The following is a 57671-nucleotide window of genomic DNA, read 5'->3' on the forward strand; positions in this document are numbered from 1 at the left end:
GGATGGGCTACTTCGCGGGCCGCGCCGCGCCGCTGGGTCCGGTCGGCGCCGAAGTCGTGCACGCGGCGTTCTACAACTTCTCCTTCGAACGCGTCGCCAAGGCACTGCCCGCCGCGTGGAACTTCGCGCCCCCTGAAGCGGCCCTTGAGGCCCGGGAGAAGGGCGCCGTTGCCGCGCTGCGGCGCCTCCTCGCGGACTTGGCGGACGGCCCGGAGGTGGCCCGCGCCGCCGAACTCGCCTCACGGGCGGCATCGGCGGTCCCCATCACCGGCCGCGTGCTGGGCGCCGCGAATCATGCGCTGCCGTTGCCCGATCGGCCGTTGGCGCGGCTGTGGCACGCGGCCACCGTGCTGCGTGAGCACCGCGGTGACGGCCATATCGCAGCACTTCTGGCTGCCGGCATCGAGGGTCGCGAATCTCATGTGTTCCACGCCCTGGCCTCGTGCGCACCGCGCCAGACCTACACCGTCGCCCGCGACTTCACCGATGCCGAGTGGAACCGGCTGGCGAACGCACTGCGCGACAAGGGTCTTGCCGGCGCCGAGGGGCTCACCACGGACGGCGTCCGGCTCAAGGCGCAGATCGAAGAACAAACCGACCGGCTGGCCGCCCCGGCGTATGAGGCGCTCACTGATATCGAACGGCGGGACCTCATCGGCGCGCTGCAACCGCTGACCCGGGCTGTCGTGGCAGCCGGCGAGATCCCGCTTGATTCGCCGATGGGCCTTGATCTTCGCCCACTCCTCGACCGGTAGTGCGCGGTAGGATTTCCACGTGGCTCAGTCTGGTCGGCCGGTCATGTCTTCCTATGAGCGCAAGCAATGGGACGCGCTGTTGGAGGCGGCCACCGGCGTCGAACCGCCCGGATGGCTCGAGGGCCTGAGTCAGGGCATCGCCGATCGCGCCAAAGACGTGGTCTCTCAAGTCCGCTCGGGGGTCGAGCAGGTCCCGGGCGCCACCGCGGCGATCGGAAAAGTGGACCAGCTCACCACCAAGGCCTTGGAAACCCTGCACACCGTGCTGGTCGAGCGCGGGCTCAATTCGGTCAAGCCGGCCAACGTCTTTGCGATGTTCGCCGATGAGGGCCTCACGGTGCAGTCCTACGATCAGGTCAAGAATCTCGACCTGAAACACTGCGACCGCTCGGTCCCGCGCCGCAAGGAGCGCTACGTCGCCCTGGCCATTGCCGAAGGTGCGGCGTCCTCGCTGGCGGTGACGGGTTCGGCGGTGACCAGCGCGGTCACCGGCGGCACAACCATGACCGTCGCGGCCTCGGCCGTTGTGGCGGACGTGACCGCGGTGCTGGTGGGCATGGGCCGGATCGTGGCATTGGTTGCGGCGCATTACGGTTACGACGTTCGCGAGCCCGACGAGCAGGCGTTCGCCTCGGGCGTGATCGCCTATTCCACCGCCGGAAACTCCGCCGAGAAGGCCGCAGCGTTGGCGTCGCTGTCGCGATTGACTCAGCAGGAGTCGTGGCACCAACTGCAGCCGCAGCAGGCGGACAACGTGATCAGCCAGGTCTCCATCGCGCTGGGGTTCCGGTTGGTCAAACGCAAGCTGGCGCAGGCGGTTCCGATCTTGGGAGCCGTGGTCAACGGCGGCCTCAACGCCCGTATCGCGCAGCAGACGTTCGAACGCGCCCAGCAGGCCTACCGGCTGCGGTTCCTCACCGAGAAGTACGACCTGGACGCCGGGCTGTGGGCGCCGGCGGTGGTCTCCGGCGGCGACGTCGACATCCCGCTGATCGACGAGATCCTTGACCGGTCAGCTCGTCGACTCCAACCCGGCGAGGAAGACCTTCAGCAGCCGTAAGACGGTCGACTCGAAGTCGGTGACTATCGGCTTGGTCGAATCCGGGTACGCCCAGGCCCACGCGGTGCCGGTGAAGGCGTGTACCGCCGCGGTCAGGGTGCTGAGCTGGTCGTCGGAGAGCGGCAGCGAGGGCCGCAGCGCTGCGCCGAGGCGTCCTTGTGCGTCGTTGGCCTGGGCCGCCAGGACGCGCATCTCGTCGGGGCTGAGCTTGGCGATCAGTGCCGGTGACGCCGCGATGAGGTCGCACAGCACGGGGTGCGCCGCGAGCGTGTGAGCCAGGGCCGTCGCTGGGCTGGTGCGCGGCAGTTCGCCGGTCAGTGCCTCGATCCAGGCCAGGTGCTCCTCATGCATCACCCGCAGCAGCAGCGCCTCGCGCGACCCGGCGTAGCGCAGGATGCCCGACTTCGCCAGTCCGGCCGCCGCGGCGACGTCGCCCAGTGTCAGTGCGGTGGCCCGGGTGTGGGTCAGCAGCTCGCGGGTGGCGGCGGTGAGTTGCCTCAACCGGTCCTGGCGCTGCGCCTCGTTGCGGGCGCGTGCGAACGGCGGGGGAGGGGATGCTGACACCACCACATAATAGAACAACGTTCTGTTATTGTGTCGGCCATGGTTCACCGCTACGAATGCGTCATCTCGAGCCGCACCTCCGCCGCGCCGCAGACCTTGTTCGGCCTCGTCTCCGACGGCGCCAGCTGGTCGAAGTGGGCCGCGCCGTTGATCCCGTACTCGACCTGGGAGTCGCTGAGCCCGGCCGGCGATGGCGGCGTGGGCGCAATCCGGGCCGTCGGCCGGCGTAACCGGCCGACCCGCGAGATGGTCACCATCCACGAGCCGCCCGGCCGGCACGGCTACACCATGCTCGTCGATGGTCCGATCCGCGATTATCAGGCGCAGGTGACGTTCGTCGAGGGCAGCGACGGCACCCAGGTGATCTGGCGCGGCCGGTACGAGACGCGTTGGCGCGCCGTGGGTATGGCCTATTGGCTGGTGCTGCGGGTGGTGCTCGGGACGCTGACGCGCAAGCTGGTCGCCGCCGCTGAAGGTAAGGCTGGCTAGGCCGGCGAATCAGTGCAGGGTGTCAGGGCATAGTTCGTGCTGCGCGATGTCGATCACCGGGCGCAGGTTGACGGTCAGATCGTCGACCATGGACGGTCCACCGAATGACGGCCGACGCACGTAATCGTTGACGACCTGGTCGGGAGTGGAGCCGGCGCGCAGTTGGCTGCAGAACCGGTGTCCGGCCGACAGTCGTGCGTTGGGCGGACCGGACTTGAAGACGCCGTTGGCGTCGAGTGCCGCGAGATAGCTGGCGTCGTCGGCGTACGCCGGTGCGCTGCCGAGCAAGGCGATGGCGGCGCTCCCGACGAACACGGCTGCACCCAGAATCCGATTCATACCGGCGATGCTAAGCGATCAGGGGTCGAAAGCACGTTGACTCTGCGTCCATGGCGGAGAAGTGCGAGTGCACCCCGCCATGGACGCAGAGTCAACAGGAACTAAATGAGGCCCAGTGCCGTCATCGCGTCGGCGACCTGGATGAAGCCGGCGATGTTGGCGCCCAGCACGTAGTTGCCGGGGGCGCCGTACTCGTCGGCGGTGACCAGGCAGCGGTGGTGGATGCTCTGCATGATCGCGGCCAGGCGCTGCTCGGTGTACTCGAAGCTCCACGAGTCCCGCGATGCGTTCTGCTGCATCTCCAGCGCGCTGGTGGCCACACCACCGGCGTTGGCCGCCTTGCCCGGGGCAACGGTCACACCGGCCTCGCCGAACAGCTTGACCGCCTCCGGGGTGCACGGCATGTTGGCACCCTCGGCGACGATCTTGCAGCCGTTCTTGGCCAGCGTGGCGGCGTGGTTGCCGTCCAGCTCGTTCTGGGTGGCCGAGGGGATCGCGATCTGGCAGGCCACGTCCCAAATGGAGCCGTCGCTGACGAACTGCGTCGCCCCGCCGCGGGCCTTGGCGTAGGCCTCGATCCGCTCGCGCTTGACCTCTTTGATCTCCTTGAGCAGCTCCAGGTCGATGCCCTTCTCGTCGACGATGTAGCCGCTGGAGTCCGAAGCGGCCACCACGGTGCCGCCGAGCTGGTGGATCTTCTCGATGGCGTAGATCGCCACGTTGCCCGAACCGGAGACCACGGCCCGCTTGCCCTCGAAGGAGTCCTTGGAGGTCTTGAGGATCTCGTCGGCGAAGAACACCGCGCCGTAACCGGTCGCCTCGGTGCGGACCTGCGACCCGCCCCAGCTCAGGCCCTTGCCGGTCAGCACACCCGACTCGTAGCGGTTGGTGATGCGCTTGTACTGGCCGAACAGGTAACCGATCTCACGGCCGCCCACGCCGATGTCACCGGCCGGGACGTCGGTGTACTCGCCAAGGTGGCGGTAGAGCTCGGTCATGAAGGACTGGCAGAACCGCATGATCTCGTTGTCGGAGCGGCCCTTGGGGTCGAAGTCCGACCCGCCCTTACCGCCGCCGATGGGCAGACCGGTCAGGGAGTTCTTGAAGATCTGCTCGAAGCCCAGGAACTTGATGATCCCCAGGTACACCGAGGGGTGGAAACGCAGGCCGCCCTTGAAGGGGCCCAGGGCCGAGTTGAATTCCACCCGGAAACCCCGGTTGATCTGCACGTCGCCGTTGTCGTCGAGCCACGGCACCCGGAAGATGATCTGGCGCTCGGGCTCGCACATCCGTCGGATGACGGCGCGGTCCACGTACTCGGGGTGCTTGGTCACCACCGGGCCGAGGCTGCTGAGCACCTCGAAAACGGCCTGATGGAATTCGGCCTCACCGGGATTGCGCCGGAGCACCTCGTCGTAGATGTCGTGCAGCTTCGGATTCAGTTCGGTCATATTGGATGATCTCTTCCTCGCGTGTCGCAGTCAGCGGCCACAGGCTAGCGGCCGGAATCGCTAACGCCGAATCCTGGCCGTTACGTCATTGTTAAATCATTAACATTCGCGGGGCACCGGTTAACCTTGGTTGGCGGACTAGGGGCGGAGCACTTCAATGGTGATGTCGCGGTGGGACCCGATTACCGCAGCACCCGATGGAGCTATACCCGCCGTGGACCTCGCCGAGATGGAGATCTTCGCCGGGTGTTCCGCGGCTGATCTGGCGCCGCTGGCCGCCGGATTGCGCCCCCTGCAGGCTCCCGCCGGCGCTGAGCTGATGCGGCAAGGCGAGCAAGCGCTGTCGTTCCTCCTGATCTCATCGGGATCAGCCCAGGTCAAGCATATCGGCGACGACGGCGCCGTGGTAGTCAACGAGGTGACTGCGGGCATGGTGGTCGGCGAGATCGCACTGCTGCGCAAGGGCCTGCGAACGGCAACCGTCACCACCTCGACGCCGCTGACCGGCTGGATCGGTGACGAGCAGGCGTTTAACCAGATGGTGCATGTCCCCGAGGTCATGGGACGGCTGGTGCGCATCGCGCGCCAGCGCCTGGCCGCCTACCTCACCGCCGTGCCGATCCGGGCCCGCGACGGCACCGAACTGCTGCTGCGGCCGGTGCTGCCCGGCGACAGCGCGCGAACCGTCACCGGCCATGTCGAATTCTCCGGCGAGACGCTCTACCGGCGGTTCCAGACCACCCGGACTCCGAACCCGGCGCTGATGCACTACCTGTTCGAGGTCGACTACGTCGACCACTTCGTGTGGGTGATCACTGAGCTCGATGGCTCGTTCGTCGCCGACGGGCGATTCGTCCGCGATCCCGAAAACCCGACCTTCGCCGAGATCGCGTTCATCGTCGGCGACAGCTACCAGGGCCGCGGCATCGGTACCTATCTAATGGGCGCGGTGGCCGTGATCGCCCGGCTCGAAGGCATCGAGAAGTTCACCGCGCGAGTGCTCTCGGAGAACGCGCCCATGCGCGCCATCCTCGATCATCTGGGCGCCTACTGGGAGCGTGACGACCCGGGCGTCGTCACCACCGTGCTCGACGTGCCCGGCGAGGACCAGCTGCCGTTCGACCGGGCGACCGCCGATCAGATCAAAGAGGTTGGCCGCCAAGCGATCCAAGCCGTGGGGTAACCGCTGCCAACGGCCCAGGTCGCGTTGGGTAAATTGGCTGCGATGTTGACCCTTCGTGCGGTACTGGCCCTCGGCTGTGTCTGCCTGCTTGCCGCTTGCAGCTCCAGCCCCGCTGAGGTGTCCGCCGACATCGACAAGGTGGTCGACCTCAAGTCGTCCTTCGGCCCGGAATACGAGGTCAAGGGCATTCCGCGCACCGGAATCGACCCGAAACTCCTGGCTGGCACCGCGCTGCCGCCGGGGCTGACCTTCGATCCGGCCGACTGCTCGAAGTTCGCCATCAGCCAGCAGCTGCCGCAGGGTGTGCAAGGCAACATGGCTGCCGTCGCCGCCGAGGGCCAGGGCAACCGGTTCATCACCATCGCCCTGGAGACCTCCGAACCGGTTCCGGTCAGTGAGCCGGGCCGCACCTGCCGGCGGATCGGCTTCTCCGGTCCCCAGATGCGCGGCCTGATCGAAACCGTCGACGTGCCGCACATTGACGGGGTCAAGACCCTGGGCGTGCACCGGCTGATCGAGGCCGTCGCCGGTGGCAAGTCCCGCATCGGTGAGCTGTACAACTACTCGGCCTACTTCGGGCCCTACCAGGTGCTGGTCACCGCGAACCCGCTGGTGCAGCCGGGCAAGCCCATCACGCCAGTCGACACCGCCCGGGCCCGCGAGCTGTTGGTGGCCGCGGTCGACGCGATCCGGAACTAGCGCGTTCGGCTAGCGCACGCCGCGCGGGCGGAATTGAATGCTGATCCGCGGGCCGGTGGGTGTCGCCGTCTTGGGAATTGAGTGCTCCCACGTCCGCTGACACGAGCCGCCCATCACCACCAGGTCGCCGTGGTGTTGTGCCAAACGCAGGGCCGCGCCGCCCCCGCGCGGGCGCAGGGCCAGTGTGCGGGTGGCGCCGACGCTGACAATCGCGACCATGGTGTCCTGCCTGGCGCCGCGGCCGATGGTGTCTCCGTGCCAGGCCACGCTGTCGCCCCCGTGGCGGTACAGGCACAACCCGACCGTGGTGAACGGCTCGCCGAGCTCCCCGGCGTAGATGTCGTTGAGCCGGCGGCGCAGCTTGGCGATCGCCGGGTGCGGCGCCGCTCCGGTCGCCAGGTCGTGGAAGCTCACCAGTCTGGGGACGTCGAGCACCCGGTCATACATCCGGCGGCGTTCGGCCCGCCAGGGAATGACCGACTGCAGCTCGCTGACCAGTTCGCTGCTTTCCTCCGAGAGCCAGCCCGGCCGAACGTCGAGCCAGGCGCCCTCACCGAGCTGTCGGCGTTCGCTGAGGTCGAACAGCGACTCCTGTACCGGTATCGCCACGGCCGCAGTTTATCGCACATCCGTTCGATTCGTCGAGATTGCCGTGAGGGTTGTGCCGGTCCGGGCGGCGATCACAGCCCTGGCGGCAATCTCAAGTTCGACCGTCGCGCAAGGGCCTCACGAGCGCGCGCGACGACGACAGCAGGGTGGTCCTCCTTGATCACCCTGATCACCCACCATCCGAGGTCTCGAATCATCTCGCCACGGCGGACGTCTTTCGCATACTGCCGCCGGTCGGTTCGATGGTGCTCTCCGTCGTATTCGACGGCAACCATCGCGTCCCGCCATCCCATGTCCAGGTAAGCCACACAGGCGCCGTCGCCGACACGTATCTGGGTAACCGGCGGGGTGAGCCCACCGTCGATCAGCACCATCCGCAACCAGCTCTCCTTCGGTGACTCGGCACCGCTGTCCATCAGTTCGAGCGCGACTTTCGATCGGCGCAGTCCTCGAGCCCCCGAGCGACGTTTGGCCAACAGCAGGGCTTCGCGGGCACCCACGCCGGTGGCACGGCTCAACGAATCGAGGTGCCGCACGGCCAGGTCACGGGGTAGATGCCGGCCGAGGTCCAGAGCGGTACGCGCCGGGCCGGTCACCAGCATCCCGTCGATGTCGACCAGCTCGTCGGCGTCGATGCGCTCGTTGCGCACGATGATTCCCGTCGGTGGCCGTCCGTTGCGCCAGATCATCTCGATCGGCGTAGTCGCGTCGACCCATCGGGCGCCGTGCAGTGCCGCCGCGGCACGGCCCGCGATCACGCCCTTGCGCCCCGACCACAGCCAGGCGCCGACGGTATTGGCGCGCAAGGTCGGTTGCACTTCCTTTGGCAGGTAGACGTCGGGAAAGAGCGCGGAGTAGTTCCACCGCAAGGTGCCGCGAGTGAGGCCGCCGGCGAGCGCCTCGGTTCCCTTGAATACCTCGAACATGGGTCGATGTTGATGTGCGGCACCGACATTTAGGGGCCCGCGCGTCGAGATTGCGCATACGGCTGTGGATAAGCTCCGCCAGCAGCCCTGGGCGCAATCTCGAGGACCGGGCACTGGCCAATGGCGCTACGACCAGCTGGGCAGCCAGATCTCCATGTTCCAGGTCGCGGGGGAGATCGGCACCCCGGTCAGAATCGGATACAGCCAGGCGAAGTTGGTCAGCACCAGCGCCACGTAGCTTGCCACCGCAAGCAGCCCGAGCGCCCAGCGCTCCTCGGTACGGGTTCTGCCGTCGTTGATGATGTCGACACAGATCAGGGCAAGCAGCATCGCCAAGAACGGAGCCATCGGCACCGCGTAGAAGAAGTACATCTGCCGCCCGATGTCGGCGAACCACGGCAGCCAGCCCGCGCAGTAGCCCACCAGCGCCGCGGCGTAGCGCCAGTCGTGGCGCACCAGGCTGCGCCACAACGCGTAGCCCAGCACCGGCACGGCCAGCCACCACATCGCCGGCGTGCCCACCAGCATCACCGCCTTGACGCAGGACTGTGCTCCGCAGCCGGGAACGTCGTGCTGGTCGATCGCGTAGAGCACTGGGCGCAGCGACATCGGCCACGTCCACGGCTTGGACTCCCACGGGTGGTGATTTCCGGCGGCATTCGTCAGTCCGGCATGGAAGTGATACGCCTGATAGGTGTAGTGCCACAACGAGCGCAGCGCGTCGGGAATCGGGAAACGACTCTCGAATCCGATCGACTGGCCGACCTCGTGGCGGTCCACGCCGGTCTCGGAAGCGAACCACGGAGCATACGACGCCAGGTACACGCCGAACGGGATGAGCACCATCGCGTACACGGTGGGGACGACGTCGCGGCGCAGCGTCCCCAACCACGGCCGGCGCACCCGGTACTGCCGGCGGGCGGCCACGTCGAATGCCAGCGACATCGCGCCGAAGAACACCACGAAGTACAGGCCGGACCACTTGGTGGCGCACGCCAAGCCGAGCAGCACCCCGGCGCCGAAACGCCACCAACGCACGCCCAGGCGAGGGCCCCAGGGGGTCGCGCCGCAGCGCCCGTCGGTCAGCACGGTGTGCATGCGCATTCGCACCTGGTCGCGATCGACGATCAATGCCCCGAACGCGGCCACCACGAAAAACGTCAGGAAGCCGTCCAACAGCGCCGTGCGCGCCGCGACGAAACTGACCCCGTCGCCCACCAGCAGCAGCCCGGCGATCCCGCCGGCCAGCGTCGAGCGGGTCATGCGCCGCACGATCCGCACCAGCAGCGCGATCGCCAGCACGCCGAGCAGCGCGCTGGTGAACCGCCAGCCCAGCCCGTTGTAGCCGAACAGCGCCTCACCGAAAGCGATCAGCTGCTTGCCCACCGGCGGGTGCACCACCAGGCCGTAGCCGGGATTGTCCTCGACGCCGTGGTTGTGCAGCATCTGCCAGGCCTGTGGCGCGTAGTGCTTCTCGTCGAAGATCGGCGTGCCGGCGTCGGTCGGGGTGTACAGGTTCGAAAAACGGGTCACCGCGGCCAGCAGCGTCACCGCCGCGGTGACGGCCCAGCCCCGGACTCGGTCGGTCGGGCCGAAATCGGCGACCGGCACCAGCAGCCCCGGGCTGATCACCGGAGCAGTGCGCTCCGGCGCGGCCGCGAGCCTGGTAGCGGTCGGAGCGCTCATTCCGACGATCGTAGGCTGTGCGCCATGCCCGATGGTCGATTGCTGCTGGGTGCCACCCCGTTGGGCCAGCCCGGTGACGCGTCGTCGCGGCTGGTCGAAGCGCTGAGCACCGCCGACATAGTGGCCGCCGAGGACACCCGACGGGTGCGGACGCTGGCCAAGTCCCTCGATGTGCAGATCGCCGGCCGGGTGGTCAGTCTGTTCGACGCCAACGAGGCGACGCGGGTGCCGACGCTGCTTGCCGAGATCGAGGCCGGGGCCACCGTGCTGGTGGTCAGCGACGCCGGGATGCCGCTGATCAGCGACCCGGGCCACCGCCTGGTGTCCGCCTGCGCCGAGGCCGGGCTGGCGGTGACCTGCCTGCCCGGGCCGTCGGCGGTGACGACCGCCCTGGCACTGTCCGGGCTGGCCTCGGAACGGTTCTGCTTCGAGGGCTTCGCGCCCCGCAAGCAGGCGGCGAGACGGGCGTGGCTTGCCTCGCTGGCCGACGAACGGCGTACGTGCGTGTTCTTCGAGTCGCGGCGGCGGTTGGCCGACTGCCTGCGTGACGCGGTCGACGAACTCGGCGGGGACCGTCGCGCGGTGGTCTGCCGGGAGCTGACCAAGACCCACGAAGAGGTGCTGCGTGGGACGCTGGCCGAGCTGGCCGACTGGGCCGTCGACGGCGTGCTGGGGGAGATCACCGTGGTATTGGCGGGGGCGATCCCGCGTGCCGACCTGGCGACGTTGGTGGCCGAGGTGAACAGGCTGGCGGGCGAGGGCATGCGGGTCAAGGACGCCTGCGCGCAGGTGATCGCCGACGTGCCCGCCGCGGTGTCGCGACGCGAGCTTTACGACGCGGTGCTGCGTTCCCGGGAATGACCATCGGCGACGATCGGAGCGGCCTTGTGCAGACACTCCTGCCACTCGGCGTCGACGTCGGAGTCCGCGGTGATCCCGCCGCCGACCCCCAGCACCGCGCCGCCGGTGGCGTCGAACTCTACGGTGCGGATCGCGACGTTGAGTTCGCAGCCGGCCATCGGTGACGCCAACCCCACCGTGCCGCAGTAGGTGCCGCGCCGCGACGATTCCCACTGCGAAAGTAATTGGCGGGCACGGTGTTTGGGGGTTCCTGTCACCGACGCGGGCGGGAAGGTGGCATCTAGCAACTCCGCCATGGCCAGCTGCTCGGGCACTCGGGCCGAGACTGTGGACACCAGATGCCACACACCCGGGGCGGGCCGCACCGCCAAGAGTTCGGGCACGGTGACCGTGCCGGTGATCGCCACGCGGCCCAGGTCGTTGCGGACCAGGTCCACGATCATGATGTTCTCCGCGACGTCCTTGGTCGACGCACGCAGCGCCGACGGGCGGGCATACAGCGGCAGGGTGCCTTTGATCGGGCTGGAGTCCACCACCTGACCGCGACGGCGCAGGAACAGCTCCGGTGACAGCGAGGCCACCGCGCCCCAGCCGCCCGCCACGTAGGCGGCACGGGCCGGGCCGGTGCGCGCCACCGCGTCGGCGAAGAAGTCCAGCGGGGCTCCGGTGACGGTTCCGGTAAACCGGGTGCACACGCAGGCCTGATACACCTCGCCGGACCGGATGGCCTCGAGGCAGGCCAGCACTCCGGAACGGTGCGCTTGACGGTCCGGGGTCTCCCAGTAGATGCGGCATCCGCGGGCCGGGGCGGGAATCGTCAGCGCCTCGGCCAGCCAGCTCGGCATGGCCGCGCCGGACAGGCTTTCGAACCACCACTGTCCCGCTTCGTCCTGACGCAGCACGCAGTCGGTCCAGCCGCCGGCAGCCTCCGGGATGCGAGGCCCCAGGCCGTCGGCGCCGGCATCGGGGTAGGACAGATAGCCGATCCAGCCGCCACCCACCACGCCGGACTGCGCACCAGGGGCGGGCCCATTCGGCACGTCAAACACCTCGCCGGGGCGGACCGGCTCGACGGCCACGCTGGGCGCGATCACCGCTGGCGACCCGAACCACTCGCCGGTCAAAGCGGCCGGCGACGGCAGCCCATGCCGGTCGGTGGCAACGCCGACCCGACGCAGCACCTCCGGTGCCGCTCCCAAATCGCCGAGCCGCTCGATCCGCACGGCACTAGCTTGTCAGACGTCCGCGCCTCGGGTGATCTCGCGGGCGGCCGCCAACGCCGCCAGCTTGTCCGGGTTGCGCATCGCGTAGAAGTTCGTGATCAGCCCGTCGACGATCTCGAAGGTGAACACGCCCTCCAGGCGGTCGCTGCTGTAGAGCAGCACCGCGGGTGCGGAGTTGCAGACACCGATGTCCACCCGGACGTCGGGCATGCGCGCTCCCTGCTGCAGCAGCCCGATGACCGTGCGGGCGACCTTGTCGGCGCCGACGATGGGCCGCCGCGCCGCGCTGGCCTTGCCGCCGCTGTCGGCGGTCCACACCACGTCGGGTGCCAGCATCGACAGCACGGTGGTGATGTCGCCGCCCGCCGCCGCGGTCATGAACTCCGCGGTCACCCGCGCGCTCTCCTCCGGGTCTATCGGGGCGTAGCGCGGGCGCCGGGCCTGCACGTGGTTGCGGGCCCGGTGCGCGACCTGACGGGCCGCGGCCGCGGATTTGCCGACCGCGGCCGCGATCTCGTCGTAGTCGAAACCGAACACTTCGCGCAGCACGAACACCGCGCGCTCCTCGGGACGCAGCGTCTCCAGCACCACCAGCATGGCCATCGAGACCGATTCGGCCAGTACGACATCGGCCGAGGGATCGTGCTCGGTGAGCAGCAGCGGCTCGGGCAGCCACGGTCCGACGTACTCCTCGCGGCGTCGAGCGCCGGCCCGCAGTGCGTTGAGTGCCTGTCGGGTGACCAGGCTGGCCAGGTAAGCCTTGACGTCGCGGACCTCGGCCAGGTCCACCTCGGCCCAGCGCAGGTAGCTGTCTTGCAAGACGTCGTCGGATTCGGTTGCCGAGCCCAGGATCTCGTAGGCGATCGTGAACAGCAGCGGCCGGAGCTCGGTGAACCGTTCGGCGTGTTCGCTTCTCACACCGCAGCCCCCCGTTCCGATTGGCCCTGTGCGACCTGGGCCGCCCGGGCGCCGGCCTTCATCCAACGGTACGAGCCCGGCTTGGCCGCCTCGCCCCGAATCCACTTCACCGTGTACTTGCAGATCGACTCCTTGACCACGGCGCCAAGCCGGCCGCCGACGAACGCCTTGATCGGAGTGTCGTCGCGGCGCGACAACTGCACGGTCGCCGCATCGCGCCCCACACTGATGCACTGGGCGGCGAACGCCTGGTCCACTGCGACCGGTGAGGTGCCGGCGATGCGAGCCAACACGGTGTTGGCGGCCTGGGCGCCCAGCGGCAGGGCGGCCTGGCAGCTCATCCGCAGCGGCTGGCCCGAGGGGGCGACGGCATCCCCGGCCGCCATGATCCACGGGTTGTCGACACTGGTCAGGGTTTCGTCGGTGAGCAGCCGTCCCAACGCGTCGGTGGCCAGTCCACTGGCCGCGGCCAGGTCCGGCACGCCGAAGCCCGCCGTCCAGACCGTCACCGCGCTGGGCAGCACGGTGCCATCACGCAGCACCAGAGCGTCGGCGCGCACTTCGGCGACGACCGCCTCGCGCACGTCGACACCCAGCTTGCGCAGTGCCTTGGCCACCGATCGCCGGCCCGCCGCGTGCAGTGACGGTCCGAGCATCTCGCCGCAGACCAGGGTCACCGGCCGACCTTGGCCGGCCAGTTCGGAGGCCGCTTCGATTCCGGTCAGTCCACCGCCCACCACGGTCACCGGGGCATCCGGCGCCACCGCGGTGAGGCGGGCCAGCAGCCGGGTCGCATGCTCCAATTCGCTGATCGAGTAGGCGAATTCGGCGGCACCGGGAACCGCCGGGGTGATCGCCCCGGTGCTGCCCACCGCGTAGATGAGGAAGTCGTAGCGCAGGACGGTGCCCGATGCCAGCTGGATGCGCCGGTCGGCGGCGTCGATCCGGGTAGCCGAGTCGACCAGCAGCCGGACTCCGTCGCCGAGCAGCTCTGGGTAGTCGATGGTGGCCGTCCCGGTGCCGGCGACGTACTGGTGCAACCGGATCCGCTCGACGAATGCCGGGCGCGGGTTGACCAGGGTGATGTCGACGTCCGGGTGCTGGCGCAGCCGGTTGGCGGCCAGGGTGCCGGCGTAGCCGCCGCCGATGATGACGACTTGGATGCGGGTCATGAGGTGCTCCTGTCTCCTAAGGGGTTATGCCCTCAAGACACCGCGCGCCCGTCAGATGTGACAGCTTGTGGCCCAGATCACTGGCGCGTCTTCGCGCTCAGGGTTGATAGCGCGGAAACACCCCGGACGGCGCCGGCAGCGTCAGGCCCGGCGTCAGGCGCTCGGGCATGGCGGTGAACATCCGCTGCTCGCTGGTCTGGCCCAGCAGGTCCAGCAGTTTGCCTGCCGATTCGGGCATCACCGGTTGCACCAGTAGCGCGGCGATCCGGACCGCCTCCAGCGTGGTGTACAGAACGGTGCCGAAGCGGGCCTGATCGGCCGCGGACTCGCTCTTGGCCAGCTTCCACGGCTCGTTGGCCGAGAAGTACCGGTTGGCGGCGCCCAGCATCTGCCAGATCGCCTCCAGGCCCAGGTGCATGGACTGCGTGCCGAACGCCGACCGCATCTTCTCCAGCAGCGCATCGGCCTGTGCCAGCAGTTCCTCGCCGTCGGCGGCCTGGGCGGTCGGCTCGGGCACCACCCCGTCGAGGTTCTTGGCCACCATCGACAGCGAGCGCTGCGCCAGGTTGCCCAGCTCGTTGGCCAAATCGGCGTTGACCCGGCCGATCATCGCCTCGTCGGAGATGCTGCCGTCCTGGCCGAACGGGATCTCGCGCAGCAGGAAGAAGCGCACCTGATCCACGCCGTACTTGTCGACGAACTCGACCGGGTCGATCACGTTGCCCACCGACTTGCTCATCTTCTCGCCGCTGTTGAGCAGGAAGCCGTGCGCGAACACTCTGCGCGGCAGCTCGATTCCGGCCGACATCAGGAAAGCGGGCCAGTACACCGTGTGGAACCGGATGATGTCCTTGCCGATCATGTGCAGATCGGCGGGCCAGTATCGGCGGAACGATTCCGAGTCGGTGTCGGGGTAGCCGACCCCGGTCAGGTAGTTGGTCAGCGCGTCCACCCAGACGTACATGACGTGGTCGGGGTGTCCGGGCACCGGCACGCCCCAGTCGAACGAGGTGCGCGAGATCGACAGGTCCCGCAGCCCGCCGGAAACGAAGCTGACCACCTCGTTGCGGCGCACGTCGGGGGCGATGAAGTCCGGATTCGCCTCGTAGTGCGCCAGCAGCCGGTCGGCATAGGCCGAGAGCCGGAAGAAGAAGGTCTGCTCCTCGGTCCAGGTGACCGGCGCCCCGGTCTCGTTCGCGACTCGTGCACCGCCCTCAGTGAGCCGGGTCTCGCCCTCGGTGAAGAACCGCTCGTCGCGCACCGAGTACCAGCCTGAGTAGGCGTCGAGGTAGATGTCGCCGGCGTCGACCATGCGCTGCCAGATGGCTTTGGACGCCTCCAGGTGATCGGCGTCGGTGGTGCGGATGAACCGGTCGAAGGAGATGTTGAGCTTCTCCTGCAGCCGCTGGAACACATCGGAGTTGCGCCGCGCCAGATCCGCGGTCGGGATGCCCTCGGCGGCGGCGGTCTCGGCCATCTTCAGCCCGTGCTCGTCGGTGCCGGTCAGGTACCGCACGTCGAACCCGTCGAGCCGGTGGAACCGGGCGATCGCGTCGGTGGCGATGTACTCGTAGGCGTGGCCGATGTGCGGGTCACCGTTGGGGTAGGTGATCGCGGTGGTGACGTAGAAAGGCTTCATCACCGTTCACCCTATTGTGTGCGGGTGAGCTCGAAACGATCAGCCAAAACTCCGCCGCCCGCACCGCAGGAGCTCAGTCCGCTGGTCGACGCCCACACCCACCTCGACGCGTGCGGGGGCTCCGACGCCGCGTCGGTGCGAGCGATCATGGACCGGGCCGCCGCGGTCGGGGTGCAGGCGGCGGTGACCGTGGCCGACGACCTGGCGTCGGCTCGCTGGGTGACCCAGGCCGCCGACGCCGACGATCGGGTCTATGCGGCGGTCGCGCTGCATCCGACCCGGGCAGGCACCCTGACCGAGGCGGCCCGCACCGAGATCGAGGCGCTGGTCGCCCACCCGCGGGTGGTGGCGGTCGGGGAGACCGGCATGGACCTGTATTGGCCCGGGCGCTTAGAGGGCTGCGCGGACCCGCAGACCCAGCGCGAGGCCTTCGCCTGGCACATCGACCTGGCCAAACGCACGGGCAAACCGCTGATGATCCACAACCGCGACGCCGACACCGCTGTGCTCGATGTGCTGCGCGCCGAAGGCGCCCCCGAGACGGTGATCTTCCACTGTTTCTCGTCGGGCCCGGAGATGGCTCACACCTGCATCGACGCCGGCTGGATATTGAGTCTGTCCGGCACGGTCAGCTTCAAAAACGCCCGTGACCTGCGGGAAGCAGCGGCATTGATTCCGGATACGCAGTTGCTGGTGGAGACCGACGCGCCGTTTTTGACTCCGCATCCGTACCGCGGTTCACCGAACGAGCCCTATTGTCTGCCATACACTGTCAGAGCGCTGGCTGAGCTGTTGGGCAGATCGGCAGTCGAGCTGGCGCAGGTCACGAATCGCAACGCCCGGCGGGTGTATGGGCTGGGCTGAAGGTCGAGCAGGTCACATTTGGTTGCCGACCGCGTGTCAGGTTCGTTACCGTTCCGTTATCGAACCTGGGGGGCAGAGCCGCTGCCCCTTTGCTGTGTCTTCGACGTCGTGAGGTTTTCTGACTTGAACGCTTTGACCAGGCTGCATCAGGCGCCATCGCCGATGCTGCGGCTTCTGGTCGGCGCTTTGTTGCTGGTGCTGACCTTTGCCGGCGGCTTCGCGGTCGCCAGTGCCAAGACCGTGACGCTGGACGTTGACGGAACCCCGATCACCGTCACCACCATGCGGTCGCGGGTGATCGACGTCGTCTCCGAGAACGGTTTCGACCTCGGCGAGCGCGACGATGTGAGTCCCGCCCGCAACGCGCACGTGCACGATTCCGACACGATCATGGTCCGTCGCGGCCGGCCCCTGCAGGTGTCGCTGGACGGGCGCGAGCCTCAGCAGGTGTGGACGACGGCGCTCTCGGTGGACGAGGCGCTGGCCCAGCTCTCGATGACCGACACCGCCCCCGCTGCAGCGTCGCGCGGCAGCCGCGTCCCGCTGGCCGGTATGGCGCTGCCGGTCGTCAGCGCCAAGACCGTCACGATCGACGACGGCGGAGTGGTGCGCACCGTGCACCTGGCCGCGCCCAATGTCGCCGAACTGCTGGCCGCCGACGGCGCCCCGCTGGAGCAGGCCGACAAGGTCATCCCGGCGGCATCGACCCCGGTCACCGAGGGCATGGCGATCCAGGTGACGCGGATTCGGGTCAAGCAGGTCACCGAGCGGGTGCCGCTGCCCCCACCGGCCCGTCGCATCGAAGACCCGACCATGAATGTCAGCCGGCAGGTCGTCGAGGACCCGGGCACCCCGGGCACCCAGGACGTGACCTACTCGGTGGCGACCGTCAACGGCGCCGAGACCGGCCGCCTGCCGGTCGCCAACGCAGTGGTGGACCCGGCCCGCGACTCGGTACTGCGGGTCGGCGCCAAGCCCGGCACCGAGGTTCCGCCGTCGGTGTACGGAGCGGCCTGGGACCGCATCGCCAACTGTGAGTCGCACGGAAACTGGGCGATCAACACCGGCAACGGCTTCTACGGCGGCGTGCAGTTCGACTACGGCACGTGGGTGGCCAACGGCGGTCTGAAGTACGCGCCGCGCGCAGATATGGCTACCCGCGAAGAGCAGATCGCGATCGCGGAGGTCACCCAGGCACGCCAAGGCTGGGGCGCCTGGCCAGTGTGCAGCGGGAGGCGCTGACCATCGGGCTACTCGGGGCCGGTGACATCAGGGCCCTGGCAAACGAACTCGACCTGCGGCCCCGGAAATCGCTGGGGCAGAACTTCGTCCACGACGCAAACACTGTGCGCCGGATTGTGGACGGCGCCGGTATCACCGCCGACGACCATGTCCTCGAGGTCGGTCCTGGACTGGGCTCGTTGACCCTGGCGTTGCTCGAACACGGCCCGACGGTGATCGCCGTCGAGAAGGATCCGGTGCTGGCCGCCCGATTACCGCAGACCATCGCCGAACACGCACCCGCTGACGCGGCCCGGCTCGAGGTACTCGGCGCCGATGTCTTGACCCTGCGTCGCGACCAGGTGTCGACCGCGCCCACGGCGGTGGTGGCGAATCTGCCCTATAACGTGGCGGTTCCGGCGTTGCTGCACCTGCTGTCGGAGTTCGACTCCATCCGCACTGTGACGGTCATGGTGCAGTTGGAGGTGGCCGAGCGACTGGCCGCCGATCCGGGCGGCAAGGACTACGGGGTGCCCAGCGCCAAGGCGAGGTTCTTTGGTGCGGTGCGCCGTTGCGGCACGGTGCCGCCCAGCGTGTTCTGGCCGGTGCCGCGGGTGAATTCCGGACTGGTGCGTATCGACCGGTACGACGCCGCGCCGTGGCCGGTCGATGATGCATTTCGTCGACAGGTCTTCACCCTGATCGACGTCGCGTTTGCCCAGCGCCGCAAGACTATTCGCAACGCATTCGCCGACTGGGCAGGATCGGGAGCGCGGTCCGCCGAGCTGTTGGAGGCTGCGGGCATCGATCCGATGAGTCGCGGCGAGACACTGGCGATCGACGATTTCGTGCGCCTGCTTCAGGTCTCGACAGGCTTGGGCGGCCCTGCATGCGACAGCAGTGCGCGGGACAACTCCTCGACGAAGTCGGCGCAGGACTCGTAGCGGCGCGCCGGAAACTTCGCCAGCGCGCGCTGCACCACCACGTCGGCGGCTCGCGCCGCCGGACCGAGCGTGTCGGACAGGGGCGGCGGTAGTAGCCGCAGGTGCGCATCGGCCAGATCGGCTGCGCACTGAGCGGGGAAGGGCGGCGCTCCGGTGAGCAGTTCGACCGCTGTGCAGGCCAGAGCGTATTCGTCGGTGGCCGCCGACGGGGCCTTGCCCTGCAGGATCTCCGGCGCGGTGTAGGGCAACGAGACCTCGGGGTTTTCGGAACTCCGGGCCCGGTGCCACACGTCTTCGACGACGGCGTGGGCCGCCCCGAAATCGATCAGTACCGCCCCGCCCCGGCCGAAGTCGGCATGGATCAGGATGTTGGCGGGCTTGACGTCACTGTGCACGATGCCGCGACGATGCGCGTAGTCGAGCGCACCGGCGATCTGGGTCAGCGCGGCCAGGCGGTCCTGCAGCGTGCGCAGGCCGGTCGCCTTGCCGCCGTCGACATACTGCATTGCCAACCAGAACGGCCCGTGCCGGTACACCGCGACGATGTGGGGGTGCTTGAGGGCGCTCGCGAACGCGAACTCGCGGTCCAGCCGGCCCTGCTCGGCGGGGGAGCGGTGCGACTCGTCGAGGACCTTCAATGCCACGGCTTGGCCGGGGTCGTCCCGGTGGTGGGCCAAATAGACCCCGGCGTGCCCGCCGCGGCCGATCTCGCGCTCGATCAGGTAGCCGCCGTAGTCGACGTCGGCTCCGTTCATGACCTCAGATTAGGGCGCGCACAGCTACCTCGCAGAAAACTGAGAGTAACATGATCGAATCGCTATAAATCGATGACATTTCGCTGGTGCGAGGTGATAATCGTCCCCATAACGTCACCCCGGGAGGCCGCCATGACAACTCTGTCCCATCGCAACCTGAGTTCTATCGGCGCGGTGCCTCTGACCCTGGCCGCCATTGCGGCATTGGGCGTCGCTCCCGTGGTGTCGCCGGCGCTGGCCGCGACCGCCAAGACGGTGGTCGCCGAGACCACTCTGCTGGACACCGAGTCGTGGATCATGGGCGGCAGTGGGCTGCCGATCCCGCCGCCGCAGTACCTGGCCGCCCTGACCGATCGGTTCATCTCGCCTGCGACCCCGAAGTTCGAGGGTCAGCCCACTTTCCATGTGGACGCCACCAACCCGTTGTTCACCCCGGAGGGTCTCTACCCGCTGACCGGTGTGAAGACGCTGCCGTTGGACACCTCGCTGGCCCAGGGTTCCACCATCTTGTACCAGAAGATCATGGAAGAGGTTGGCAAGGGCAATGACCTTGTCGTACTGGGGTATTCGCAGAGTGGTGTGATCAACGGGCTGGTGATGGACCAGCTGCTGGCGCTGCCCGAGGACGAGCGCCCGACCTCCGACGAGCTTTCCTTCGTGACGCTGGGCAGCCCGGCCAACCCCAACGGCGGCCTGCTGGCCCGTTTCGACGTTCCCGGGGTTCCGCTGAGCTTGCCCGCCCTCGGCGTCACGTTCAGCGGGGGTGCCCCGTCTGAGACGCCATGGGAGACAGTCAATTACATCCAGGAATACGACGGCTTCGCGGACTTCCCGAAGTACCCGCTGAACTTCCTGGCCGACATCAACGCCTTCCTGGGCATCATGTTCATCCACGGCACCTACCCGACACTGACCGACGCCCAGCTTGCGACGGCCATCGAGCTGGACACCTCCGGTGACTACACCGGCAGCAACCAGTACTTCATGATCCCCACCGACGACCTGCCGTTGCTGGCGCTGTTGCGCGGCAACGCATTCGGCGACGCGTTCGCGGACCTGGTGCAGCCGGCGCTGCGGGTGCTGATCAACCTCGGTTACGGCAACATCGAGCACGGCTGGGATCAGGGCCCGGCGGACATCTCCACCCCGTTCGGTTTGTTCCCCGACGTCAACCCGATGGACGTACTCACCGCCCTGGCCAACGGCGCCGAGCAGGGTTGGAACGACTTCATCGCCGACCTGCAGAACATCGGGTCTGGCAGCGCGACTGACCTGTTCGGCCTGGACAGCGGCGGCCCCGCGGACTTCAGCCTGCCGAGTCTGATGGATGTGGTCAACACCCTCAGCAGTGCCGCGGCCACCTTGTACGCGACCCTGCTGCCGACGGCCGACATCATCAATTCGCTGATCACCACGCTGCCGGCCTACGGCACGAGCCTGTTCTTCAACGAGCTGATGTCGGGTGACCTGGTGGGGGCGATCGGGATGCCGATGGCGGCCACCACCGGGTTGGTCACCATGGCCGGCGGGTTCGAGGTGGAGGTCCTGATGAATGCCTTCAGCTCGATCAGCGCCGACTTCTCGGCCCTGTTCTCCTGATCGGTAGGGATTCTCGGCCCGGAGCCCGGGGTACTACGGCTCCTCGGAGCCGCCGTAGCCCGATAGTCTCATCGGCGTGACCGCATCCGACGGCAATACCGCGACCGAGTGGTCCCCGACCGGTTCGGTCACCGTGCGGGTACCGGGCAAGCTGAACCTTTACCTGGCCGTCGGTGACCGTCGCGATGACGGCTACCACGAGCTGACCACCGTCTTCCATGCGGTTTCGTTGGTCGACGAGGTGACTGTCCGCGACGCCGACGTCTTGTCGTTGCGAGTCAGCGGCGAGGGCGCCGACGTGCTGCCCACCGATGAGCGCAACCTGGCGTGGCAGGCCGCCGAGCTGATGGCCGAGTACGTGGGCCGGGCCCCGGACGTGGCGATCAGCATCGACAAGTCCATTCCGGTGGCCGGCGGCATGGCCGGTGGCAGCGCCGACGCCGCAGCGGTGCTGGTCGGCATGAATGTGCTGTGGGAACTGGGCGTGCCGCGTCGCGACTTGCACTCGCTGGCCGCCCGGCTGGGCAGCGACGTGCCGTTCGCGCTGCACGGCGGCACGGCGTTGGGCACCGGTCGCGGCGAGGAACTGGCGACGGTGCTCACCCGCGAGACGTTCCACTGGGTGCTGGCGTTCGCCGACCGTGGGCTGTCGACGCCGGCGGTCTTCAAAGAACTGGATCGGCTGCGCGAGACCGGGCGCAAGCTGCCCGAGTCGGGCGATCCCGAGCCGGTGCTGGCCGCGTTGGCCGCCGGCGACTCCCAGCGGCTGGCCGGATTGCTCGGCAATGACCTGCAGGCGGCGGCGATCAGCCTCAACCCTGACCTGCGCCGCACCTTGCGGGCCGGCGTTCAGGCAGGTGCCCTGGCCGGTGTGGTGTCCGGATCCGGACCGACGTGTGCATTCCTGTGCAGCTCAGCGCAGTCGGCGGCCGATGTCGCCGTCGAGCTGTCGGCGCTCGGCGCGGGACGGGCGGTGCGGGTGGCCAGCGGTCCGGTCTACGGCGCCCGGGTGGTGCCGTCGTCGGTCAGTGGGGCCTGACCGAGACCCCGCTCCGCTGGCAGATTTGCCCGCGGATTAAGAGGAGTTTAAGATGGCCCGCGGTGATTATTTGCGGCCAGGACAACCTTGCCACCCAGACGCTCGCCGCTCTGGTGGGCCGCGCATTACGGTATCGAGATCTAACCGCCACCGAATTGTGTGCGTGTGCCTCTCGCGGAGTGGTCAACAGCAGGTGGAACATGAAATCTGAGCCCGTATGGAATGTACTGGTGCCGGCTAGGAGGCCGTCGTGAGCAGGTTTACCGACAATATGTTCCGTAGTGCCCGGGAGTCGTCCAAGGGCATGGTTACCGGTGAGCCGCACACACCTGTCCGGCACACCTGGGCCGAGGTCCATGAACGCGCCCGGCGTATCGCCGGCGGGCTGGCTGCGGCCGGCGTCGGCCCGGGAGACGCCGTCGGCGTCCTAGCCGGTGCCCCTGTCGAAATCGCCCCCACCGCCCAGGGCGTGTGGATGCGCGCCGCGAGCCTGACCATGCTGCACCAGCCCACCCCGCGCACCGACCTGGCGGTGTGGGCCGAGGACACCATGACCGTCGTCGACATGATCGACGCCAAGGCGATCATCATCTCCGACCCCTTCATGCCCGCGGCCCCCGTGCTGGCCGAGAAGGGCCTGAAGGTCGTCACGGTCGCTGACCTGCTGGACGCCGAACCGATCGAGCCGGAAGAAGCCGGTGAAGACGATCTGGCGCTGATGCAGCTGACCTCGGGCTCGACCGGGTCGCCGAAGGCCGTGCAGATCACCCACCGCAACATCTACTCCAACGCCGAGGCGATGTTCATCAGCGCCGAGTACGACGTCGAGAAGGACGTCATGGTCAGCTGGCTGCCGTGCTTCCACGACATGGGCATGATCGGCTTCCTGACCGTGCCGATGTACTTCGGCGCCGAGCTGGTCAAGATCACCCCGATGGACTTCCTGCGGGACACCCTGCTGTGGGCCAAGCTGATCGACAAGTACAAGGGCACCATGACCGCGGCCCCGAACTTCGCCTACGCGCTGTTCGCCAAGCGGCTGCGCAAGCAGGCCACGCCGGGGCAGTTCGACCTGTCCACGCTGCGGTTCGCGCTCTCTGGTGCCGAGCCGGTGGAGCCGGCAGACGTCGAGGACCTGATCGACGCCGGTAAACCGTTCGGGCTGAACCCGACCGCCATCCTGCCGGCCTACGGCATGGCCGAAACGGTCTTGGCGGTGTCCTTCTCCAAGTGCAATGCCGGCCTGGTGGTCGACGAGGTCGACGCCGACCTGCTGGCCGCACTGCGTCAAGCGGTGCCCGCCACCAAGGGCAACACCCGGCGACTGGCTTCGCTGGGACCGCTGTTGGAGGGCATCGAGATCCGGATCGTCGACGAGCACGGCAACTCGTTGCCGCCGCGCGGGGTTGGAGTGATCCAGCTGCGCGGTGAGCCGGTGACCCCGGGCTACCTGACCATGGCGGGCTTCCTGCCGGCGCAGGACGAGCACGGTTGGTATGACACCGGCGACCTGGGCTACCAGATGGAGGACGGCCACGTCGTGGTGTGTGGCCGCGTCAAGGACGTCATCATCATGGCGGGCCGCAACATCTACCCGACCGACATCGAGCGGGCCGCCGGCCGCGTCGAGGGCGTGCGCCCGGGCTGTGCGGTCGCGGTGCGCCTGGACGCCGGGCACTCGCGGGAGACGTTCGCGGTCGCGGTGGAATCCAACGCCTGGCAGGACCCGGTCGAGGTACGTCGCATCGAACACCAGGTCGCCCATGAGGTGGTCACCGAGGTCGACATGCGGCCCCGCAACGTGGTGGTGCTCGGGCCGGGCAGTATCCCCAAGACGCCGTCGGGCAAGCTGCGGCGGGCCAACTCCGTCGCCCTGGTCACCTAGGGCGCGGCAGCCTCCACCGCGAGTCGGAATCTGGCGACGCGACACTCCGTGAACGCGTCGCCGATTTCACACTCGGCCCGCTAGCCCCAGGCGTGGACGACGTTCTGGGCCGGTTCCAGCCCCAGCTCGATCAGCAACTCGGTGGCATCGGCGGACTGCTCGCAGATCGTCGGTAACTCGTCGCGCTCCTTGGCGGTGAACGCCTGCAGCACGAACGCCGCCGGATCTTGGCGGCCGGGCGGCCGGCCGATCCCGAAACGGACCCGCTGAAAGTCCTTGCTGCCCAACACGGTCGCGATCGATCGCAGGCCGTTGTGACCGCCTTCGCCGCCGCCCTGCTTGAGCCGGATCCGGCCGAAGTCCAGGTCGAGATCGTCGTGAATCACCACGACGCCGCCGGTGGGCACTGAATAGAACTTGGCCAGTGGGCCCACCTGGCGGCCCGACTCATTCATGTAGCAGCGTGGCCGGGCCAGCACCACCGAGCGCCCACTCAGGCGCCCGGTGGCCACGTCGGCACCCGACTTCTTGTGCAGCTTGAACGCCGACCCGATCCGCTCGGCGAGCAGGTCGACGACCATGAAGCCGACATTGTGCCGGGTGCGGGCGTAGGTCGGGCCGGGGTTGCCCAGGCCGACCACCAGGATCGGTGGTGACTCGGCCACGCGGTGCTCGGCTTACTCGGACTCGGCGGCCGCGTCCCCGGCGGCCTCCGCGCCGGCTTCCTCGCCCGCAGCCTCGGCCGGCTCCTCGGCACTCGGAGCCTCGATCACGTTGACCAGCAGCAGTTCGGGGTCAGAGACCAGGCTCACGCCCTTGGGCAGCTCCAGGCTGCCGGCGGTGAACTGGGTGCCGGCCTCGGCGCCCTCGATGGAGACCGTCAGCTGCTCGGGAATCGACAGCGCCTCGGCCTCGATCTCCACGGCGGTGGCGTCCTGGGTCACCAGGGTGCCGGAAGCGGCGTCGCCCTCGATGACGACGTTGACCTCGACGGTCACCTTCTCGCCGCGACGCACGACCAGCAGGTCGGCGTGCTGGATGGTGCGACGGATCGGGTGGATCTCGAGAGCCTTGGTCAGCGCCAGCTGCTCCTTGCCCTCGATGTCGAGGGTGAGCACGGCGTTGGTGCCGGAGTGGCGCAGCACGGCCGCGAAGTCGTGGGCCGGAAGCTCCAGGTGCTGCGGCTCGGTGCCGTGGCCGTAGAGGACCGCGGGGACCCGGCCTGCGCGGCGGGCCCGGCGCGAGGCGCCCTTGCCGGTCTCGGTCCGCACCGAAACGGTCAGCTGGTTGGTGGTCGGGGTCTTAGCCATGGGGAACTCCTTGGTTGCTACGGCGTGCATGAGGCACGGCCAGATCGCGACAACCATCTAGGAGGTCCTCGTCGATAACGGCGGCCAAATGGTGGCCGCCCTCGCCGTGACGCCTGGTCAGGCTAGCGCATCAGCAGCTCAGAGCGGAAATTGAACCCCGGTGAGCTGCGCAGACAGCTCCCACAGCTCGGCGGCCGTGGACCCGCGCTTGGCCAACAGGCTGCGGCCCACCGATCCGCTGCGGCCGACAATGCCAAAACGCGGACCGATGAAGGTATTGCCGGACAGGTCCTGCGACGCCGCATAGAGGGTCTGGCGTGCCCCGAAGTCGGGGCTGGTGGCGAACAGGCCGTTGCCGAAGGTGCGCATCGCCAGGTCGCCGATCCGATTGCCGGTCTGGCCCTGCAGGTTGGTGCTCGAATAGCCGGGATGGGCGGCCAGCGCGCGCAGCGGTGAACCCGCGGCCACGAGCCGGCGTTGCAGTTCGCTGGTGAACAGCAGATTGGCCAGCTTGGCCTGGCCGTAGGCCAACCACGCCGAATACCGTCGCGACTCCCAGTTCAGGTCCTTGAGGCTGATGTAGCCCATCCGGTGCAGGGCTGAGGACACCGTCACCACCCGGTCGGTGAGTTTGGGCAACAGCAGGTTGGTCAGCGCGAAATGACCCAAGTGGTTCGTGCCGATCTGACTCTCGAAACCGTCGACGGTCTTGCTGTAGGGCACCGCCATGATGCCGGCGTTGTTGATCAGCACATCGACGGCCGTGGTCTCGTCGGCGAATCGCCGCACCGAGGACAGGTCCGCCAGATCCAAGGCACGAACCGTCACGTCACCGGGCATCCCCGCCGCGGCGGCCTGGCCCTTGGCGGTGTTGCGGACGGCCAGTGTGACGGCGGCGCCGACTCGGGCCAATTCGCGTGCGGTCACGGCCCCCAGACCGCTGTTGGCTCCGGTGACGATGACGGATCGCCCGGCGAACGACGGCAGATCGGTGGCGGACCAGGAGGCCATGGCTGACACTCTAACGAGGCGCGCCCCCGTGTGCCGGGATGCCGATCGGACTGGAGGAGCGACGTGAAGCAATGGACCACCTTCGGATTGATCGTCATGATGCTGGCCGCAGTCAGCGGCTGCGGTGGTAGGCAGTCGACCGAGCCCGCCGGCCCGGCGCCGGCCCAGTCCGCCGATCAGGTCCGTCAGATCGCCAAGGAGGCCTACGTCTACGGCTTCCCGATGGTGGACTCCTACCGCATCCAGCATGCCTACTTCGTCGACAAGGCGGGGTCGCAGTACAAGGGTGACTGGAACCAGACGCACAGCACTGCAAGGGTTTACACCCCCGATGACACCACCGTGCAGACGCCGAACTCCGATACGCCCTACACGATGCTGGGCACTGACCTGCGAGCCGAGCCGTTGGTACTCACCGTGCCGCCGATCGAGGCTGGCCGCTACTACTCGCTGCAGTTCATCGATGCCTACACGGCCAACTACGCCTACGTGGGCAGCCGCACGACCGGCAACGGCGGCGGCAAGTACCTGCTGGCCGGACCCGGTTGGCAGGGCGACAAGCCTGACGGCGTCGACGAGGTGATCCGCTCCGACACCGGCTTCGGGCTGGTGATCTACCGCACTCAGCTGTTCGACCCCGCCGACATCGACAACGTCAAGAAGATCCAGGCCGGTTACACCGTGGAGCCACTGTCGGCCTACCTCAAGCAACCCGCGGTGAGCGCCCCGCCGGTGGATTTCATCGCGCCGCTGACACCCGAGGAACAGAAGACCTCACCGAAGTTCTTCGAGATCTTGAGCTTCATCCTGAAGTACGCGCCGGTACTACCGGGGGAGCAGGACCTGCGGGCCCGGTTCGCCAGCATCGGCATCGGCCCCGACGGCTCCTTCAACGCCGATGAACTCAGCGCCGAGGCTCGCGACGCCGTCCAGGCCGGGATGGCCGACGCCTGGGCCGAACAGAATGCCTTCAAGAAGGACAAGCTGGACACCGGGCAGGTGACCTCGGCTCAGCTGTTCGGCACCCGGGAGTTCTTGCACGGCAACTACCTCTACCGGATGGCCGGGGCGGTGTTGGGCATCTACGGGAACTCGGCGGAGGAAGCCATCTATCCGGTGGTCGCGGTGGACTCCGACGGCGCCCCGCTGAGCGGCGCCAACGGCTACACCCTGCGGTTCGCGCCCGGACAGCTGCCACCGGTCAACTCGTTCTGGTCGCTGACCATGTACAAGATGCCCGAAAGCCTGCTGGTGGCCAACCCGATCAACCGGTATCTGATCAACTCGCCGATGCTGCCGGATCTGACCCGCGATCCCGACGGCGGAATCACCGTCTACGTGCAGAACAAGTCCCCGGGCGCGGGCAAGGAAACCAACTGGCTGCCTGCACCGGAGGGGCCGTTCCAGATGATCCTGCGGCTGTACTGGCCCAAGGAAGAAGCGCTGGGCGGCACCTGGGCACCGCCGAAGGCGGTGAAAAACTAGGCGGGTTCGCTTAGTTGCAGTTGTTGGCGTGCACCCAACGGCCGTTGTAGCCCACGCAGGTGTTGACCGGGGGAGGCGGCGGCGGAGGCGGCGGAGGCACGTCTTCGGGTAGCGGCGCGTAGTAGGCCGGCGGTGGCACCGGGTCGGCGCATCCGCTGACATACACCCTGCGGCCCACGCCGACGCAGCCCGCACTGGCGGTACCGGCCGGGGTGAACACGACCACGGCGCCCGGCAGGCTGGTCAGGGCCAGTGCCGCGACGACCCACATCCGGCGTGCCATCACTGGTCCAGCAGTGGGCGCTCGGGCTGGGGCAATCCGCAACGGGCGCGGAAGTCGGCCAGAGGCTGGCGCAGCCCCAACAGGTCGGAGTGGGCCTGCGGGTTGTCGGCGAAGAAGCTGCGAACTGCCTCGGGCACCTCGTCATCGGGCCGGTTGTGCAGGCCGGTGTAGAACTCGTTGACGTCCGGATGTGCGTAGAGGTAACCCGACGTCGAGGCGGCGACGCCGGTGGCCACGTTGGCCATGTCGGCGGCGGTGCAGCCGGGCTGCGGGTCGGCCAGCGCCACGGCCGGCGCCAGCAGACCGGTCGCGACGGCGGCTACGCCGAGGCCGGTCAGGCTCAGCGATGAGAGGCGATCGAGGGACATGGCGGAACTCCCTTCAGGCGGGTGCGTCACTTTAACAAGACCCGAGGCCGGTGGGGGTCACTTCGCGGCGACGGTGAAGCCCTTCATGATCGCCTCGACGTCGGTGGCGTTCTTGGGTGCCTCATCGGCGGGCGCGGTGACCGCCAACTGCACCAGGTAACGCTGTTCGGCCGGCGCTGAACCGGTGGCGATCACCATCCGGAACCAACTGTGCAGGCGTTGACCATCCATGTCGTAGGTGCCCTGCACCATCGATGACGGGAAGCCTTGGTAGTCCTCGTTGGAGGCGTCCAGCAGCCGGAAGTTCGGTGAAAGCTGGGCGTCGACCACACCGTGCCGGATGGCCTCCTTCGAGTCGAATTTCCCGTTGAGCTTGACCACACTCAAAATCGCCCGGGGGAACTTCTCGCCCTTGCCCAGGACCAGTGTGGTGGCCGGCAGCATCGGGTTTTCTTTCTTCGTCCAGCCCGGCGGCGTGGGGATCGACACGGTCAGGTCGGTCGGTGCGTTGGGCGCGACCGCTTCAGCGGCCACTCCCTGGTCCTCCAGGTATCGGCCGACGCTGACTGGTGCCTCCGGCTCCGACGAGGTGGTGGTCGTGGTGCCGTTGCCCCAAATCGACTGATAGTCAGGGGTTTTAGTGCCGCATCCGGATGTGGTGCTGGCCAGGACCGCGCACGCCAATGCCGCGACCGTCAAGCGCAGCGGGGTCACAGGATCTCGCGGACCGCGTCAATCGGACGGGCCAACCGGGTGCCGTTACCGGTGACGACGAACGGCCGCTGGATCAGGATCGGGTTCGCGGCCATCGCGTCAAGCAGTTCGTCATCGGTTGCCTCAGCCAGGTTCAGCTCGGCGTACACCGCTTCGCCGGTACGCACGGCGTCGCGCACACCGATTCCGGCGGCGCTGATCATCTCCGCCAGCTCCGCACGCGACGGCGGGGTCTTGAGGTACTCCACGACCGTCGGCTCGATACCGTTCTCGCGCAGCAGCTCCAGCGTCTTGCGTGAGGTCGAACAGCGCGGGTTGTGATAGACCACCGCGTCAGCCATGTCAGGCATCCCCATCGAAAAGCCCGGTGACTGAGCCGTTTTCGAACACCGCCCGGATGGTGCTGGCCAGCAGCGGAGCGATCGACAGCACGGTCAGCGCCGGGAACTGCTTGTCCTCGGTGATCGGCAGCGTGTTGGTGACGATCACCTCGCTGGCCCCGCAGGCCGCCAACCGCTCGGATGCCGGGCTGGACAGCACGCCGTGGGTGGCGGCGATCACCACGTCGACTGCTCCCGCCTCGCGCAGCAGGCCAACCGCCCCGGCGATGGTGCCACCGGTGTCGATCATGTCGTCGGTGATCACACAGGTTTTGCCGGCGACCTCGCCGACCACCCGGTTGGCTTTGACCTGGTTGGGCACCCGGGGATCACGGGTCTTGTGGATGAACGCCAGCGGCACGCCGCCCAGCGAGTCCGCCCACTTCTCGGCGACCCGCACCCGGCCGGAGTCGGGGGAGACCACCACGACGTCCTTGCCGTTGTTGAGGTAGTTGTCCCGGATGTAGCCGCACAGCAGCGGCTGGGCCCGCATGTGGTCCACCGGGCCGTCGAAGAAGCCCTGGATCTGGTCGGTGTGCAGGTCCACCGTGACGATTCGGTCGGCGCCGGCCGTCTTGAGCAGGTCGGCGACCAGGCGGGCCGAAATCGGTTCGCGGCCGCGGTGCTTCTTGTCCTGGCGGGCATACGGGTAGAACGGCAGGATCGCGGTGATCCGCTTGGCGCTGCCCCGCTTGAGCGCGTCGATCATGATCAGCTGTTCCATCAGGTGCTGATTCAGTGGCGCGGGGTGCGACTGCAGAACGAAGGCGTCGCAGCCGCGCACGGACTCGTCGAAGCGCACGAAGATCTCGCCGTTGGCAAAGTCCCGGGCGGTCTGCGCGGTAACCGGTACGTCCAGTTCTTTGGCGACCTGATCAGCCAACTCCGGGTGCGCACGACCAGCGAAGAGCATCAGGTTCTTGCGATTGTCTGTCCAGTCGTGGCTCACGTGCTGCCCCCGCAGTAGGAGATTGTGGATTTCGGTCGAGTTAACTCGGGCCTTATGGTACGTAGCCCGGTGCGCGATTTCGCCTCGGGCCGCCTCAACGCGATCAAGCTCACGATGACAGATCGGGTGGAGTCTGGTCGGCTTCTTCGGCGTTATTCGCCGACTCGGCCGCCGAAGCGGCCTGGCTGCCGGGCCGCTTGCGCTGTACCCAGTTCTCGATGTTGCGTTGCGGGCCGGCCGAGACCGCCAATGCGCCCGGCGGCACATCGTGGCGCACCACCGTCCCGGCGCCGGTGTAGGCGCCGTCGCCGATGGTGACCGGCGCGACGAACATGGTGTCCGAGCCGGTGCGCACGTGCGAGCCGACCGTGGTCCGCCGTTTGGTCTGGCCGTCGTAGTTGACGAACACGCTCGAGGCGCCGATGTTGCTGTGGTCGCCGATGTCGGCGTCGCCGACGTAGGTCAGGTGCGGAACCTTGGTCCCGGTGCCGATGGTGGAGTTCTTGGTCTCGACGAAGGCGCCCAGCTTGCCGTCGGAACCGAGCACCGTGCCGGGACGCAGGTAGGTGAACGGCCCGACCGTCGCACCGGCGCCGATCGCCGACGAGGTGGCGTGGCTGCGGATCACCGACGCACCGTCGCCCACCGTGACGTCGGCCAAGGTGGTGTCGGGGCCGATCGTGCAGTGCGCTCCGACGGCGGTGCGGCCGAGCAGCTGGGTTCCGGGCGCAACCGTCGTGTCGCGCCCGATGGTCACGTCCACGTCGATCCAAGTGGTGGTGGGGTCGACGATGGTGACGCCGGCCCGCTGATGGGTGGCCACCAGGCGGCGGTTGAGTTCGCCGGCCAACGCGGACAGTTGCACCCGGTCGTTGACGCCGGCCACCAATGCCGCATCGTCGACATGGCGGGCGTGCACCACCTGGCCGTCGCCGCGGACAATGCCGATCACGTCGGTGAGGTACAGCTCGTGCTGGGCGTTGTCGGAGCCCAGCCGGCCCAGCGCGGAACGCAACGCGGCGATGTCGAAGGCGTACACCCCGGCATTGACCTCGCGGATCTCCCGCTGCGACTCGGTGGCATCGGCCTGTTCGACGATCGCGGTGACCTCCCCGTCCTGGGTGTGCAGGATGCGGCCGTAGCCGGTGGGGTCGGCGAGCGTGGTGGTCAGCACGGTGACCGCGGCCGGGGCGGTGCGATGGGTGTCGATCAGCGCTTGCAGCGTGGCGGTGTCCAGCAGTGGGATGTCACCGGAGGTGACGACGACGGTGCCGGTGAAGGCGTCCGGCAGGGCTGCCAGACCGCACAGCACCGCGTGCCCGGTGCCGAGCTGCTGGTCTTGCAGGGCGATGTCGATGGGAAAGTCCAGGGCCTTAGCCAGCTCGGCAACCGGCCCGGTGATGCGCTCGTGCTCGTGGCCCAACACCACCACCAAGTGGCGGGGCCCGACGCCGGCGGCCGCCTGCAGGCAGTGCGCCAACATGCTGCGACCGCCCAGCTCATGCAGCACTTTGGGGGTGTCGGAGACCATCCGGGTGCCGGCTCCGGCCGCCAAGACGATGACGGCGTCCTGGCCGGCATCCGGGCTCGAGGGAGCGTGGTTGTACGTCGACACGCCGCCTAGCCTGTCATTCTGCGCACGCTCGCGGCAAAGGGGTGGGACAAATCTGAGCTCCGTCGCCAGGACTCGAACCTGAACTATCTGAACCAAAATCAGAGGTGCTGCCGATTACACCACGACGGATCGGTGTTCCGCAGTGACTTTAGTCCGACGACGGCGAGGGCCGCCCGCGGCCCGAGTAAGAAGTCGGACAATCCGGTCTAGTGCAACGGACTACCCTGGTCGCGTGGCTGGTCTGGACAAGGACGGCCGGGCGCCTCGAGCCCGGATGACAGGTAGCGAGCGCCGTCACCAACTCATCGATGTCGCGCGCTCGCTGTTCGCCGAACGCGGGTATGAGGGCACCTCCATCGAGGAGATCGCGCAACGCGCCAACGTCTCCAAGCCCGTCGTCTATGAGCACTTCGGCGGCAAAGAGGGCCTCTACGCCGTGGTGGTCGACCGCGAGATGTCGGCGTTGCTGGACGGCATCACCACGTCATTGACCAAGGCGACCAACAACCAGTCCCGGCTGCGGGTGGAGCGCGTCGCGCTGGCATTGCTGACCTATGTCGACGAGCACACCGACGGATTCCGCATCCTGATCCGCGACTCGCCAGCGTCGATCAGCTCCGGCACCTACTCGACCCTGCTCAACGACGCGATCGGCCAGGTGTCGTCGATTCTGGCCGGCGACTTCGCCAAGCGCGGCCTGGACCCGGAGACCGCGCCGCTGTACGCCCAGGCGTTGGTCGGTTCGGTGTCGATGACGGCCCAATGGTGGCTCGACGTACGCGAACCCAAGAAGGAAGTGGTGGCCGCGCACCTGGTCAACCTGTGTTGGAACGGGCTGACTCACCTGGAGTCCGATCCGACCCTGCACGACGAATAAGGCCTGTACCGCAACGCAAATCGTCGGCCTGAGCCACACCGCCTAGAATTGCCCACATCATGACCGCACCGGGGTACCAGACTGTCCAAAACCCGATCGCGGGGCTCGTAGACCTGGCGTTGACCGCGCCGGCTTTCGCCGAGCTCATCGAGCGTGCGGGCGATCCGCCCGCCGAACTTGCGCTGGTGGGTCCGGTCGGTGCCCGGCCCTTCACCGCCGCCGCGCTGGCCCGCACCGGCGCACTGTTGGTGGTCACCGCCACCGGCCACGAAGCCGACGACCTGACCGCGGAGCTGCGCGGCGTCTACGGCGACACGGTGGCCCTGTTCCCGTCCTGGGAGACGCTGCCGCACGAGCGGCTCTCGCCCGGGGTGGACACCGTCGGCGCCCGCATGCTGCTGCTGCGCCGGCTGGCCCAGCCCGAGGACACCCGTCTGGGGCCGCCGCTGCGGGTGGTGGTCACCGCGGCCCGATCGCTGTTGCAGCCGATGACCGGCCAACTGGACGCGATCGAGCCCGTCATGCTTGCCGTCGGTGACGAGGTCCCGTTCGAGGCGGTGATCGCCCGGCTGGTCGAGCTGGCCTACACCCGGGCGGATCTGGTCGGCAAGCGCGGCGAGTTCGCCGTCCGCGGCGGCATCCTCGACCTGTTCCCACCGACCGCCGAACATCCGGTGCGCATCGAGTTCTGGGGTGACGAGGTAACCGAGATCCGGCCGTTCTCGGTGGCCGATCAGCGCTCCATCCCCGAAGTCGAGGTCGGCACCGTGGTCGCGGTGGCCTGTCGGGAGCTGCTGCTCACCGACGATGTGCGGGCACGCGCCGCCGAGCTGGCCCGCGATCAGCCGCACACCGAGAACGCCGTGTTGGGCACCGTCGGTGAGATGCTGTCCAAGCTGGCCGAGGGCATCCCGGTCGACGGGATGGAGGCGCTGAGTCCGGTGCTGCGGCCCGGCCCGCAGGCGCTGCTGACCGATCAGCTGCGCCCGGGCACCCCGGTGCTGGTCTGCGATCCGGAGAAGGTCCGGGCCCGCGCCGCCGACCTGATCAAGACCGGGCGCGAATTCCTGGAGGCGTCCTGGTCGGTCGCCGCGATCGGCGGCGAGGCGCCGATCGACATCGAGCAGCTCGGTGGTTCGGGATTCCGGGAGTTCGCGCAGGTGCGCCAGGCGGCGCTCGACACCGGGCATCCGTGGTGGACGCTGAGCCAGCTGCCCGACCCGGACGCGACCGAACTCGACGTGCGCCCGTCGCCGTCGGCCCGGGGCCGGCAGCGCGATATCGACGAGATTTTCGCCATGCTGCGCGCGCACATCGCGACCGGGGGACGGGCGGCGGTGGTCGCGCCGGGCGTCGGCACGGCACGCCGAATCGTGGAGCAGTTGGCCGAATCCGAGACTGCGGCAACGCTGTTGGAGGCGGGCGCAACCCCGCAGCCCGGGGTGGTCGGGGTGCTCAAGGGCCCGCTGCACGAGGGCCTGGTCATCCCCGGCGCCAACTTGGTCGTGGTGACCGAGGCCGACCTGACCGGCAACCGGGTGAGCGGGCCGGAGGGCAAGCGGCTGGCGGCCAAGCGACGCAACGCCGTGGACCCGCTGGCGCTGACCGCCGGCGACCTGGTGGTGCACGACCAGCACGGCATCGGCAAGTTCGTGGAGATGACCGAGCGCACCGTCGGCGGGGCGCGGCGCGAATACCTGGTGCTGGAGTACGCCTCAGGCAAGCGCGGCGCCAACGGTACCGACAAGCTCTATGTGCCGATGGACTCGCTGGATCAGCTGTCGCGCTACGTCGGCGGCCAAGCCCCGGCGCTGAGCCGCCTGGGCGGCAGCGACTGGAGCCAGACCAAGACCAAAGCCCGCAAGGCGGTCCGTGAGATCGCCGACGAACTCGTCGCGCTCTACGCCAAACGTCAGGCCGCGCCCGGCCACGCGTTCGCCCCGGACACCCCGTGGCAGGCCGAGATGGAAGACGCGTTCGGGTTCACCGAGACCATGGACCAGCTCACCGCCATCGGCGAGGTCAAGGCCGACATGGAGAAGCCGGTCCCGATGGACCGGGTGATCTGCGGCGACGTCGGCTACGGCAAGACCGAGATCGCGGTGCGCGCGGCGTTCAAAGCAGTACAGGACGGCAAGCAGGTCGCGGTGCTGGTGCCCACTACGCTGCTGGCCGACCAGCACCTGCAGACCTTCAGCACCCGGATGGCCGGCTTCCCGGTCACCGTCAAGGGACTGTCACGGTTCACCGACGCCCAAGAGTCCAAGGCGACCGTCAACGGCCTGGCCGACGGCTCCGTCGACGTGGTGATCGGCACCCACCGACTGCTGCAGACCGGGGTGCGCTGGAAGGACCTGGGGCTGGTGATCGTCGACGAGGAACAGCGGTTCGGCGTCGAGCACAAGGAACACATCAAGGCACTGCGCAGCCACGTCGACGTGCTCACCATGAGCGCCACCCCGATCCCGCGCACCCTGGAGATGAGCCTGGCCGGCATCCGGGAGATGTCGACGATCCTCACCCCGCCCGAAGACCGCTATCCCGTGCTGACCTACGTCGGCGGCCATGATGACAAGCAGGTCGCGGCCGCGCTGCGCCGCGAGTTGCTGCGCGACGGCCAAGTGTTCTACGTGCACAACCGGGTGAGCTCCATCGACGCGGCCGCCGCCCGGGTGCGCGGCCTGGTGCCCGAGGCCCGGGTGGTCGTGGCGCACGGCCAGATGCCCGAAGAAATGCTGGAAACCACGGTGCAGGGCTTCTGGAACCGGGAATACGACATCCTCGTGTGCACCACCATCATCGAGACCGGCCTGGACATCTCCAATGCCAACACCTTGATCGTGGAACGCGCCGACACCTTCGGGCTCTCGCAGCTGCACCAGCTGCGGGGCCGGGTGGGACGCAGCCGGGAGCGCGGCTACGCCTATTTCCTCTACCCGAAGGAGAGCCCGCTGACCGAGACCGCCCACGACCGGCTGGCCACCATCGCCCAGAACAACGAGTTGGGCGCCGGCATGGCGGTGGCGATGAAAGACCTGGAGATTCGCGGCGCCGGCAACGTGCTGGGCGTGGAGCAGTCCGGGCACGTCGCCGGGGTGGGCTTCGACCTGTACGTGCGGCTGGTCGGTGAGGCGGTCGAGGCATACCGGGCGGCCTTCAACGGCGAGACGATCACCACCGAAGAGGTCAAAGACGTCCGGATCGACCTGCCGGTCGACGCGCACCTGCCGCCGGAGTACATCAACTCCGACCGGTTGCGGCTGGAGGCATACCGCCGGTTGGCCGCGGCCCCCGGCGACGACGAGATCGCCGCAGTGATCGAGGAACTCACCGACCGCTACGGGCCACTTCCCGAGCCGGCCGGCCGGCTGGTGGCCGTGGCCCGGCTGCGGCTGCTGTGCCGCGCCGCCGGGATCACCGAGGTGTCCGCGGCGTCGGCGACGACGCTGCGGCTGGCCCCGATGACGCTGCCGGACTCCGCCCAGTTGCGGCTCAAGCGGATGCACCCGTCGGCCAGCTACCGCGCTACCACCGCCACCATCCAGGTCCCGATCCCGCGTGCCGGCGGTGCCGGCGCGCCCGTCGGTGCGCCCCGTATCCGCGACGTCGAGCTCGTCCAGATGGTGGCCGATCTGATCTCGGCACTGGACGGCAAGCCGCAGGGCCTTATCGACGTCGCCGGCGCGGTGCCCGCAGTACGGTAACCACGATGACCGTCGTCCTGGTCGACCCCCGCCGACCCTCGCTTGTCCCGGTCGAAGCCCTCGCGTTGCTCGCAGGTGAGGTCGTCTACACGGAGGAACTGCCGATCGTGGTGCCGTGGTCGTTGCCGGCCGCACGATCGGTGCTCGTCGGTGCCTCCGACGCGCAAGCCCCGGTGCTGCTGTCCTCGGACCGCAACCATCCCGACGTGGTCGCTCGCCTGGAGGCCGGAGAGGCTCTGATCGCGGCGCCGGACGCGCCGGCGGGGGAGCGGCTGATCGACGCGGTCGCGATCATGGACCGGCTGCGCAGCACCGGCCCGTGGGAGAGCGAGCAGACCCACGACTCGCTGCGCCGGTTTCTGCTTGAGGAGACCTACGAACTGTTCGACGCGGTCCGCAGCGGCGATGCCGACGAACTGTGCGCGGAGCTCGGCGACGTGCTTTTGCAGGTGCTGTTCCACGCCCGCATCGCCGAGGATGCGTTGGAGAAGCCGTTCGGCATCGACGACGTCGCGGATTCGCTGCTGCGCAAGCTGACCAATCGGGCGCCCGCGGTGCTCGCCGGCGAGGAGATCTCGCTGGCCGAGCAGGTGGCGCAGTGGGAAGAGCGCAAGGCCCTAGAGAAATCAGCGATCAAGCTCAGGGAGTCGATTCTCGACGATGTGCCGACCGCGCAGCCGGCCTTGGCATTGGCTCAAAAGGTGCTGCAGCGGCTCGCCCGCGCCGGCGTGCCGGCAGATCTGATCCCCGAGACGGTCACCACCGTCACGGTGGCCGCCGACACCGATGCCGAAAACGACTTACGGGCAGCGGTTTTGGAACTCATGGACACCGTCCGGTCGGTGGAGAAGGCGGTCATCGGCGAGCCCACCGAAGAGCAGTGGCGCGCCCACTGGCCGCAGCTCTAACGCGGGCGCCCCGGCACTCTTGCGCCGAAACCGACGTTTTGCCGGCGCCTACTCGTACTTTCGCTGCAAAACGTCAGTCTCGCGGAGCCGATCAGTTCGGGTTCTCGCCCCAACTGCCCGGCAGCATCGGGACCCGCGGCTCGGTGTCAAGCCCCTCACCGGTCAGCACAGCGATCCCGGAAGCCTGACGGCTGGTCCCGGTCGCAGTGCCGGCGAAGCCCAGCGGGCCGGTACCGGAATCCGAGGCGCTTGCCGCGCCCGCGGGCCCATCCCACTCCGGCGTCACACCGATGTTCATATCCATGTATTCGTCGCCGAACCCGCGCTGCTTTGCGCGCTGCCGCTGCCGGCGCTTGGCGGCCAGCGCCTGCGCCGTGGCTTCACCGGGAGCGCCCTGGCTCTCGGACGCCTCTTCGTCGGCACTGCGGGAACGTCGCGCACCGCTGGAGCTGCGCGCCGACGAGGAGACACTGCTCACCAGGTACAGGCAGGAGGTCGGCCCGAATCCGACACCCGGTCCGCCACCCACGCCGCCGCCGGCCGGCATGCCGGCACCCGCGGTGGCCGGAGCGGTGGGGCCGGCCGAGGAGATCGGGTCCGCGCAGGCGCACGCCTCGGCTCCCGCGGGCACCGGGGCGCCCGCGGCGACCGGGGCGCCGACGCTGCCGCCCACCGGCATCGGCGGGGTCGGCTCGACGGCCTGCTCGAGCCCGACCGCGCCGATCGCGCCTAGTGCACCGAGCCCGGCGGCAGCGGCGAGGGCGGGCGCCGCGGCCATCACGATCGGGATCGCCATCATTACTGCAATCTGGCCCAGCGGCCACAACAGCATCAGCGTGTGGAAAGTGAACCAGCCCAATGCCCCCGCCAGAATCGGGGACATCCCCGGGATCCCCAGCAGCATCTGGGTGACCGAGCTGGCAAACGGAAACGCCTCGATCGGATATCCGTCGACACCCAACTGCGCCCACAGCCACTTGGCGATCGGGTCCGCAAAGCCCATGTTGAACTGCGTGATCAGGTCCTTGAGCTGCTGTTCCCAACTGGGGGCGGCAGCGGCCTCAGCGGCCCCCGGGGCCACGATCGGCGGCGCGGGCGTCGCTACTGGAACCGAGGCCAGCGCCGCTCCCGCGACGCCCTGGTAGACGGTCATCATCTCCGCGGCCTGCACCCACATGCGGGCGTAATCGGCTTCGTTCAGCGCGATCGGGACGGTGTTGATGCCGAAGAAGTTCGTCGCCACCAGCGTGGCGTGCACCGCGTGGTTGGTGGCCAGCTCTGCCAGCGTGGGCATGCCGGCCAGTGCGGCGGTGTAGGCCGCGGCCGCGGTCTGGTGCAGACCGGCCGCAGCGGTGCTCTTGGCGGCGCTCTCGGCCAGCCAGCTCAGATACGGGGCGTGCGCGGCCGCGTACTGCTGGGCGCTGGGGCCCTGCCAGGCACCCTGCACTCCGGCCAGTACCGCGTCGAGTTCGGCGGCCACCTCGGCGTATTCCGCGCTCATCGCCGAATAGGCCGACGCGGATTCCAGCAGCGGACCGGGTCCGGGCCCGGCGCTCAGCAGCGCCGAGTGCACCTCCGGCGGCGACGCCAGCCAGACCGGTGCGGTCATCGAACGCACCTCCTTCCCGATTACCGGCGATCTCGATCTTGTTCGGTCAACCAATTGGTCGCGGCGTGGCCCGGTTTGGTTCCCTGCAGACGAATCTTTGTATCCGGGCTCCGAATGAGCGACTATGTCGGCATGCGGTGCGAGGTAGTGCGCGAGACCCTGTCGTCGCTGCTCGACGGCGAGCAGCAGGAGCTGCCGGCGCAGCAGGTCGATGCGCACTTGGCATCGTGCCGCAGCTGCCGGCGCTGGCTGGTCGGCGCTGCCGCCCAGGCCCGCCGGCTCACGGACATCAACAGCGACACCGACGCCGACACCGGCCCTGACCTGGCCGCCCAGATCCTGGCGGCCGCCGGGGTGACATCGATCACCGCCGAGAACGCCGACGACAGCCTCTGGTCGCGGTGGGGATTTCGACGGCCCGCGCTCATTGCCGTCGGGGTGCTCCAGGTGGCGATGGCGGCTATCCAGATCGCCGGCGTGGACTTCGGCATGGTGTCGGCGCACGGACACGGGCACGGCGCGGCCACCGGAGCGCATTTGCTGCATGAGTCCACCGCGTGGTTGTTGGCGCTCGGCGGCGCCATGATCGCCGCCGGTATCTGGCCGTCCGTGGCCGCCGGTGTTGCCGCGATCGCCGGCGTATATGCCTTGGCATTGGGCGGTTATGTGGCTCTCGACGCCTACCACGGTCAGGTGACGACCGCTCGGATCGCCAGCCACCTGCCGGTGTTGATCGGCTTGGCATTTGCTTTGCTGGTGGCCCGTCAACGCATGGGTGGCGCAGGTCCGCGCCCGGCCCGGTGGGACGCCGACGGCGCCGCTGACGGGGCTGCCCCGGCGGCGGGCGCGGGTCGCGGTCGCCGGCGTCATCTACGGTCGGTCAACCACTCCGACAGCTCTACGACCATGCGTCGTAATAGCGTCGCGACCCCCGGTCTAAGGTGGATGTTCATGGCGGGAGCAGAGCGGGTCCAAGGCGACCCCGACGATGCTGTCACCGCCCTCGCCGTTGCCGCCGCAGCCGGAGATGCCCGTGCCCTGGAGGCCTTCATCAAGGCCACACAGCACGACGTCTGGCGATTCGTGGCCTACCTCTTCGACGGTGCCAGTGCTGACGACCTGACCCAGGAGACCTTCCTGCGGGCGATCGGAGCGATCCCGCGGTTCGCCGGCCGTTCCAGTGCCCGGACCTGGCTGCTGGCCATCGCACGGCGGGTGGTGGCCGACCACATTCGCTACCTCAAGGCGCGTCCGCGCACCGCACCGGGCGCCGACCCGGAGCTGCTGCTGGACCGCGATCGGCCCACCCGCGGTTTCGAAGACGTGGTCGAGGTGACCGAGTTGATCGCCGGCCTGTCGGCCGATCAGCGCGAGGCACTGCTGCTGACTCAACTGTTCGGGCTGTCCTATGCCGACGCCGCGGCGGTCTGCGGTTGTCCGGTTGGCACCATTCGATCCCGGGTTGCGCGTGCACGTGACGCGCTGCTGGCCGATCCGGAACGCGGTGAGCTGACTGGTTAGTCGGCGATTTAGCGAGGCTCGACGCAGGAGAGTCGAAGCTGGAACTGCCGCATAGACTCGGCTGGATTCACGCTGGTGGAAGCAATTTTTGCGACACGCGCGGGCGGAACAGGCGGTCGGTGGTGCCTCGCTCATGGCCTAGTCATGGAACGATGGACGCAAAACCATAGCTTCGAGGTTGGGGAGAGCGGTGTCGGCGCTACGTTGGCTGCGGACGGCCGCCGTCGTCGGCGCGACGGCCGTACTGCTGGCATCCAGTTGCAGCTGGCAGCTCGGTAACCCCATCCCGCAGGGCGTGCCACCGCCCCCCGGAGACCCGGTCCCGCCGGTCAGCACTGACGTCGCCTCGGGGCGGCCCGCCGACCAGCTCTATCAATGGGCCGCGGAGCGTGCCCCGATGCTCGGCATCCCCATCACCGCGCTGGAGGCCTACGCCTACGCCGCGCGGGTCGCTGAGGTGGAGAACCCCAACTGTCATCTGGGCTGGACCACGCTGGCGGGCATCGGCCAGATCGAGAGTCATCACGGCCACTACAACAACGCCACGGTGGCGCGTAACGGCGACGTGCGGCCCAAGATCCGCGGGGTCCGGCTCGACGGCTCCGGAGGCAATCTGCACATCGTCGAGGACGTCCAACCGGACATGGCCGACGACGACGGCGTGGTCCGCGCGATGGGGCCCATGCAGTTCATTCCGGAGACCTGGCGGCTCTACGGCGTCGACGCCAACAACGACGGCGTCGTCAGCCCCGACAACATCGACGATGCCGCCCTGTCGGCAGCGGGCTATCTGTGCTGGCGCGGCAAAGATCTGGCCACCCCCAAGGGCTGGATGACGGCGTTGATGGCCTACAACGAGTCGGAGATCTACGCCCGCGCAGTCCGGGATTGGGCCGCCGCGTACGCGGCCGGTCGCCCGCTGTAGCGGTGTCCGGTACGGAGTACGGCGGGGTACAGCTAGGCTCCCAACAGGCCTCCGATAGACACGACGGCCAGCCCCACCCACGCTCAAGGAGAAGTCAGTGCCCATCATCCAGCAGGTCGGCGCCCGCGAGATCCTCGATTCCCGCGGAAACCCCACGGTCGAGGTCGAGGTCGCGCTGGAAGACGGCACGTTCGCCCGGGCCGCGGTGCCCTCGGGTGCATCCACCGGCGAGCACGAGGCCGTGGAACTCCGCGACGGTGGCGCCCGCTACGGCGGCAAGGGCGTGCAGAAGGCGGTCGCCGCAGTACTGGACCAGATCGCGCCGGCCGTCATCGGAATCAGCGCTGACGACCAGCGGCTGGTGGACCAGGCGCTGGTGGACCTCGACGGCACCCCGGACAAGTCCCGGCTGGGCGCCAACGCCATGCTCGGCGTCTCGCTGGCAGTGGCCAAGGCGGCCGCGGACTCCGCGGCGCTCCCGCTCTACCGCTACCTGGGCGGCCCCAACGCCCACATCCTGCCGGTGCCGATGATGAACATCCTCAACGGCGGCGCCCACGCCGACACCGGCGTCGACGTTCAGGAATTCATGGTCGCCCCGATCGGCGCCCCCAACTTCGCCGAGGCGCTGCGCTGGGGCACCGAGGTCTACCACTCGTTGAAGGCAGTGCTCAAGAAGCAGGGGTTGTCCACCGGCCTCGGTGACGAAGGCGGTTTCGCCCCCGACGTCGCCGGCACCACCGCCGCACTCGACCTGATCAGCACCGCGATCGAGGCCACCGGGCTCAAGCTGGGCACCGATGTCGCGCTGGCCCTCGACGTCGCGGCCACCGAGTTCTACACCGAGGGCAGCGGCTACGCGTTCGAGAAGCAGAACCGCACCGCGGCCCAACTGGCCGAGTTCTACGCCAAGCTGCTCGACAGCTACCCGCTGGTGTCCATCGAAGACCCGCTGTCCGAGGACGACTGGGACGGCTGGGTGTCGTTGACCTCCGCGATCGGGGACCGGGTGCAGCTCGTCGGCGACGACCTGTTCGTCACCAACCCCGAGCGGCTCGAGGAGGGCATTGAGCGGGGCGCGGCGAATGCACTGCTGGTCAAGGTCAACCAGATCGGCACGCTGACCGAGACTCTGGACGCGGTCACCCTGGCCCACCACAGCGGCTACCGCACCATGATGAGTCACCGCAGCGGCGAGACCGAAGACACCACCATCGCCGACCTGGCGGTGGCGGTCAGCAGCGGCCAGATCAAGACCGGTGCCCCGGCCCGCAGCGAGCGGGTGGCCAAGTACAACCAGCTGCTGCGGATCGAGGAGGAACTCGGCGACGCCGCCCGTTACGCCGGCGAGCTGGCCTTCCCCCGCTACGCGCCGGAGAGCAAGTAGCCGCCAGGGGCCGCTGCCATGTCCGATCCGAAACGGCCTGAACCCAAGCGGCGTTCCGCGACGTCGCGGCCGGGACGGGGCGGTGAGAACGGACGTGCGCACCCGCGCCGGACGCCGCCGGTGCGCCGCGGGTCCGGTGCGGCGCGGACCCCACCGCCGTCACCGGCCGGCGCGGTCAAACGAGCCATTGCAGCGGCGGCCGAGCAGAGCTCGGAGCTGCGGGTCGGCTTCACCGCCCGGCGGGCGGTGATCCTGGCCGCAGTGATGTGCGTGCTCACGCTGACCGTCGCCGGGCCGGTCCGTACGTTCTTCGCCCAACACGCGGAGATGAAACAGCAGTCCCAATTGGAGACCACCCTGCACCGCCAGATCACCGACCTGCAGCAACAGAAAGCCAACTTGGACGACCCCGCGCACATCCGGGCGCAGGCTCGTCAGCGGCTCGGTTTCGTCATGCCCGGCGAGATTCCGTATCAGGTCCAGCTGCCCGCGCCGGCCGAGGTGCCGGGTGAGCCGGGTGCCGAACCCCTGGCCGCGCCCAGCGGGGATCCCTGGTACACCGCGCTGTGGCACACCATCGCCGACACGCCGCACCCTCCGCCGCCGCCGCCGGCACCGCCGTGGGTTCCGGTTCCGCCCGCACCGGTGGTGCCCGTTGGTTGATCCCGCCGACCTGGACGCGGTGGGCCGGCAACTGGGCCGAGAGCCGCGCGGCGTCCTGGAGATCTCCTATCGGTGCCCCAATGGCGAACCCGCCGTGGTCAAAACGGCCCCGAAGCTGCCGGACGGAACACCGTTTCCCACCCTGTACTACCTGACACACCCGGCGCTGACCGCCGCCGCCAGCCGGTTGGAATCGTCGGGCTTGATGGCTGACATGACCGAGCGGCTAAAGCAGGATCCCGAACTCGCTGCCGGCTACCGGGCCGCTCACGAGTCCTATCTCGCCGAGCGGGATGCGATCGAAACGCTGGGAACCACGTTCACCGGCGGAGGCATGCCCGATCGGGTGAAATGCCTGCACGTGCTGATGGCGCATTCCCTGGCCAAGGGTCGTGGTGTCAACCCGTTCGGTGACGAGGCGCTGGCCATCCTGGCCGCCGAGCCGGCGATGGCCGGGATCCTCCGGCCCCAGGACTGGTTGTGACTCGCCTCGCGGGAATCGACTGCGGCACCAACTCGATTCGGCTGTTGATCGCTGAGCCGGTCGACGGCCGGCTGCGCGACATCCACCGCGAGATGCGCATCGTCCGCTTGGGTGAGGGCGTCGACGCCACCGGGCGGTTTGCCCTCGAGGCGATCGAGCGCACCCGCGCGGCGTTGGCCGACTACACAGAGTTGCTGGTGGCGCACGGTGTTTCACGAGTGCGGATGGTGGCGACTTCGGCCACTCGGGACGCGGCCAACCGTGAGGTGTTCTTCGACATGACGGCGCAGGTGTTGGGACGCGCCGTTGCGGGGGCGGTCGCCGAGGTGATCACCGGGCAAGAGGAAGCGGAGCTGTCCTTTCGCGGCGCGGTAGGTGAATTGGACAGTGCCGACGGGCCGTTCGTGGTCGTCGACCTCGGCGGTGGTTCGACCGAGGTGGTGCTCGGCGATCCGGACAATGGGGTGTCGGCGAGTTACTCGGCCAACATCGGCTGTGTCCGGCTGACCGAACGCTGCCTGCACTCCGACCCGCCGACCGCCGGGGAAGTCTCGGCTGCTCGCGAGGTGGCCCGCGAGCTCCTGGGGGAGGCGGTGCAGGCCGTGCCGGTGCAGCACGCGCGAACCTGGGTGGGTGTGGCGGGCACCATGACCACGCTGTCAGCCCTGGCGCACGGCCTGACCGAATACGACTCGGCCGCAATACATCTGTCGCGGGTCGGCTTCGCTGATCTGACGGCGGTCTGCGATCAACTGATCGGCATGAGCCGCGCCGAGCGGGCCGCCCTGGGCCCGATGCACCCCGGCCGCGTGGATGTCATCGGCGGTGGGGCGATCGTGGTCCAGGAGCTGGCCCGCATCTTGGCGCAGCGCGCCGGAATCGGGGAGTTAGTGGTCAGCGAACACGACATTCTGGACGGCATTGTGCTGTCGATCGCCTAGCGATCTGCCGGCGAGATGTAAAGGCGTAAAGGTCGCCTCGTCCAGCGTAAAGAAAGCGTCAACGGTCTCCATCGTGCCTGGTGACCGGGTCTAACTTCAGGGCAGACCCGGTCGGGTTCTCGAGAACGGAGAACACGTGGCTGTACTGGCCTACCTACTGTTGACGGCGGTGATCTTCGCCTTGCTCGGTGGGGCGTTGAAGTTGGTTGAGCGACTGTGAACCTCGCCAATGCTGTCGGTCTGACGCTGGCCCTGGCGGTGGTGGCGCTGCTGGTGGCCGCACTGCTGTTCCCGGAGCGGTTCTAGTTGAGTACCACAACGGCGGGCGTGTTGTTCTTGGCGTCATTGGTCGTGGCGCTGGCCGCGGTGCACGTACCGTTGGGCGACTACATGTATCGGGTCTACACCCGCGAAACACACTCCCGCAGCGAGCGATTCATCTACCGGTCGATCGGGGTCAACCCGGAGTCCGAACAGACCTGGGTCGGCTATGCGCGCAGTGTTCTGGCGTTCTCCGCGGTGTGCGTGGTGTTCCTGTTCGTGCTGCAGCTCATTCAGGGAAAACTTCCCCTGCACCTGGATGATCCGGCGAACTCGATGACACCTGGGTTGGCGTGGAACACCGCGGTCAGCTTTGTCACCAACACCAACTGGCAGGCCTATGCCGGCGAGTCGACGCAAGGGCATCTGGTGCAGATGGCCGGCCTGGCGGTGCAGAACTTCGTCTCCGCCGCGGTCGGCATGGCGGTTGCCGTCGCGTTCGTCCGCGGGTTCATCGGTCGGCGCACCGCGGTGCTGGGCTCATTCTGGGTAGACCTGGTTCGCGGCACGCTGCGCATCTTGTTGCCGATCGCGGTCGTCGGCGCGACGGTGTTGATCGTCGGCGGGGTAGTCCAGAACTTTCACCTCAACGACCAGACAATCACGACCCTGACCGGTGCACCGCAGGCCATTCCAGGTGGTCCGGTGGCCAGCCAAGAGGTGATCAAGCTGCTCGGCACCAACGGGGGCGGCTTCTACAACGCCAACTCCGCGCATCCGTTCGAGAACCCGACCGCGTGGACCAACTGGGTCGAGATCTTCCTGCTGGTGGTCATAGCGTTCTCGCTGCCCCGCACTTTCGGCGCAATGGTGGGCAACACCAAGCAAGGCCATGCCATCACCGCCGTCATGGCCGTGATCGCCCTCATCAGTGTCAGCCTGCTCGGCTGGTCGCAGCTGGCGCATCACGGCACCGTCCCGACCGCGGTGGGGGCGGCGACAGAAGGGATCGAGCAGCGGCTCGGGGTGGCCGACTCGGCGGTCTTCGCGGCGGCCACCACGCTGACCTCCACCGGGGCAGTCGATTCCACCCATGACTCCTATACCAGCCTGGGTGGCCTGCTGACGATGGTCGACATGCAGCTGGGGGAGGTCGCTCCCGGGGGTGTCGGCTCGGGCCTGTACGGCATCTTGATCCTTGCGGTGATCACGGTGTTCGTCGCCGGGTTGATGGTCGGGCGTACCCCGGAATACCTGGGCAAGAAGATCAGTCCACGCGAGATCAAGCTGGCGGCAAGCTATTTCCTGGTGACCCCGGTGGTTGTGCTGTGCGGAACGGCGATCTCGATTGCGTTGCCGGGCCTGCGCTCGGCGATGGCCAACACCGGACCGCACGGGCTCTCCGAAGTGCTGTACGCGTTTACCTCCGCGGCGAACAACAATGGTTCCGCGTTCGCGGGATTGGCGGCCGACGGGACGTGGTACGAGACCGCGCTCGGGATCGCGATGCTGGCCGGCAGGTTCCTGCCCATGATCTTGGTGCTGGCGCTTGCCGGGGCGCTCGCTGCGCAGGGGCAGACTCCGGAATCCATTGGCACGCTGCCTACCCACAAGCCCCAATTCGTCGGCATGGTTGTCGGGGTGACGCTCATTTTGGTCGCCCTCACCTTCCTGCCGGCACTGGCCTTGGGGCCACTCGCTGAAGGGCTGCACTGAAATGCGCTCGGCCACAACCATCTCATCGCCGCCGCTGACCGATCACCGGCGGGTATCGGGTGGGCTGCTGGACTCCGCGATGCTGCTGGCGGCGTTGCCCGCGGCGTTGCGCAAGCTCGATCCCCGGACCCTGTGGCGCAACCCGGTGATGCTGATCGTCGAGGTCGGCGCGGTGTGGTCGACGATGCTGGTCATCGGCGAGCCAACCTGGTTCGGCGCTCTGATCGTGTGCTGGTTGTGGCTGACCGTGGTCATTGCCAATCTGGCCGAGGCGGTCGCCGAAGGTCGCGGGAAGGCGCAGGCCGACGCTCTGCGAAAGTCGAAGTCCGACACCGTCGCACGTCGGCTGTGTGGTTGGGCGCCCAATACGCCCGGCATCGAAGAGTCGGTGGCGGCGCCCCTGCTGCAACGGGGCGACATCGTCGTTGTCGAAGCGGGTCAGATCATCCCCGGCGACGGCGACGTGGTGGAGGGCATCGCGTCGGTGGACGAATCGGCGATCACCGGCGAATCGGCACCGGTGATCCGCGAATCCGGCGGCGACCGTTCCGCGGTCACCGGCGGGACGCTGGTGTTGTCGGACCGGATCGTAGTCCGGATCACCCAGAAGCCAGGACAGAGCTTTGTCGACCGGATGATCGCGCTGGTCGAGGGGGCCAACCGGCAGAAGACCCCGAACGAGATCGCGCTGAACATCCTGCTGGCCGCGCTGACCCTGATCTTCGTGGTGGCGGTCGCAACGCTGCAACCGTTGGCGATCTACTCCAAGGCCAACAACCCGGGCGTCTCGGATACCGCGGCGCTCGATGGCAACGGTGTCACCGGCATCGTCTTGGTGGCACTGCTGGTCTGCCTGATCCCCACCACGATCGGTGCGCTGCTGTCCGCCATCGGAATTGCCGGCATGGACCGGCTGGTGCAGCGCAATGTGCTCGCCATGTCCGGCCGGGCGGTCGAGGCCGCTGGGGACGTCAACACATTGTTGCTGGACAAGACCGGCACGATCACGTTGGGTAATCGGCAGGCATCGGATTTCCTTCCGATATCCGGGGTATCGGCCGCTGAGCTCGCCGACGCCGCGCAACTATCCAGCCTTGCCGATGAAACTCCCGAAGGCCGCTCCATCGTGGTCTACGCCAAGGAGGCCTACGGGTTGCGAACGCGGACACCGGGCGAGCTCACCGCGGCGTCCTGGGTCGAGTTCACCGCCGTGACCCGGATGTCCGGTGTCGACATCGGCGGACGCCAATTGCGTAAGGGCGCCGCTAATTCCGTCAGCGACTGGGTGCGTGGCCACGGCGGGGACATCCCCGTCGAGCTGGGCCGGATCGTCGACGGCATCAGCGCTGCCGGGGGAACACCGCTGGTGGTCGGTGAGGTGCTCGTCGGCGGGCCGGCCGTGGTGCTCGGTGTCATTCATCTGCGGGACGTGGTGAAGCAGGGCATGCGTGAGCGGTTCGACGCGATGCGGCGAATGGGTATCCGGACCGTGATGATTACCGGCGACAACCCGTTGACCGCCAAGGCGATTGCCGATGAGGCTGGGGTTGATGACTTTCTCGCCGAAGCCACCCCCGAAGACAAGCTGATGCTGATCAAACGCGAGCAGCAGGGTGGACGACTGGTCGCGATGACCGGTGACGGAACCAACGATGCACCAGCGCTGGCGCAGGCCGACGTCGGGGTGGCGATGAATACCGGCACCAGCGCCGCCAAGGAGGCGGGCAACATGGTGGACCTGGACTCCGACCCCACCAAGCTCATCGAGATCGTGGAGATCGGCAAACAGCTGCTGATCACCCGAGGCGCGCTGACCACCTTCTCGATCGCCAACGACATCGCCAAGTATTTCGCCATCATTCCAGCGCTTTTCGTAACGATTTTCCCGGGTTTGAGTCTGCTCAACGTGATGAGGTTGCACAGTCCGCAATCGGCGATCCTGTCGGCGGTGGTCTTCAATGCGCTGGTTATCGCGGCGCTGATTCCGCTCGCGTTGCGTGGGGTCCGCTACGTTCCGGGCAGCGCTTCGGCGCTGCTCAGCCGAAACCTCGCCGTCTACGGCCTGGGCGGGATTGTGGCCCCGTTCGTCGGGATCAAGCTCATCGACCTGCTGGTTCAACTGCTGCCTGGGATGGCGTGACATGAGATTTGCGGACTTGGTTCGGGGGCACTGGGCCGCGCTGCGTGCCCTGCTTGTCTTCACCGTTGTGCTCGGCATCGGCTACCCGCTGTTCGTCTGGCTGGTGGCCCAGATCCCGGGCCTGCACGCACGTGCCGAAGGGTCGCTGATCACCGACCCCGCCGGCCGACCGGTCGCAAGCGCCCTGATCGGGCAGGCGTTCACCGACACCGCCGGCCGCCCACTGCCGCAGTCCTTTCAGGGCCGGCCGTCGGAAGCCGGAATCGGCTACGACGCCTTGGCCAGCGGAGCGAGCAATCTGGGCCCGGAGAGCATTGTCGACATGCCCGATCAGCCGAGCCTGCTCACCCAGGTCTGCACCCGCAGCGTCGACGTTGCGAAGACCGAAGGCCTTGACGTGCGGGCCTCGGCGAGACCGTTCTGCACGGCCGGTGGACGGGGCGCGGTGCTGGCGGTCTTCGGCCCGCGCGGTCCCAGCGGCACCGTCGCCCGCCCGACGCGCGTGGTCAGCGTCAACGAGCCCTGCGCCACTGAGAGCGAGCTGTTTGTGTCCCGCTATCACGGCGTTCGGGTGGAATGTGCCAGGCCCGGTGAGGATTACTCGGCCGGCCAGATTGTGCCGATCCGGGGCGCTGCGGCCGAGCACCCGCGGGTTCCCGCCGACGCCGTCACCGCCAGCGGCAGCGGCCTGGACCCCGATATCTCACCGGACTACGCCGAGCTTCAGGTCGAGCGGGTCGCAAAGGCCCGGGGGATACGCGCCGAGCAGGTCCGAGCCGTGGTCCGTGCCCACCAGAGCGGCCGGCTTCTCGGATTCCTCGGTGAGCCCCGCGTCAACGTGGCCGCGGTGAACCTGGAACTGGACCACGAGCATCCTGTTCCCGGCTGCTGTTCCGATGGATGATTTATCGGTGAGTGCTTATGGCTCGCGTGGCAGACGTGGGGAGTTACGCATCTATCTGGGTGCGGCACCCGGCGTCGGCAAGACATACGCGATGCTCGGCGAGGCCCACCGGCGCTTGGAACGAGGCGCCGACCTGGTGGCTGCGGTGGTGGAGACGCACGGTCGGGTAAAGACAGCGGAACTGTTGCAGGGGATCGAGGTCGTCCCGCCACGTTGGATTACCTATCGGGGCAGGAGCTTCCCCGAACTCGACGTTCCTGCAGTGCTCGCGCGACGACCGCAAGTCGTACTCGTCGACGAGTTAGCTCACACCAATACGCCGGGCAGCGTGAACCCCAAACGGTGGCAGGACGTCGAGGAACTGCTCGCCGCGGGAATCACGGTGATCTCTACGGTCAACGTGCAGCATCTGGAGAGCCTCAACGACGTCGTCGCGCAGATCACCGGGGTGCAGCAGCAGGAGACGGTGCCGGATTCGTTCGTCCGTCAGGCCTCGCAGCTCGAACTCGTCGATATCGCTCCAGAGGCGCTTCGCCGCAGGCTAGCGCACGGCAACGTCTACGCGCCGGAGAAGGTCGATGCGGCGTTGTCCAACTACTTCCGCAGCGGAAATCTCACCGCGTTAAGGGAATTGGCGCTGCTGTGGGTGGCCGACCAAGTGGACGCCGCGCTGGCGAAGTATCGCGCCGACAAGAAGATCACCGCGACCTGGGAGGCTCGCGAGCGGCTGGTGGTGGCCGTCACCGGCGGCCCGGAGTCAGAGACGCTGGTACGGCGAGCCTCGCGGATCGCATCGAAGTCCAGCGCCGAGTTGTTGGCACTTCACGTGCTGGCCGGCGACGGACACTCGGCCGTTCCCACTGCGCGGATGGGGAAGATCCGTGAGCTGGCGGCCAGTCTCGGTGCCTCCCTACACGTCGTCGTCGGCGACGACGTGCCGACCGCACTGCTGGACTTCGCCCGAGAAGTCAACGCCACCCAGTTGGTGATCGGGACGTCGCGGCGGTCCCGCTGGGCGCGCTTCTTCGACGAGGGCATCGGCGCAATGGTGGTGCGGCGATCCGGCAAGATCGATGTACACATCGTGACTCATGAAGAGTCCAAGCAAGGTTTCCGGATCACACCCCTCTCACCGCGGCAACGCCGCGTACTGCCTTGGCTGGCGGCGCTACTCGTACCGTCGGTGGTCTGCGCGATCACCACGACATGGCTGGATCCGGTACTGCGCTTAGGCGGGGAGAGTGCGCTGTTCTTCGTCAGCGTGCTGGCGGTGGCCCTGCTCGGCGGGGTGGCCCCAGCCATTCTTTCGGCGCTGATATCCGGTCTGCTACTCAACTACTTCCTGATCGATCCGCGGCACAGCTTTACCATCGCCGAAACAGATTCTGCGGTCACGGAGATCGTGCTGCTGTTGGTTGCGGTCGCGGTGTCGGTACTCGTGGATCGCGCCGCCGAACGCTCCAGGGAGGCCGGGCGCGCATCCCAAGAGGCGGAGTTGCTGGCTCTGTTCGCCGGGTCGGTATTGCGGGGCGCCGACATCGAGACGCTGCTGGAACGCGTTCGGGAGACTTATGCACTACGGGCGGTGAGCATCCTGCGGATGTCTACCCTCGACGGCCAGCAGGCCGGCCCAACGGTGATAGCCGCCGCGGGCAATGATCCGTGTACGACTGTCGACGCTGCGGACACCGTCATCGACGTCGGCGACGACGAGTTCTGGATGTTGATCGCGGGCAGACAGCTGGCGGCGCGTGATCGCCGCGTGCTGTCCGCAGTGGCCAAGCAGGCGGCCGGGTTGGTCAGGCAACGTGAGCTGAGCGACGAGGCGAGTCGATCCGAGGCTGTCATGCGAGCCGATGAGCTGCGCCGCTCGCTGCTGTCGGCGGTCAGCCATGATCTGCGCACGCCGCTGGCGGCGGCCAAGGCCGCGGCGTCGAGTCTGCGCGCCGATGACGTCGGGTTCTCGCCGCAGGACACCCGCGAACTGCTGGCGACCGTGGAGGAGTCGATCGATCAACTCACCGCTCTGGTCGGAAACCTCCTCGATTCGTCCAGGTTGGCCGCCGGGGTGGTACACCCCGAGCTGGGCCGGGTGTACGTGGAGGAAATCGTGCAACGGGCCTTGGTCAGCATCGGCCGAGGCAATACCGGCTTCTTTCGCTCAGGCATTGAACGGGTCCAAGTCGACGTTGGCGACGAGGTGGTATTGGCCGACGCCGGACTGCTAGAACGAGTGCTCGCCAATCTCCTCGACAACGCGTTGCGCTATGCCCCCGACGGACCGATCCGGGTCACTGCGTGTCAGTTCGGTGATCGGGTTTTGATCAACGTCGCCGATCAGGGGCGCGGCCTACCACCGGGCGGGGAGCGCCTATTCGAACCGTTCCAGCGGATCGGCGACCAGAACAACACCACCGGTATCGGCCTCGGCTTGTCGGTAGCACGCGGGTTCATCGAGTCAATGGGCGGAACGGTTTCCGCCACCGAGACGCCGGGCGGCGGCCTCACCATGATGGTGGATCTGGCCGCGCCCCCGGCGACGTGACTACGGTTTATGCGTGCTTCCAGACAACCTTGTCGACTCCGGCGGCGTCACGGTAGACGACGCTGTCTGGAGCGGTGCCGTTCTTGACGTCGAAGTACAGTCGCCCGCTGGTCTGGCTGCCTGTGGCAATCGGTCCGTTAGGCAGGCCGTCAACCTCGTTGCCCTTCATCACCGCGAACGTTGAGCTGTTGACGGCGCGCGCGTTGAAGTCAGCGATGTTGGGCGTGGGCGAACCGCTGACCGCCCGAGCCGTCACATCCGAGTACCAAATGCCGTCGTTGTGCCCGCTGGGCTGCAGGTCGCTGACGGTGTAGGCGATGGCCCCGCCTGGGCTCTGAATCTCTTGGGTTTGACCGAATCCGACCACTTGTGGGTCCGCAGAAGCCGGCGCCACCGCAAGCATTCCGGCCGTCGTGAGGCCGGCCGCTGCTACTGCCGTCTTCTTGGCGATCTGGGAGAACATCACGGTAAAACTCCTTCCGCTAGGTTCTCCCAGGCATATCCGCGGCGGCGGATTTCAAAACCTCAAAAACTCACACTTCGAATCGATAGCCCATCCCCGCCTCGGTGAGCAGGTGTTTTGGGTTCGACGGATCATTCTCGAGTTTGCGGCGCAGCTGCGCCAGATAGACCCGAAGATATTGAGTTTCCTTTGCGTATGCCGGGCCCCATACCTGGGTGAGTAACTCGTCGCGGCCGACCAGCTTTCCCCGGTTTCGCACCAGCATCTCCAGCATGCCCCATTCGGTGGGAGTCAGATGGACCTCGCCGCCGTTCTTGGTGACTTTCTTTGCTGCCAGATCCACGGTGAACGAAGCGGTTTCCACTATTGGCTGGTCGGTTTCGGCGGTCGCGGCGTTGCGTCGTGCGGCGGCGCGCAGCCGAGCCAGGAATTCGTCCATTCCAAATGGCTTGGTCACGTAGTCGTCGGCGCCCGCGTCGAGCGCCTCCACCTTGTCGGCCGAGTCGGTGCGAGCGGACAACACGATCACCGGGACGGTCAGCCAGCCCCGCAGTCCGGCCAGCACCTCGATGCCGGAGATGTCGGGCAGCCCCAGGTCGAGGATCACCACGTCCGGGCGTTGCTCGGCGGCGGCGCGCAGGGCGCCGGCGCCGGTCGCCGCGGTGACGACTTCGTAGCCGCGCACCGACAGGTTGATCTTCAGTGCGCGCAGGATCTGCGGCTCGTCGTCGACTACCAGGACTCGTGTGCTCATCAGCTCTCTCCCGCCGGTGCGGCCAGGTCTACCACCATGGTCAACCCGCCGCCCGGTGTCTCTGTCGCCGAAATGGTGCCGCCCATCGCCTCAGTGAAGCCCCGTGCCACTGAAAGCCCGAGACCGACGCCGCTGGTGTTGTCGCGGTCGCCGAGGCGCTGGAACGGATCGAACACGTGCGCTTCGCCGCCGCGGGGCAGTCCGCGCCCCTCGTCGGCGACGTTGATCAGGATCCGGTCGCCGACTTGGCCGGCGGTCACCCGCACCACGCTGTCGGAGGCGTAGCGCAACGCGTTGTCGATCACGTTGGCGAGCACGCGTTCCAGCAAGCCGACGTCGGCCATCGCGACGGTCGGGCCCACCTCGACCTTCACCTGGTCGAGGCCGCGTCCGAAGATGTTGCTGCGCTTACCGATTCCGATCAGTGCGCGCTGCACTACCTCTTCCAGGTACACCTTGGTCAACTCCGGCCGGATCACACCCGCGGCCAGGCGCGAGGAGTCGAGCAGGTTGCCCACCAGGCCGGTGAGCTGATCGACGGATTCCTCCACCGTGGCCAGCAGTTCGGAGGTGTCGTCGGGGGAGAAGTCCACGTCATCGGCACGCAGACTCGACACCGCCGCCTTGGCTGCCGCCAGTGGGGTGCGCAGGTCGTGGCTGACCGCCGACAGCAGGGAACGGCGCAGCTCGTCGGTCCGCATCACCGCGTCAGCCCTACCGGCCTCGGCGGCCAATTCCTCCTGACGGACCAGTCCGGCTGCCTGCCGCGCCACCACCGACAACACCCGGCGGTCACGGGAGGCCAACTGCCGGCCGACCATCAGCATCCAGAACTCGTCGTCGCCGACATCGATCGCGGTGTCCGCGAGAGCTACCGCGGTGCACGGGTTTTCGCCGACCGAGGCGACGACTTCAGGAGTTGCACTGCTGGTCGGGACGCGGACCAGGCTCACCGCGCGTTGTGCGTAGGTTTCGCGAACCCGCTCCAACAGGGTGTCCAGGTCCGCGCCGCGCAGCACTGACCCGGCGAACAGCGTCATCAACTCGGCTTCGCGGGAGGCGCGGCCGGCTTCCCGGGTTCGTTTGGCCGCGCCGTCGACCAGGGCCGCCACGGCGATGGCCACCAACAGCAGGACCACTTCGGTCACGGCGACGTCGTGCTCGGCGATGGTGAAATCGCGTCGGGGAGCGAGCACGAAGTAGTTGAGCAACACCCCGGACAGCAACGCCGACAACACGGCCGGGGCGATACCACCGAGCAGGGCCACCACCAGCACGCCCACGAAAAACAGCGCGCTCTGGCCGGCGTCGAAGTAGCGGTCCAGCCAGCCCACCATGATCGCGCACATCAGGCACGGCACGATGACGGCCGCGAGCCAGGAAGCCGCACGTCGTTCCCGCGGCGAGATCGTCAGTCCCCGAAAACTCGGCTTGGCGTCCTCGTAGGTGACGATGTGGACGTCGATGTCGCCGGACTGCTGCACCACGGCCGCACCGACCCCCTCGTCGAGGATGCGGGCCCAGCGGGAGCGGCGCGAAGTGCCGATCACCAGCTGGGTGGCGTTGACGTCACGGGCGAAGTCCAGCAGCGCGGTCGGCACGTCGTCACCGATCACGGTGTGCAGCGAGGCGCCCAGGCTGATCGCCAGTTGGCGGATCTTGCCCACCCGGGGTGCCGGCGCACCAGAGAGCCCGTCGCCGCCCAGGACATGCAGCACCAACAGGTCACCGCCGGCCTTTGACGCGATCCGCGAGGCCCGCCGGACCAGGGTCTCGGACTCCGGGCCACCGGTCACCGCGGCCACGATGCGTTCCCGTGCCTCCCAGGTCTCGGTGATCTTCTTGTCGGCACGGTAGCGGGTGAGTGTCGCGTCCACCTGCCCGGCCAGCCACAGCAGCGCCAATTCCCGCAGCGCCGTCAGCGTCTCGCCGCGGAAGTAGTTGGCCAACGCCGCGTCGACCTTCTCCGGTGGATAGACGTTGCCGTGGGATAGCCTGCGGCGCAACGCTTCCGGTGCGACGTCGATGAGTTCGATCTGCGTGGCTTGGCGCACGACCGCGTCGGGGACGGTGTCGTGCTGGGTGGTCCCGGTGATCTTGGCGACGACGTCGCTCAGACTCTCCAGCTGTTGCACGTTGACGGTGGAGACCACGGTGATCCCGGCGGAAAGTAATTCCTCGATGTCCTGCCAGCGTTTGGGATTCCGGCTGCCCGCGGGGTTGGTGTGCGCGAGATCGTCGATCAGGACCACTTCCGGGTGGCGGGTCAGCACCGCGTCGACATCGAGGTCCCCGCCGGGCTCGCCGACGATCTCGATGCCTTGCAAGAGCTCCGCGGTCTTGTTGCGGCCGTGGGTTTCGACCGCGGCCGCAACCACATCGGTGCCGCGGTCGGTGCGGCGGTGCCCTTCACCAAGCATCGCGTAGGTCTTGCCGACCCTGGGCGAGGCTCCGAGGTAGATGCGCAGTTCTCCGCGCTCGCCGCGCTGGTTCACAAGACTCACCAGACCATCATCGCGGCAACCGAGGGCATCAGCCAGCGACGACAGGCCGGGCCATCACCGTGGGTTTGACCCCGTATTTGGGGTTGCTCAAGCCGAGGCCGCCGCGCCCGGCGGCGGCCGCGGCCGGGATACCGGCCGGTATGGCGTTCACCGCGGCACCCTCTTCGGCGGCGTCGGCAACCCACTCGGAGGTGATCAGTGGCGCCGCACCGGCTTCGGCCGGTAGCGCACCCGGCCACGATGCCGGTACCGACAGCCCGCCGGCGGGCGCTGCCTGTCCGACACTCACCAGCACCGACCGCCCGGCGGCGGCGCCGGCCTCGGCCGTGGAGGTCGGCGAGTCGACCAGGACATCGACCAATCCTTCAGGGGCGTGGGCGCTTGCCAGACCGGCGGCGGCCGAGATGCCGGCGAACATGTTCCATGACGCGACGTTGCCGATCGCACTGCCGTAGGTCTGGAATGCGTTCCAGATACCGATGTTCTGCGTTGAGTTGATGATGTCGCCGAGGCTGTTGGTGGCCTCCGCGGGGGATGCGAGTCCCTGGACCGCGTTGGGCAGGCTGGACACCAGCTGCGAGAGGCCGGAGTTGCTGCCCGCATTCGACGTGGTGGCCTGTGCCACCGCAGCCGTCTGGCCGGCGGTTCCGGCGGGATTGGTGGTTTGGGCGGGCTGGTTGAGCGGATTCAGGACCCCGGCCAGCGCCGACGAGGCTGCGTAGCCGTACATGGCGGCGGCGTCCTGCGCCCACATCTCGGCGTATAGCGCCTCGGTGGTGGCGATCGCTGCGGTGTTGACGCCCAGGAAATTCGTCGCAACCAGGGCGGCCAGTTGTGCCCGATTGGCGGCAACTGCGGGTGGGGGCACGGTCATCGCGAACGCTGCCTGGTAGGCGGCCGCGGACGCGGTGGCCTGTGCCGCGGCGTGTTCGGCGGCGGCGGCGGTCTGGTTCAGCCACGCCACGAAGGGGGCGACGGCCGCAGCCATCGCCGTCGATGCCGGGCCGAGCCACTCCTCACCGGTCAGCGTGGCGATCACCGACTGATATGACGAGGCGGTGGTGGCCAATTCAGCGCCGATCCCGTTCCACGCGGCCGCAGCGGCCATCATCGGTGCAGCCCCGGAGCCGGCATACATCAGACCAGAGTTGATTTCCGGAGGTAGGGCGCCAAAGTCCATGTCTTCAAATCCTGTTGCTGGTGAGTTGTGCAGACGTGGCTATACGCCCGTGGCGCGCGGCGCCACCTTGGGCTTGACGCCGTAGCGCAACCGGCCGCCGGCTTTGCCGTCCTTGGAGGCCGCCGCCGGTATGCCGGCGGGCACGGCGGAGGCCGGCGTGTGCTCGGCAGCGGCAGTGGTCGCACTGGC

General features: G+C 68.1%; 53 protein-coding genes, 1 tRNA gene and 1 pseudogene (2 of these 55 running past the window's edge). 28 read left to right on the forward strand and 27 right to left on the reverse strand.

Going from position 1 to position 57671, the window contains the following annotated elements; genetic code table 11:
• Positions 1-755, forward strand: partial view of an SCO6745 family protein gene (locus tag RCP37_RS04865; RefSeq protein WP_308485853.1) — the 3' portion only. 109 nt of this gene lie to the left of the window's left edge; only the last 755 of its 864 coding nucleotides appear in the window; the start codon falls outside the window, past its left edge; the stop codon is at positions 753-755.
• A gap of 19 nt (positions 756-774) precedes the next feature.
• Positions 775-1815, forward strand: a complete 1041-nt coding sequence (locus RCP37_RS04870) for an EcsC family protein (protein WP_308485854.1) — start codon at positions 775-777, stop codon at positions 1813-1815.
• On the opposite strand, the gene RCP37_RS04875 is transcribed toward RCP37_RS04870, so the two are convergent.
• A complete protein-coding gene (locus RCP37_RS04875) occupies positions 1768-2379 on the reverse strand; it encodes a TetR/AcrR family transcriptional regulator (RefSeq protein WP_308485855.1) in 612 nt (203 codons plus the stop codon). The genes RCP37_RS04870 and RCP37_RS04875 overlap by 48 nt on opposite strands.
• A gap of 39 nt (positions 2380-2418) precedes the next feature.
• Here RCP37_RS04875 and RCP37_RS04880 point away from each other — a divergent pair, with 39 nt between their 5' ends.
• The gene (locus RCP37_RS04880; RefSeq protein ID WP_308485856.1) at positions 2419-2868 is read left to right on the forward strand and encodes an SRPBCC family protein; all 450 of its coding nucleotides are present in this window, start codon (positions 2419-2421) and stop codon (positions 2866-2868) included.
• A 9-nt stretch (positions 2869-2877) separates the two neighbouring features.
• On the opposite strand, the gene RCP37_RS04885 is transcribed toward RCP37_RS04880, so the two are convergent.
• On the reverse strand, positions 2878-3207 hold the full coding sequence (locus RCP37_RS04885) for a DUF732 domain-containing protein (RefSeq protein WP_308485857.1): 330 nt from the start codon (positions 3205-3207) through the stop codon (positions 2878-2880).
• A 101-nt stretch (positions 3208-3308) separates the two neighbouring features.
• Positions 3309-4658, reverse strand: coding sequence for an NADP-specific glutamate dehydrogenase (gene gdhA / locus RCP37_RS04890; protein ID WP_308485858.1), 1350 nt, complete (start codon positions 4656-4658; stop codon positions 3309-3311).
• Positions 4659-4815: 157 nt separating this feature from the next.
• Between gdhA and RCP37_RS04895 the strand changes: the two genes are divergently transcribed.
• Together RCP37_RS04895 and RCP37_RS04900 are read left to right on the forward strand one after the other, a co-directional pair.
• The gene (locus tag RCP37_RS04895; RefSeq protein ID WP_308485859.1) at positions 4816-5841 is read left to right on the forward strand and encodes an acetyltransferase Pat; all 1026 of its coding nucleotides are present in this window, start codon (positions 4816-4818) and stop codon (positions 5839-5841) included.
• Between the two features lie 42 nt (positions 5842-5883).
• A complete protein-coding gene (locus RCP37_RS04900; protein WP_308485860.1) occupies positions 5884-6540 on the forward strand; it encodes a DUF5642 family protein in 657 nt (218 codons plus the stop codon).
• 9 nt (positions 6541-6549) lie between these two features.
• Here RCP37_RS04900 and RCP37_RS04905 read toward each other — a convergent pair whose 3' ends face one another.
• From RCP37_RS04905 to RCP37_RS04915, 3 genes are all read right to left on the reverse strand, one after another.
• Positions 6550-7149: an alpha-ketoglutarate-dependent dioxygenase AlkB gene (locus RCP37_RS04905; protein WP_308485861.1), complete on the reverse strand. Its 600-nt coding sequence runs from the start codon at positions 7147-7149 to the stop codon at positions 6550-6552.
• Between the two features lie 71 nt (positions 7150-7220).
• Positions 7221-8075 (reverse strand): putative endonuclease domain-containing protein, encoded by an 855-nt coding sequence (locus RCP37_RS04910; protein WP_308485862.1) that lies wholly within the window; start codon positions 8073-8075, stop codon positions 7221-7223.
• Positions 8076-8201: 126 nt separating this feature from the next.
• Complete coding sequence (locus RCP37_RS04915) at positions 8202-9761, reverse strand: dolichyl-phosphate-mannose--protein mannosyltransferase (RefSeq protein ID WP_308485863.1); 1560 nt, start codon at positions 9759-9761, stop codon at positions 8202-8204.
• Positions 9762-9785: 24 nt separating this feature from the next.
• Here RCP37_RS04915 and rsmI point away from each other — a divergent pair, with 24 nt between their 5' ends.
• Positions 9786-10622, forward strand: a complete 837-nt coding sequence (gene rsmI, locus RCP37_RS04920) for a 16S rRNA (cytidine(1402)-2'-O)-methyltransferase (RefSeq protein WP_308485864.1) — start codon at positions 9786-9788, stop codon at positions 10620-10622.
• On the opposite strand, the gene RCP37_RS04925 is transcribed toward rsmI, so the two are convergent.
• The 4 genes from RCP37_RS04925 to metG all read right to left on the reverse strand — a co-directional run bounded on the left by RCP37_RS04925 (position 10592) and on the right by metG (position 15574).
• Positions 10592-11845 carry an aminodeoxychorismate synthase component I gene (locus RCP37_RS04925; protein WP_308485865.1) on the reverse strand — a complete coding sequence of 418 codons (1254 nt, stop codon included), beginning with the start codon at positions 11843-11845 and terminating at the stop codon, positions 10592-10594. The genes rsmI and RCP37_RS04925 overlap by 31 nt on opposite strands.
• A 12-nt stretch (positions 11846-11857) precedes the next feature.
• Positions 11858-12763 carry an RNA polymerase sigma-70 factor gene (locus RCP37_RS04930; protein WP_308485866.1) on the reverse strand — a complete coding sequence of 302 codons (906 nt, stop codon included), beginning with the start codon at positions 12761-12763 and terminating at the stop codon, positions 11858-11860.
• Positions 12760-13935, reverse strand: coding sequence for an NAD(P)/FAD-dependent oxidoreductase (locus tag RCP37_RS04935; RefSeq protein WP_308485867.1), 1176 nt, complete (start codon positions 13933-13935; stop codon positions 12760-12762). Before RCP37_RS04935 ends, RCP37_RS04930 begins: the two co-directional genes overlap by 4 nt.
• Positions 13936-14032: 97 nt before the next feature.
• A complete protein-coding gene (gene metG / locus RCP37_RS04940) occupies positions 14033-15574 on the reverse strand; it encodes a methionine--tRNA ligase (protein ID WP_308485868.1) in 1542 nt (513 codons plus the stop codon).
• A gap of 18 nt (positions 15575-15592) precedes the next feature.
• On the opposite strand from metG, the gene RCP37_RS04945 reads away from it, so the two are divergent.
• The 3 genes from RCP37_RS04945 to rsmA all read left to right on the forward strand — a co-directional run bounded on the left by RCP37_RS04945 (position 15593) and on the right by rsmA (position 18603).
• A complete protein-coding gene (locus RCP37_RS04945; protein ID WP_308485869.1) occupies positions 15593-16438 on the forward strand; it encodes a TatD family hydrolase in 846 nt (281 codons plus the stop codon).
• A 123-nt stretch (positions 16439-16561) separates the two neighbouring features.
• Complete coding sequence (locus RCP37_RS04950) at positions 16562-17680, forward strand: resuscitation-promoting factor (RefSeq protein ID WP_308485870.1); 1119 nt, start codon at positions 16562-16564, stop codon at positions 17678-17680.
• Entirely contained in the window at positions 17662-18603 is a 942-nt protein-coding gene (rsmA, locus tag RCP37_RS04955) for a 16S rRNA (adenine(1518)-N(6)/adenine(1519)-N(6))-dimethyltransferase RsmA (protein ID WP_308485871.1), read from the forward strand. The genes RCP37_RS04950 and rsmA overlap by 19 nt, the downstream gene beginning before the upstream one ends.
• Here rsmA and RCP37_RS04960 read toward each other — a convergent pair.
• Entirely contained in the window at positions 18519-19358 is an 840-nt protein-coding gene (locus RCP37_RS04960; protein WP_308485872.1) for a serine/threonine-protein kinase, read from the reverse strand. The genes rsmA and RCP37_RS04960 overlap by 85 nt on opposite strands.
• Positions 19359-19490: 132 nt before the next feature.
• On the opposite strand from RCP37_RS04960, the gene RCP37_RS04965 reads away from it, so the two are divergent.
• From RCP37_RS04965 to RCP37_RS04975, 3 genes are all read left to right on the forward strand, one after another.
• Positions 19491-20957: a PE-PPE domain-containing protein gene (locus RCP37_RS04965; RefSeq protein ID WP_308485873.1), complete on the forward strand. Its 1467-nt coding sequence runs from the start codon at positions 19491-19493 to the stop codon at positions 20955-20957.
• Between the two features lie 76 nt (positions 20958-21033).
• The gene (locus RCP37_RS04970; protein WP_308485874.1) at positions 21034-21996 is read left to right on the forward strand and encodes a 4-(cytidine 5'-diphospho)-2-C-methyl-D-erythritol kinase; all 963 of its coding nucleotides are present in this window, start codon (positions 21034-21036) and stop codon (positions 21994-21996) included.
• 250 nt (positions 21997-22246) lie between these two features.
• On the forward strand, positions 22247-23881 hold the full coding sequence (locus RCP37_RS04975) for a fatty acyl-AMP ligase (RefSeq protein ID WP_308485875.1): 1635 nt from the start codon (positions 22247-22249) through the stop codon (positions 23879-23881).
• Between the two features lie 80 nt (positions 23882-23961).
• Here RCP37_RS04975 and pth read toward each other — a convergent pair whose 3' ends face one another.
• From pth to RCP37_RS04990, 3 genes are all read right to left on the reverse strand, one after another.
• A complete protein-coding gene (gene pth / locus RCP37_RS04980) occupies positions 23962-24546 on the reverse strand; it encodes an aminoacyl-tRNA hydrolase (RefSeq protein WP_224975645.1) in 585 nt (194 codons plus the stop codon).
• A gap of 12 nt (positions 24547-24558) precedes the next feature.
• Positions 24559-25191 (reverse strand): 50S ribosomal protein L25/general stress protein Ctc, encoded by a 633-nt coding sequence (locus RCP37_RS04985; protein ID WP_308485876.1) that lies wholly within the window; start codon positions 25189-25191, stop codon positions 24559-24561.
• Positions 25192-25329: 138 nt separating this feature from the next.
• The gene (locus tag RCP37_RS04990) at positions 25330-26202 is read right to left on the reverse strand and encodes an oxidoreductase (protein ID WP_308485877.1); all 873 of its coding nucleotides are present in this window, start codon (positions 26200-26202) and stop codon (positions 25330-25332) included.
• Between the two features lie 96 nt (positions 26203-26298).
• On the opposite strand from RCP37_RS04990, the gene RCP37_RS04995 reads away from it, so the two are divergent.
• A complete protein-coding gene (locus tag RCP37_RS04995) occupies positions 26299-27687 on the forward strand; it encodes a DUF1254 domain-containing protein (protein WP_308486941.1) in 1389 nt (462 codons plus the stop codon).
• Positions 27688-27697: 10 nt separating this feature from the next.
• On the opposite strand, the gene RCP37_RS05000 is transcribed toward RCP37_RS04995, so the two are convergent.
• The 7 genes from RCP37_RS05000 to RCP37_RS05030 all read right to left on the reverse strand — a co-directional run bounded on the left by RCP37_RS05000 (position 27698) and on the right by RCP37_RS05030 (position 32125).
• Entirely contained in the window at positions 27698-27970 is a 273-nt protein-coding gene (locus RCP37_RS05000; protein WP_308485878.1) for a hypothetical protein, read from the reverse strand.
• Positions 27970-28338 carry a heme-binding protein gene (locus RCP37_RS05005; protein WP_308485879.1) on the reverse strand — a complete coding sequence of 123 codons (369 nt, stop codon included), beginning with the start codon at positions 28336-28338 and terminating at the stop codon, positions 27970-27972. The genes RCP37_RS05000 and RCP37_RS05005 overlap by 1 nt, the downstream gene beginning before the upstream one ends.
• A gap of 57 nt (positions 28339-28395) precedes the next feature.
• Positions 28396-29052, reverse strand: coding sequence for an LpqN/LpqT family lipoprotein (locus RCP37_RS05010; protein WP_308485880.1), 657 nt, complete (start codon positions 29050-29052; stop codon positions 28396-28398).
• Positions 29049-29393, reverse strand: a complete 345-nt coding sequence (gene arsC, locus RCP37_RS05015) for an arsenate reductase (glutaredoxin) (protein WP_308485881.1) — start codon at positions 29391-29393, stop codon at positions 29049-29051. Before arsC ends, RCP37_RS05010 begins: the two co-directional genes overlap by 4 nt.
• A 1-nt stretch (position 29394) precedes the next feature.
• Entirely contained in the window at positions 29395-30381 is a 987-nt protein-coding gene (locus tag RCP37_RS05020; RefSeq protein ID WP_308485882.1) for a ribose-phosphate diphosphokinase, read from the reverse strand.
• Positions 30382-30490: 109 nt separating this feature from the next.
• Positions 30491-31996 carry a bifunctional UDP-N-acetylglucosamine diphosphorylase/glucosamine-1-phosphate N-acetyltransferase GlmU gene (glmU, locus tag RCP37_RS05025; protein ID WP_308485883.1) on the reverse strand — a complete coding sequence of 502 codons (1506 nt, stop codon included), beginning with the start codon at positions 31994-31996 and terminating at the stop codon, positions 30491-30493.
• Between the two features lie 57 nt (positions 31997-32053).
• Positions 32054-32125 (reverse strand) — tRNA-Gln (locus RCP37_RS05030).
• A gap of 145 nt (positions 32126-32270) precedes the next feature.
• Here RCP37_RS05030 and RCP37_RS05035 point away from each other — a divergent pair.
• The 3 genes from RCP37_RS05035 to RCP37_RS05045 are packed head-to-tail and all read left to right on the forward strand — an operon-like array spanning position 32271 to position 37485.
• Positions 32271-32873, forward strand: a complete 603-nt coding sequence (locus RCP37_RS05035) for a TetR/AcrR family transcriptional regulator (protein ID WP_024442510.1) — start codon at positions 32271-32273, stop codon at positions 32871-32873.
• Positions 32874-32932: 59 nt separating this feature from the next.
• Complete coding sequence (gene mfd / locus RCP37_RS05040) at positions 32933-36577, forward strand: transcription-repair coupling factor (RefSeq protein ID WP_308485884.1); 3645 nt, start codon at positions 32933-32935, stop codon at positions 36575-36577.
• 5 nt (positions 36578-36582) lie between these two features.
• Complete coding sequence (locus RCP37_RS05045) at positions 36583-37485, forward strand: nucleoside triphosphate pyrophosphohydrolase (protein WP_308485885.1); 903 nt, start codon at positions 36583-36585, stop codon at positions 37483-37485.
• Positions 37486-37576: 91 nt separating this feature from the next.
• Here RCP37_RS05045 and RCP37_RS05050 read toward each other — a convergent pair whose 3' ends face one another.
• Complete coding sequence (locus RCP37_RS05050) at positions 37577-39094, reverse strand: PPE family protein (RefSeq protein WP_308485886.1); 1518 nt, start codon at positions 39092-39094, stop codon at positions 37577-37579.
• Positions 39095-39226: 132 nt separating this feature from the next.
• Between RCP37_RS05050 and RCP37_RS05055 the strand changes: the two are divergent.
• The 12 genes and pseudogenes from RCP37_RS05055 to RCP37_RS05110 all read left to right on the forward strand — a co-directional run.
• Positions 39227-39922 (forward strand): annotated as a pseudogene (locus RCP37_RS05055) (DUF2275 domain-containing protein); the annotation flags it as partial.
• Between the two features lie 123 nt (positions 39923-40045).
• Positions 40046-40615, forward strand: coding sequence for an RNA polymerase sigma factor SigC (sigC, locus tag RCP37_RS05060; protein ID WP_308486942.1), 570 nt, complete (start codon positions 40046-40048; stop codon positions 40613-40615).
• 190 nt (positions 40616-40805) lie between these two features.
• Complete coding sequence (locus RCP37_RS05065; RefSeq protein ID WP_308485887.1) at positions 40806-41540, forward strand: lytic transglycosylase domain-containing protein; 735 nt, start codon at positions 40806-40808, stop codon at positions 41538-41540.
• 97 nt (positions 41541-41637) lie between these two features.
• Positions 41638-42927, forward strand: coding sequence for a phosphopyruvate hydratase (eno, locus tag RCP37_RS05070; RefSeq protein ID WP_024442503.1), 1290 nt, complete (start codon positions 41638-41640; stop codon positions 42925-42927).
• Between the two features lie 18 nt (positions 42928-42945).
• Positions 42946-43590, forward strand: coding sequence for an FtsB family cell division protein (locus RCP37_RS05075; RefSeq protein ID WP_308485888.1), 645 nt, complete (start codon positions 42946-42948; stop codon positions 43588-43590).
• Positions 43583-44074, forward strand: coding sequence for a DUF501 domain-containing protein (locus tag RCP37_RS05080; protein ID WP_065039505.1), 492 nt, complete (start codon positions 43583-43585; stop codon positions 44072-44074). The genes RCP37_RS05075 and RCP37_RS05080 overlap by 8 nt, the downstream gene beginning before the upstream one ends.
• Positions 44065-45015 (forward strand): Ppx/GppA phosphatase family protein, encoded by a 951-nt coding sequence (locus tag RCP37_RS05085; protein ID WP_308486943.1) that lies wholly within the window; start codon positions 44065-44067, stop codon positions 45013-45015. Before RCP37_RS05080 ends, RCP37_RS05085 begins: the two co-directional genes overlap by 10 nt.
• 216 nt (positions 45016-45231) lie before the next feature.
• Positions 45232-45321 (forward strand): potassium-transporting ATPase subunit F, encoded by a 90-nt coding sequence (locus RCP37_RS05090; protein ID WP_308485889.1) that lies wholly within the window; start codon positions 45232-45234, stop codon positions 45319-45321.
• Positions 45322-46992 carry a potassium-transporting ATPase subunit KdpA gene (gene kdpA, locus RCP37_RS05095; RefSeq protein WP_308485890.1) on the forward strand — a complete coding sequence of 557 codons (1671 nt, stop codon included), beginning with the start codon at positions 45322-45324 and terminating at the stop codon, positions 46990-46992.
• A gap of 1 nt (position 46993) precedes the next feature.
• Positions 46994-49132, forward strand: a complete 2139-nt coding sequence (gene kdpB, locus RCP37_RS05100) for a potassium-transporting ATPase subunit KdpB (protein WP_308485891.1) — start codon at positions 46994-46996, stop codon at positions 49130-49132.
• 1 nt (position 49133) lies between these two features.
• Positions 49134-50036 carry a potassium-transporting ATPase subunit C gene (locus RCP37_RS05105; protein WP_308485892.1) on the forward strand — a complete coding sequence of 301 codons (903 nt, stop codon included), beginning with the start codon at positions 49134-49136 and terminating at the stop codon, positions 50034-50036.
• Positions 50029-52581: a DUF4118 domain-containing protein gene (locus RCP37_RS05110; protein ID WP_308485893.1), complete on the forward strand. Its 2553-nt coding sequence runs from the start codon at positions 50029-50031 to the stop codon at positions 52579-52581. The genes RCP37_RS05105 and RCP37_RS05110 overlap by 8 nt, the downstream gene beginning before the upstream one ends.
• Positions 52582-52588: 7 nt before the next feature.
• Here the strand turns inward: RCP37_RS05110 and RCP37_RS05115 are convergent, their stop codons facing one another.
• The 5 genes from RCP37_RS05115 to RCP37_RS05135 all read right to left on the reverse strand — a co-directional run.
• The gene (locus tag RCP37_RS05115) at positions 52589-53047 is read right to left on the reverse strand and encodes a DUF1942 domain-containing protein (RefSeq protein ID WP_308485894.1); all 459 of its coding nucleotides are present in this window, start codon (positions 53045-53047) and stop codon (positions 52589-52591) included.
• A 67-nt stretch (positions 53048-53114) separates the two neighbouring features.
• The gene (locus tag RCP37_RS05120; protein ID WP_046283970.1) at positions 53115-53798 is read right to left on the reverse strand and encodes a response regulator; all 684 of its coding nucleotides are present in this window, start codon (positions 53796-53798) and stop codon (positions 53115-53117) included.
• Positions 53798-56302 (reverse strand): ATP-binding protein, encoded by a 2505-nt coding sequence (locus tag RCP37_RS05125; RefSeq protein WP_373693108.1) that lies wholly within the window; start codon positions 56300-56302, stop codon positions 53798-53800. Before RCP37_RS05125 ends, RCP37_RS05120 begins: the two co-directional genes overlap by 1 nt.
• A 28-nt stretch (positions 56303-56330) precedes the next feature.
• Positions 56331-57482, reverse strand: a complete 1152-nt coding sequence (locus RCP37_RS05130; RefSeq protein ID WP_308485895.1) for a PPE family protein — start codon at positions 57480-57482, stop codon at positions 56331-56333.
• A 39-nt stretch (positions 57483-57521) separates the two neighbouring features.
• Positions 57522-57671, reverse strand: the end of a protein-coding gene (locus RCP37_RS05135; RefSeq protein WP_308485896.1) for a PPE family protein, SVP subgroup. It continues 651 nt past the right edge of the window; the window shows 150 of its 801 coding nt (coding positions 652-801); the start codon falls outside the window, past its right edge; its stop codon occupies positions 57522-57524.

It is taken from the genome of Mycolicibacter sp. MU0102 (genome assembly GCF_963378105.1).
GTDB classification, from domain to species: Bacteria; Actinomycetota; Actinomycetes; order Mycobacteriales; family Mycobacteriaceae; genus Mycobacterium; species Mycobacterium holstebronense.

Coding starts and splice junctions, on each gene's coding strand:
- RCP37_RS04880 (WP_308485856.1), top strand. CDS start 2,419: ATGGTTCACCGCTACGAATGCGTCATCTCGAGCCGCACCTCCGCCGCG.
- RCP37_RS04885 (WP_308485857.1), bottom strand. CDS start 3,207: ATGAATCGGATTCTGGGTGCAGCCGTGTTCGTCGGGAGCGCCGCCATC.
- gdhA (WP_308485858.1), bottom strand. CDS start 4,658: ATGACCGAACTGAATCCGAAGCTGCACGACATCTACGACGAGGTGCTC.
- RCP37_RS04895 (WP_308485859.1), top strand. CDS start 4,816: ATGGTGATGTCGCGGTGGGACCCGATTACCGCAGCACCCGATGGAGCT.
- RCP37_RS04900 (WP_308485860.1), top strand. CDS start 5,884: ATGTTGACCCTTCGTGCGGTACTGGCCCTCGGCTGTGTCTGCCTGCTT.
- RCP37_RS04910 (WP_308485862.1), bottom strand. CDS start 8,075: ATGTTCGAGGTATTCAAGGGAACCGAGGCGCTCGCCGGCGGCCTCACT.
- RCP37_RS04915 (WP_308485863.1), bottom strand. CDS start 9,761: ATGAGCGCTCCGACCGCTACCAGGCTCGCGGCCGCGCCGGAGCGCACT.
- rsmI (WP_308485864.1), top strand. CDS start 9,786: ATGCCCGATGGTCGATTGCTGCTGGGTGCCACCCCGTTGGGCCAGCCC.
- RCP37_RS04935 (WP_308485867.1), bottom strand. CDS start 13,935: ATGACCCGCATCCAAGTCGTCATCATCGGCGGCGGCTACGCCGGCACC.
- metG (WP_308485868.1), bottom strand. CDS start 15,574: ATGAAGCCTTTCTACGTCACCACCGCGATCACCTACCCCAACGGTGAC.
- RCP37_RS04960 (WP_308485872.1), bottom strand. CDS start 19,358: ATGAACGGAGCCGACGTCGACTACGGCGGCTACCTGATCGAGCGCGAG.
- RCP37_RS04965 (WP_308485873.1), top strand. CDS start 19,491: ATGACAACTCTGTCCCATCGCAACCTGAGTTCTATCGGCGCGGTGCCT.
- RCP37_RS04985 (WP_308485876.1), bottom strand. CDS start 25,191: ATGGCTAAGACCCCGACCACCAACCAGCTGACCGTTTCGGTGCGGACC.
- RCP37_RS04990 (WP_308485877.1), bottom strand. CDS start 26,202: ATGGCCTCCTGGTCCGCCACCGATCTGCCGTCGTTCGCCGGGCGATCC.
- RCP37_RS04995 (WP_308486941.1), top strand. CDS start 26,299: ATGATGCTGGCCGCAGTCAGCGGCTGCGGTGGTAGGCAGTCGACCGAG.
- RCP37_RS05000 (WP_308485878.1), bottom strand. CDS start 27,970: ATGGCACGCCGGATGTGGGTCGTCGCGGCACTGGCCCTGACCAGCCTG.
- RCP37_RS05005 (WP_308485879.1), bottom strand. CDS start 28,338: ATGTCCCTCGATCGCCTCTCATCGCTGAGCCTGACCGGCCTCGGCGTA.
- arsC (WP_308485881.1), bottom strand. CDS start 29,393: ATGGCTGACGCGGTGGTCTATCACAACCCGCGCTGTTCGACCTCACGC.
- RCP37_RS05035 (WP_024442510.1), top strand. CDS start 32,271: ATGACAGGTAGCGAGCGCCGTCACCAACTCATCGATGTCGCGCGCTCG.
- mfd (WP_308485884.1), top strand. CDS start 32,933: ATGACCGCACCGGGGTACCAGACTGTCCAAAACCCGATCGCGGGGCTC.
- RCP37_RS05045 (WP_308485885.1), top strand. CDS start 36,583: ATGACCGTCGTCCTGGTCGACCCCCGCCGACCCTCGCTTGTCCCGGTC.
- RCP37_RS05050 (WP_308485886.1), bottom strand. CDS start 39,094: ATGACCGCACCGGTCTGGCTGGCGTCGCCGCCGGAGGTGCACTCGGCG.
- sigC (WP_308486942.1), top strand. CDS start 40,046: ATGGCGGGAGCAGAGCGGGTCCAAGGCGACCCCGACGATGCTGTCACC.
- RCP37_RS05075 (WP_308485888.1), top strand. CDS start 42,946: ATGTCCGATCCGAAACGGCCTGAACCCAAGCGGCGTTCCGCGACGTCG.
- kdpB (WP_308485891.1), top strand. CDS start 46,994: ATGCGCTCGGCCACAACCATCTCATCGCCGCCGCTGACCGATCACCGG.
- RCP37_RS05105 (WP_308485892.1), top strand. CDS start 49,134: ATGAGATTTGCGGACTTGGTTCGGGGGCACTGGGCCGCGCTGCGTGCC.
- RCP37_RS05110 (WP_308485893.1), top strand. CDS start 50,029: ATGGATGATTTATCGGTGAGTGCTTATGGCTCGCGTGGCAGACGTGGG.
- RCP37_RS05120 (WP_046283970.1), bottom strand. CDS start 53,798: ATGAGCACACGAGTCCTGGTAGTCGACGACGAGCCGCAGATCCTGCGC.
- RCP37_RS05130 (WP_308485895.1), bottom strand. CDS start 57,482: ATGGACTTTGGCGCCCTACCTCCGGAAATCAACTCTGGTCTGATGTAT.